The 56,910-nt window shown below is 69.9% G+C and carries 53 protein-coding genes and 1 tRNA gene (2 of these 54 only partly in view); 32 read left to right on the forward strand and 22 right to left on the reverse strand.

Annotated features, from left to right (window positions below):
• On the reverse strand, positions 1–1,054 hold the 5' portion of the coding sequence (locus ACFYUV_RS25470; protein WP_387671769.1) for a transglycosylase domain-containing protein. It extends 1,412 nt beyond the left edge of the window; only the first 1,054 of its 2,466 coding nucleotides appear in the window; it begins with the start codon at positions 1,052–1,054; the stop codon falls past the left edge of the window.
• 231 nt (positions 1,055–1,285) lie between these two features.
• On the reverse strand, positions 1,286–1,672 hold the full coding sequence (locus ACFYUV_RS25475; protein WP_352322948.1) for a DUF5318 family protein: 387 nt from the start codon (positions 1,670–1,672) through the stop codon (positions 1,286–1,288).
• 133 nt (positions 1,673–1,805) lie between these two features.
• Here ACFYUV_RS25475 and ACFYUV_RS25480 point away from each other — a divergent pair, with 133 nt between their 5' ends.
• Together ACFYUV_RS25480 and ACFYUV_RS25485 are read left to right on the forward strand one after the other, a co-directional pair.
• Positions 1,806–2,390 carry a PadR family transcriptional regulator gene (locus ACFYUV_RS25480; RefSeq protein WP_352322949.1) on the forward strand — a complete coding sequence of 195 codons (585 nt, stop codon included), beginning with the start codon at positions 1,806–1,808 and terminating at the stop codon, positions 2,388–2,390.
• A gap of 13 nt (positions 2,391–2,403) precedes the next feature.
• A complete protein-coding gene (locus ACFYUV_RS25485) occupies positions 2,404–3,483 on the forward strand; it encodes an inositol-3-phosphate synthase (RefSeq protein WP_352362269.1) in 1,080 nt (359 codons plus the stop codon).
• 26 nt (positions 3,484–3,509) lie between these two features.
• Here ACFYUV_RS25485 and idi read toward each other — a convergent pair whose 3' ends face one another.
• Positions 3,510–4,094 (reverse strand): isopentenyl-diphosphate Delta-isomerase, encoded by a 585-nt coding sequence (idi, locus tag ACFYUV_RS25490; RefSeq protein ID WP_387671771.1) that lies wholly within the window; start codon positions 4,092–4,094, stop codon positions 3,510–3,512.
• A gap of 95 nt (positions 4,095–4,189) precedes the next feature.
• Here idi and ACFYUV_RS25495 point away from each other — a divergent pair, with 95 nt between their 5' ends.
• Positions 4,190–5,479, forward strand: coding sequence for an MFS transporter (locus tag ACFYUV_RS25495; protein ID WP_387671773.1), 1,290 nt, complete (start codon positions 4,190–4,192; stop codon positions 5,477–5,479).
• Here the strand turns inward: ACFYUV_RS25495 and ACFYUV_RS25500 are convergent.
• A complete protein-coding gene (locus ACFYUV_RS25500) occupies positions 5,459–6,883 on the reverse strand; it encodes a CCA tRNA nucleotidyltransferase (protein ID WP_387671775.1) in 1,425 nt (474 codons plus the stop codon). The two genes, ACFYUV_RS25495 and ACFYUV_RS25500, sit on opposite strands and share 21 nt — an antisense overlap.
• 130 nt (positions 6,884–7,013) lie before the next feature.
• Between ACFYUV_RS25500 and ACFYUV_RS25505 the strand changes: the two genes are divergently transcribed.
• From ACFYUV_RS25505 to trxA, 8 genes are all read left to right on the forward strand, one after another.
• A complete protein-coding gene (locus ACFYUV_RS25505; RefSeq protein WP_387671777.1) occupies positions 7,014–7,538 on the forward strand; it encodes a YbaK/EbsC family protein in 525 nt (174 codons plus the stop codon).
• Positions 7,539–7,582: 44 nt separating this feature from the next.
• A complete protein-coding gene (locus ACFYUV_RS25510; RefSeq protein WP_387671779.1) occupies positions 7,583–9,691 on the forward strand; it encodes a DUF6049 family protein in 2,109 nt (702 codons plus the stop codon).
• The gene (gene murJ / locus ACFYUV_RS25515; protein WP_387671780.1) at positions 9,688–11,292 is read left to right on the forward strand and encodes a murein biosynthesis integral membrane protein MurJ; all 1,605 of its coding nucleotides are present in this window, start codon (positions 9,688–9,690) and stop codon (positions 11,290–11,292) included. Before ACFYUV_RS25510 ends, murJ begins: the two co-directional genes overlap by 4 nt.
• A gap of 230 nt (positions 11,293–11,522) precedes the next feature.
• The gene (locus ACFYUV_RS25520; RefSeq protein WP_387671782.1) at positions 11,523–13,040 is read left to right on the forward strand and encodes a serine/threonine protein kinase; all 1,518 of its coding nucleotides are present in this window, start codon (positions 11,523–11,525) and stop codon (positions 13,038–13,040) included.
• Between the two features lie 16 nt (positions 13,041–13,056).
• The gene (gene sigM / locus ACFYUV_RS25525) at positions 13,057–13,692 is read left to right on the forward strand and encodes an RNA polymerase sigma factor SigM (protein ID WP_352322958.1); all 636 of its coding nucleotides are present in this window, start codon (positions 13,057–13,059) and stop codon (positions 13,690–13,692) included.
• Positions 13,682–14,554, forward strand: coding sequence for an anti-sigma factor family protein (locus ACFYUV_RS25530; protein WP_387671783.1), 873 nt, complete (start codon positions 13,682–13,684; stop codon positions 14,552–14,554). Before sigM ends, ACFYUV_RS25530 begins: the two co-directional genes overlap by 11 nt.
• A gap of 124 nt (positions 14,555–14,678) precedes the next feature.
• Entirely contained in the window at positions 14,679–15,611 is a 933-nt protein-coding gene (gene trxB, locus ACFYUV_RS25535; RefSeq protein WP_387671785.1) for a thioredoxin-disulfide reductase, read from the forward strand.
• Positions 15,612–15,621: 10 nt separating this feature from the next.
• A complete protein-coding gene (gene trxA / locus ACFYUV_RS25540; protein WP_352322961.1) occupies positions 15,622–15,936 on the forward strand; it encodes a thioredoxin in 315 nt (104 codons plus the stop codon).
• A gap of 77 nt (positions 15,937–16,013) precedes the next feature.
• On the opposite strand, the gene ACFYUV_RS25545 is transcribed toward trxA, so the two are convergent.
• Positions 16,014–16,631: a GNAT family N-acetyltransferase gene (locus ACFYUV_RS25545; RefSeq protein WP_352322962.1), complete on the reverse strand. Its 618-nt coding sequence runs from the start codon at positions 16,629–16,631 to the stop codon at positions 16,014–16,016.
• A 155-nt stretch (positions 16,632–16,786) separates the two neighbouring features.
• Here ACFYUV_RS25545 and ACFYUV_RS25550 point away from each other — a divergent pair, with 155 nt between their 5' ends.
• From ACFYUV_RS25550 to ACFYUV_RS25560, 3 genes are all read left to right on the forward strand, one after another.
• Positions 16,787–18,133, forward strand: a complete 1,347-nt coding sequence (locus tag ACFYUV_RS25550) for a PLP-dependent aminotransferase family protein (protein ID WP_387671787.1) — start codon at positions 16,787–16,789, stop codon at positions 18,131–18,133.
• Between the two features lie 129 nt (positions 18,134–18,262).
• Positions 18,263–19,219 (forward strand): D-alanine--D-alanine ligase, encoded by a 957-nt coding sequence (locus ACFYUV_RS25555; RefSeq protein ID WP_352362290.1) that lies wholly within the window; start codon positions 18,263–18,265, stop codon positions 19,217–19,219.
• 2,124 nt (positions 19,220–21,343) lie between these two features.
• Complete coding sequence (locus tag ACFYUV_RS25560; protein ID WP_387671789.1) at positions 21,344–22,390, forward strand: threonine aldolase family protein; 1,047 nt, start codon at positions 21,344–21,346, stop codon at positions 22,388–22,390.
• Between the two features lie 641 nt (positions 22,391–23,031).
• On the opposite strand, the gene ACFYUV_RS25565 is transcribed toward ACFYUV_RS25560, so the two are convergent.
• From ACFYUV_RS25565 to rpmH, 8 genes are all read right to left on the reverse strand, one after another.
• Positions 23,032–23,994, reverse strand: a complete 963-nt coding sequence (locus tag ACFYUV_RS25565) for a ParB/RepB/Spo0J family partition protein (protein WP_387671791.1) — start codon at positions 23,992–23,994, stop codon at positions 23,032–23,034.
• Positions 23,995–24,270: 276 nt separating this feature from the next.
• Positions 24,271–25,239: a ParA family protein gene (locus tag ACFYUV_RS25570; RefSeq protein ID WP_387671793.1), complete on the reverse strand. Its 969-nt coding sequence runs from the start codon at positions 25,237–25,239 to the stop codon at positions 24,271–24,273.
• 137 nt (positions 25,240–25,376) lie between these two features.
• The gene (gene rsmG / locus ACFYUV_RS25575; protein ID WP_352322967.1) at positions 25,377–26,048 is read right to left on the reverse strand and encodes a 16S rRNA (guanine(527)-N(7))-methyltransferase RsmG; all 672 of its coding nucleotides are present in this window, start codon (positions 26,046–26,048) and stop codon (positions 25,377–25,379) included.
• Positions 26,049–26,593: 545 nt separating this feature from the next.
• Positions 26,594–27,082, reverse strand: a complete 489-nt coding sequence (locus ACFYUV_RS25580) for a R3H domain-containing nucleic acid-binding protein (protein WP_352362298.1) — start codon at positions 27,080–27,082, stop codon at positions 26,594–26,596.
• Positions 27,083–27,102: 20 nt separating this feature from the next.
• Positions 27,103–28,026: a membrane protein insertase YidC gene (gene yidC, locus ACFYUV_RS25585; RefSeq protein WP_352362300.1), complete on the reverse strand. Its 924-nt coding sequence runs from the start codon at positions 28,024–28,026 to the stop codon at positions 27,103–27,105.
• 4 nt (positions 28,027–28,030) lie between these two features.
• Complete coding sequence (gene yidD / locus ACFYUV_RS25590; RefSeq protein ID WP_352322972.1) at positions 28,031–28,288, reverse strand: membrane protein insertion efficiency factor YidD; 258 nt, start codon at positions 28,286–28,288, stop codon at positions 28,031–28,033.
• A gap of 17 nt (positions 28,289–28,305) precedes the next feature.
• Positions 28,306–28,647: a ribonuclease P protein component gene (rnpA, locus tag ACFYUV_RS25595; protein ID WP_387671795.1), complete on the reverse strand. Its 342-nt coding sequence runs from the start codon at positions 28,645–28,647 to the stop codon at positions 28,306–28,308.
• Between the two features lie 83 nt (positions 28,648–28,730).
• A complete protein-coding gene (rpmH, locus tag ACFYUV_RS25600) occupies positions 28,731–28,868 on the reverse strand; it encodes a 50S ribosomal protein L34 (RefSeq protein ID WP_043614899.1) in 138 nt (45 codons plus the stop codon).
• A 448-nt stretch (positions 28,869–29,316) separates the two neighbouring features.
• Between rpmH and dnaA the strand changes: the two genes are divergently transcribed.
• The 9 genes from dnaA (at position 29,317) to ACFYUV_RS25645 (ending at position 41,036) form a co-directional block, all read left to right on the forward strand.
• Entirely contained in the window at positions 29,317–30,897 is a 1,581-nt protein-coding gene (gene dnaA, locus ACFYUV_RS25605; protein WP_357974053.1) for a chromosomal replication initiator protein DnaA, read from the forward strand.
• A gap of 525 nt (positions 30,898–31,422) precedes the next feature.
• Positions 31,423–32,562, forward strand: coding sequence for a DNA polymerase III subunit beta (gene dnaN, locus ACFYUV_RS25610; RefSeq protein ID WP_387659418.1), 1,140 nt, complete (start codon positions 31,423–31,425; stop codon positions 32,560–32,562).
• 49 nt (positions 32,563–32,611) lie between these two features.
• Positions 32,612–33,553, forward strand: a complete 942-nt coding sequence (gnd, locus tag ACFYUV_RS25615; RefSeq protein WP_352362307.1) for a phosphogluconate dehydrogenase (NAD(+)-dependent, decarboxylating) — start codon at positions 32,612–32,614, stop codon at positions 33,551–33,553.
• Between the two features lie 139 nt (positions 33,554–33,692).
• Positions 33,693–34,925, forward strand: a complete 1,233-nt coding sequence (gene recF, locus ACFYUV_RS25620) for a DNA replication/repair protein RecF (RefSeq protein WP_358291201.1) — start codon at positions 33,693–33,695, stop codon at positions 34,923–34,925.
• The gene (locus ACFYUV_RS25625; RefSeq protein WP_387671798.1) at positions 34,915–35,415 is read left to right on the forward strand and encodes a DUF721 domain-containing protein; all 501 of its coding nucleotides are present in this window, start codon (positions 34,915–34,917) and stop codon (positions 35,413–35,415) included. The genes recF and ACFYUV_RS25625 overlap by 11 nt, the downstream gene beginning before the upstream one ends.
• Before the next feature lie 302 nt (positions 35,416–35,717).
• Positions 35,718–37,661: a DNA topoisomerase (ATP-hydrolyzing) subunit B gene (gyrB, locus tag ACFYUV_RS25630; protein ID WP_387671800.1), complete on the forward strand. Its 1,944-nt coding sequence runs from the start codon at positions 35,718–35,720 to the stop codon at positions 37,659–37,661.
• Between the two features lie 15 nt (positions 37,662–37,676).
• Positions 37,677–40,175, forward strand: coding sequence for a DNA gyrase subunit A (gyrA, locus tag ACFYUV_RS25635; RefSeq protein ID WP_358291198.1), 2,499 nt, complete (start codon positions 37,677–37,679; stop codon positions 40,173–40,175).
• Between the two features lie 3 nt (positions 40,176–40,178).
• On the forward strand, positions 40,179–40,829 hold the full coding sequence (locus ACFYUV_RS25640) for a DUF3566 domain-containing protein (protein ID WP_387671803.1): 651 nt from the start codon (positions 40,179–40,181) through the stop codon (positions 40,827–40,829).
• Positions 40,830–40,962: 133 nt separating this feature from the next.
• Positions 40,963–41,036, forward strand: a tRNA-Ile gene (locus ACFYUV_RS25645).
• 272 nt (positions 41,037–41,308) lie between these two features.
• On the opposite strand, the gene ACFYUV_RS25650 is transcribed toward ACFYUV_RS25645, so the two are convergent.
• Positions 41,309–41,572 (reverse strand): hypothetical protein, encoded by a 264-nt coding sequence (locus tag ACFYUV_RS25650; protein ID WP_387671804.1) that lies wholly within the window; start codon positions 41,570–41,572, stop codon positions 41,309–41,311.
• Between the two features lie 924 nt (positions 41,573–42,496).
• Between ACFYUV_RS25650 and ACFYUV_RS25655 the strand changes: the two genes are divergently transcribed.
• Both ACFYUV_RS25655 and ACFYUV_RS25660 read left to right on the forward strand, forming a co-directional pair.
• Positions 42,497–42,853: a hypothetical protein gene (locus ACFYUV_RS25655; protein WP_387671806.1), complete on the forward strand. Its 357-nt coding sequence runs from the start codon at positions 42,497–42,499 to the stop codon at positions 42,851–42,853.
• Positions 42,854–42,901: 48 nt separating this feature from the next.
• The gene (locus ACFYUV_RS25660) at positions 42,902–44,170 is read left to right on the forward strand and encodes an MFS transporter (protein WP_387671808.1); all 1,269 of its coding nucleotides are present in this window, start codon (positions 42,902–42,904) and stop codon (positions 44,168–44,170) included.
• A gap of 16 nt (positions 44,171–44,186) precedes the next feature.
• Here ACFYUV_RS25660 and ACFYUV_RS25665 read toward each other — a convergent pair whose 3' ends face one another.
• Positions 44,187–44,558, reverse strand: a complete 372-nt coding sequence (locus ACFYUV_RS25665) for a DUF4267 domain-containing protein (protein WP_387671810.1) — start codon at positions 44,556–44,558, stop codon at positions 44,187–44,189.
• Between the two features lie 88 nt (positions 44,559–44,646).
• Between ACFYUV_RS25665 and ACFYUV_RS25670 the strand changes: the two genes are divergently transcribed.
• Both ACFYUV_RS25670 and ACFYUV_RS25675 read left to right on the forward strand, forming a co-directional pair.
• Positions 44,647–45,222, forward strand: a complete 576-nt coding sequence (locus tag ACFYUV_RS25670; RefSeq protein ID WP_387671812.1) for a TetR/AcrR family transcriptional regulator — start codon at positions 44,647–44,649, stop codon at positions 45,220–45,222.
• A gap of 79 nt (positions 45,223–45,301) precedes the next feature.
• On the forward strand, positions 45,302–45,691 hold the full coding sequence (locus ACFYUV_RS25675; protein WP_387671814.1) for a YybH family protein: 390 nt from the start codon (positions 45,302–45,304) through the stop codon (positions 45,689–45,691).
• Between the two features lie 28 nt (positions 45,692–45,719).
• Here ACFYUV_RS25675 and ACFYUV_RS25680 read toward each other — a convergent pair whose 3' ends face one another.
• Positions 45,720–46,049 (reverse strand): CU044_2847 family protein, encoded by a 330-nt coding sequence (locus ACFYUV_RS25680; protein ID WP_387671816.1) that lies wholly within the window; start codon positions 46,047–46,049, stop codon positions 45,720–45,722.
• Between the two features lie 219 nt (positions 46,050–46,268).
• On the opposite strand from ACFYUV_RS25680, the gene ACFYUV_RS25685 reads away from it, so the two are divergent.
• Positions 46,269–46,688 (forward strand): hypothetical protein, encoded by a 420-nt coding sequence (locus tag ACFYUV_RS25685; protein ID WP_387671818.1) that lies wholly within the window; start codon positions 46,269–46,271, stop codon positions 46,686–46,688.
• 2 nt (positions 46,689–46,690) lie between these two features.
• Positions 46,691–46,915, forward strand: coding sequence for a helix-turn-helix transcriptional regulator (locus ACFYUV_RS25690; protein WP_352324570.1), 225 nt, complete (start codon positions 46,691–46,693; stop codon positions 46,913–46,915).
• On the opposite strand, the gene ACFYUV_RS25695 is transcribed toward ACFYUV_RS25690, so the two are convergent.
• On the reverse strand, positions 46,912–47,388 hold the full coding sequence (locus ACFYUV_RS25695) for a transcriptional regulator (protein ID WP_358291173.1): 477 nt from the start codon (positions 47,386–47,388) through the stop codon (positions 46,912–46,914). The genes ACFYUV_RS25690 and ACFYUV_RS25695 overlap by 4 nt on opposite strands.
• A gap of 83 nt (positions 47,389–47,471) precedes the next feature.
• On the opposite strand from ACFYUV_RS25695, the gene ACFYUV_RS25700 reads away from it, so the two are divergent.
• A complete protein-coding gene (locus ACFYUV_RS25700; protein WP_387671820.1) occupies positions 47,472–47,744 on the forward strand; it encodes a hypothetical protein in 273 nt (90 codons plus the stop codon).
• Between the two features lie 69 nt (positions 47,745–47,813).
• On the opposite strand, the gene ACFYUV_RS25705 is transcribed toward ACFYUV_RS25700, so the two are convergent.
• Positions 47,814–48,440: an FMN-binding negative transcriptional regulator gene (locus ACFYUV_RS25705; RefSeq protein ID WP_387671822.1), complete on the reverse strand. Its 627-nt coding sequence runs from the start codon at positions 48,438–48,440 to the stop codon at positions 47,814–47,816.
• Between the two features lie 36 nt (positions 48,441–48,476).
• On the opposite strand from ACFYUV_RS25705, the gene ACFYUV_RS25710 reads away from it, so the two are divergent.
• Positions 48,477–49,814 (forward strand): aminotransferase class I/II-fold pyridoxal phosphate-dependent enzyme, encoded by a 1,338-nt coding sequence (locus ACFYUV_RS25710; protein ID WP_387671824.1) that lies wholly within the window; start codon positions 48,477–48,479, stop codon positions 49,812–49,814.
• A gap of 21 nt (positions 49,815–49,835) precedes the next feature.
• On the opposite strand, the gene ACFYUV_RS25715 is transcribed toward ACFYUV_RS25710, so the two are convergent.
• Positions 49,836–51,224, reverse strand: coding sequence for an MFS transporter (locus ACFYUV_RS25715; RefSeq protein ID WP_387671826.1), 1,389 nt, complete (start codon positions 51,222–51,224; stop codon positions 49,836–49,838).
• A 153-nt stretch (positions 51,225–51,377) separates the two neighbouring features.
• On the opposite strand from ACFYUV_RS25715, the gene ACFYUV_RS25720 reads away from it, so the two are divergent.
• Positions 51,378–52,070, forward strand: coding sequence for a hypothetical protein (locus tag ACFYUV_RS25720; protein WP_387671828.1), 693 nt, complete (start codon positions 51,378–51,380; stop codon positions 52,068–52,070).
• A 17-nt stretch (positions 52,071–52,087) separates the two neighbouring features.
• Here the strand turns inward: ACFYUV_RS25720 and ACFYUV_RS25725 are convergent, their stop codons facing one another.
• The 3 genes in view from ACFYUV_RS25725 to ACFYUV_RS25735 are tightly spaced (at most 49 nt apart) and all read right to left on the reverse strand, a layout consistent with a single transcriptional unit that may run on beyond the window.
• A complete protein-coding gene (locus tag ACFYUV_RS25725) occupies positions 52,088–54,673 on the reverse strand; it encodes a LuxR C-terminal-related transcriptional regulator (protein ID WP_387671830.1) in 2,586 nt (861 codons plus the stop codon).
• 49 nt (positions 54,674–54,722) lie between these two features.
• The gene (locus ACFYUV_RS25730; protein WP_185844989.1) at positions 54,723–54,884 is read right to left on the reverse strand and encodes a hypothetical protein; all 162 of its coding nucleotides are present in this window, start codon (positions 54,882–54,884) and stop codon (positions 54,723–54,725) included.
• Between the two features lie 35 nt (positions 54,885–54,919).
• On the reverse strand, positions 54,920–56,910 hold the 3' portion of the coding sequence (locus tag ACFYUV_RS25735) for a BTAD domain-containing putative transcriptional regulator (protein ID WP_387671832.1). 1,207 nt of this gene lie beyond the right edge of the window; 1,991 of the gene's 3,198 nt are visible here — the last part of the coding sequence; its start codon lies beyond the right edge, outside the window; it ends in the stop codon at positions 54,920–54,922.

The following is a 56,910-nucleotide window of genomic DNA, read 5'->3' on the forward strand; positions in this document are numbered from 1 at the left end:
GCTGCTTCAGCTCCTCCAGCACCTGCGTGATCATGTAGCCGCGCAGGCCCGCGTACACCTCCTTGATCTCACCCTTGTAGACCTTGGGGAACTTCGCCTTCGCCGGCAGGTCGCCGTACTTCTGGGGCCACTGCTCGGCCATGTACTTGATGGTCGTGCTCCACCGGTCGCGCAGGCCGGGGTCGTCGGGGCCCCAGCTCGGGCGCTGGATGCGGGCCGCCAGGTAGGCGCCCTGCTCGGGGGTCAGGTCCTTGGCGTGCACGTTCTTGCCGAAGTACGCCTGCGAGGCGGCCTCGACGCCGTAGGCGAGGCCGAAGTTCACGGTGTTGAGGTAGCGGGCGAGGATCTCTTCCTTGGACAGCGACTGGTTGAGCTTGACCGCGACGAAGATCTCCTTGAGCTTGCGCTTGACGGAGACCTCCTGGCTGAGGCCGTCGTAGTAGCCGCGGGCCATCTGCTGGGTGATGGTCGAGGCGCCCTGGAGCTGCTGGCCGGTCGCGGTCATCCACACCGAACGGGCCATGCCCGAGAGGGAGACGCCGGAGTCCTCGTAGAACGTCTTGTTCTCGATGGCGACCGTGGCGTCCTTGACCGTCTCCGCCATCTTGTCGATGGTGACGGTCTGCCGGGGCACGCCGAGCTTGGCGAGGACCTTGCCGTTGCGGTAGTAGAGCGTGCTCTGCTGCGCCACCGCCGACGCCTGCGTGCCCTCGGGCACCGGCGTGAGGTTGTACGCGACCATGATCATGCCGAAGATGCCGGCCGCCAGCACGACCACGCTGGCCACGACGATCTTCCAGCTCGGCACGAACCGGCGCCAGCCGCCGCGCTTCCTGTCCGGCGGGCCGGGCGGCTCGGGGGGCTCGCCCTGCCCGCTCGCCCGGCGCGAGCGCCTGGGCGGCGCGTCGCTGACCATCGTCTCCTGGTTGCTCAGCGAACGCGTGTCCTGCCGGGCCCGGGAGCGGCCGCGCGGCGTCGGCTCCTCGCGCCCCTGGGGCGCCCCGCGCTGGGGCTGCGGCCCGGAGGCGGGGTCGCCGTACGGCTGCGCGGACATCGCGCCCGTCTGCTCGTACGCGGCTTCAGGACGACGCTGCTGCTGCGAGGCACCCCAATCGGAATCGCCGGTTTGGGGAGGAGAACCTGGGGGCACAGAACGGGATGAGTTGGAGCGACGGCGCCTTCCCGGGCGGGCCGTCCCCTCATTCATGCTGTTACTCACACGTCCTCGCATCGTCGTCGGATAAAAACGGCGTATGGGCGTGAGGTGACTCGCCGCCCTCGGTGTTCACGGTTGGCCGACGAGGTCTGGCGGTCCGTTGCCGAGGACGAACGAGACCGTCAGGTGGTTCCAGGAACAACCTTGGCAGACCTCGACGACGTACACCCGGAACTCATCGTAATCATGGGCCATTTCGACAAGCTCTGACGTGGCCTTTGCCTGACCGGCATGCCGTCCCAGCGAATCGCCGAAGACATAGGTCACGTTGGTGACGTTCTCCCTCTCGCACACCGGGCAGAGACGTTCGGTCGGCTCGCCGAACACGCGGGCCGCGCGAAGGAGGTACGGCTGTGCGTCACAGAGGTCCCCGCGCGAGGCACGGCCCACCTCCAGGGAACGGACCGCTGCCCGCTTGGCGAGGCCGTAGTCCACCACCCTCCGCTGTGACCACATGAGCGCCAGACTACGGCGTTTTACCGAATCATCCCAACGGCTTGGCAAATCCTTTGATTGCGGCCTTATAGCGAATCGACGTATCCTCTGGATGTATCGACTCGATACATCGACGCGAGAGGGGGCGGTTCCAGTGGCCAGCGGACAAGGCAGAGTTCTGGAGCTAGCCGTGCTCGGGTCGCTGCACGAACAGCCGCTCCACGGCTATGAGCTGCGCAAACGGCTCAACGCCCTGTTGGGCATGTTCCGTGCGTTCTCCTATGGATCGCTGTACCCCTGTCTGCGATCACTACTGGCCCAGGGCCTCATCGTGGAGGAGCAGCCCGCTCCCGCCACGATCGTCGGCGGCCGGTCGAAAATCGTCTACAAGCTCACCGCGGAGGGCAAGGAACGCCTCCAGGAGCTGCTGACCCAGGCCGGCCCGTCAGCCTGGGAGGACGAGAGCTTCGGTGTGCACTTCGCCTTCTTCAGGCACACGGAGGCCGAGGTGCGCCTGCGCATCCTCGAAGGCCGCCGCAGCCGCCTGGAGGAGCGCCTCGACAGCGTGCGCACGGCGCTGGCCCGTACCAGGGAGCGGCTCGACAGCTACACGCTGGAGCTGCAGCGCCATGGGCTCGAGTCGGTCGAACGCGAGGTGCGTTGGCTGAACGAGCTGATCGCCACGGAGCGGCGGGCCTCGGAAGGGCCCGAGAGAGATACCACGTCAACTGATGAGTAAGGGAGCGAGTGCGATGGGTTCGGTTCGCGTGGCCATTGTCGGCGTCGGCAACTGCGCGTCTTCGCTGGTCCAGGGCGTCCACTACTACAAGGATGCGGACCCGGCCGCACGAGTGCCGGGCCTGATGCACGTGAAGTTCGGTGAGTACCACGTAGGTGACGTCGAGTTCGTCGCCGCCTTCGACGTGGACGCCAAGAAGGTCGGCCGCGACCTGTCCGAGGCGATCGTCGCCAGCGAGAACAACACCGTGAAGATCACCGATGTGCCGCCCACGGGGGTGACCGTGCTGCGCGGCCACACCTTCGACGGTCTGGGCGAGTTCTACCGCGAGATCATCGAGGAGTCCGACGAGGAACCCGTCGACGTGGTCAAGGTGCTCCGCGACAACCAGGTCGACGTGCTGGTGTCGTACCTGCCGGTGGGATCGGAGGAGGCCGACCGTTTCTACGCGCAGTGCGCCATCGACGCCAAGGTGGCGTTCGTCAACGCGCTGCCGGTCTTCATCGCCTCCGACCCCGAGTGGGCCGAGAAGTTCACCGAGGCCGGGGTGCCGATCGTCGGCGACGACATCAAGTCGCAGGTCGGCGCCACCATCACGCACCGCGTGCTGGCCAAGCTGTTCGAGGACCGCGGTGTCGAGCTGCTGCGCACGTACCAGCTCAACTTCGGCGGCAACATGGACTTCATGAACATGCTGGAGCGCAGCCGGCTCCAGTCGAAGAAGATCTCCAAGACGCAGTCGGTCACCTCGCAGATCCCGCACGAGATGGGCAAGGCCGACGTGCACATCGGCCCGTCGGACCACGTGCCGTGGCTCGACGACCGCAAGTGGGCGTACGTGCGCCTGGAGGGCCGCTCGTTCGGCGACACCCCGCTGAACCTGGAGTACAAGCTGGAGGTCTGGGACTCCCCCAACTCGGCCGGCATCATCATCGACGCCGTGCGCGCGGCCAAGATCGCTCTTGACCGGGGCATCGGCGGCCCGATCCTGTCGGCGTCGTCGTACTTCATGAAGTCGCCGCCGGAGCAGTACTCCGACGACGAGGCCCGCGAGTACGTCGAGAAGTTCATCAGGGGCGAGGTCGAGCGCTGACCTGTGGGCCCCTCGCGGCCGCGGCTTCAGCCGCGCGCGGCGGGGGGCAGTTCGTCGTCGGAGGCGGGAGACCAGGTCATCGGGTCGGCGCCCAGCTCGCTGAGCAGCGGCACCTGTTCCCTGCACCACGGTGAGATCGCCAGCAGGCCGCTGCGCACGCCCTCGGCGAACTCCTTCCACGGCATCCAGCGCACCTCGCCCACCTCGTCGGGGTTGGGCGCCACCGGGGTGTCGACCGTGACGCGGTAGACCGGGCACAGCTCGTGCTCGACGATGCCGTTGCCCATGACGGCGCGGTAGGAGAAGCCGGGCAGCATGAGGTCGGCGCCGCCGGCGTGCAGGCCCAGCTCGTAGGAGAGCCTGCGGATGACCGCCCGGCCGAGCGGCTCGCCCGGCAGCGGGTGGCCGCAGCAGCTGTTGGTCCAGACGCCGGGCCAGGTGATCTTGTGGCTGGCCCGCCTGGTGAGCAGCACGCGGCCCTCGGGGTCGAAGACGTAGCTGGAGAAGGCTAGATGGAGCGGGGTCTCCCGGCCGTGCACCGACGTCTTGGGCGCGGTGCCGAGCGCGTGCCCCTCGCGGTCGACCAGCACAACGTGTTCCTCAGTGGTCACGCTTTGAAGCGTACGAGATCGCCATGCACGTTCGGAACCCGCCCGGCCACCTCCGGCGCATCCTATGCCGCAGTGCGCCCGGCTAGGCTGACGGGGTGTCATTCGTCGCCGATCTCCGCGTCGTCCTCCAAGGCCGTGACTTCCGACGGCTGTTCGGCACGCGGCTGGTCTCCCAGTTCTCCGACGGGATCTTCCAGTTCGGCGTCACGAACTTCGCCTTCTTCAGCCCCGAGAAGCAGACGACGGCCCTGGCGGTGGCCGCCGGCCTGGCCGTGCTGTTCCTGCCGTACAGCGTGCTCGGGCCGTTCGTCGGGGTGTTCATCGACCGGTGGTCGCGGCGGCAGATCCTGGTCATAGCGCCGTTCGTGCGCGGTGGGCTGCTGCTGGTCGCGGCGGCGCTGGTCGCCTCCGACGCGCCCGATCCCGTCTTCTACGCGGCCGCGCTCGGCGTGCTCGGGGTCAACCGGTTCTTCCTGGCCGCGCTCGGCGCCTCGCTGCCGCACGTGGTGCCGTCCGACCGGCTGATGGCGGCCAACGCGGTGACGCCGACCTGCGGCACCGTGGTCACGTTCGTCGGCGCGGGCGTCGGGTTCCTGCTGCGCGAGGTGCTCGGCGACGGCGACCGGGGCATCGGGCTGCTGCTGGCCGTGTCCGGCGTGATGTTCGGGCTGAGCGCGCTGGTCGCCCGCACGATGGACCGCGCGCTGCTCGGCCCCTCCTACGACCCCGACCAGCCCCACGCCCGCGAGGCCCTGCGCAACGTGGTCGTGGGCCTGGTCGACGGCGCCCGGCACCTGGCGCGCCACCGCGAGGCAGCCGCGACCATGGGCGCGATGGCCGCCCACCGCTTCCTGTACGGCATGGCCACCGCCCTCGGCATCATCCTCTACCGCTACTACTTCACCGACGGCGACCCCGACGCCGCCCTGCGCGGGATCGGCCTGGTGGTGGCCGCCTCCGGCTTCGGCTACTTCCTCGCGGTGATCATCACCCCGTACGCGACCGAGCGGTTCGGCATCGGCCCCTGGGTGGTCATCGCGCTGTCCTCGGCCGGCGTGCTGGCGGGCGCGCTGGTCCTGCCGTTCCAGACGTGGGGGCTGCCGGTGGCCGGCTTCGTGCTGGGCGTGGCCGGGCAGAGCGTCAAGATCTGCGCCGACACGACCGTCCAGCGCGACGTCGAGGACGCCTATCTCGGCCGTGCCTTCTCGCTCTACGACATGCTCTTCAACGGCATGTACGTGCTGGCCGCCGCGCTCTCGGCCGCGATCCTGCCGCCCAACGGCAAGTCGTACCTGGCCGTCGTGATCATCACGGTGGGCTACCCCCTTGCGGCGCTGGCCTACCGGATGGTCACGACGTCGTCGTCACGCTCCCAGGCCGTTTGACCGCGCCCAGTCGAGCAGCGCCTGGGTGGCCGCCTCCTTGCCGAGCACGCCCTTGTCCAGCCTGAGGTCGAGCAGGAACTTGTACGCCCGGCCCACCACGGGCCCGGGGCCCACGCCGAGCACGGCCTGGATCTCGTTGCCGTCGAGCTCGGGCCGGATCTTGGCCAGCTCCTCCTCCTCGGCGAGCCGGGCGATGCGCTCTTCGAGCTGGTCGTAGGTGCGCGACAGCGCCGCCGCCTTGCGCTTGTTGCGGGTGGTGCAGTCGGCCCTGGTCAGCTTGTGCAGCCGGCCGAGCAGGTGGCCGGCGTCGCGCACGTAGCGGCGCACGGCGCTGTCGGTCCACTCCCCCGTGCCGTAGCCGTGGAAGCGCAGGTGGAGCTCGACCAGCTGGGAGACGTCGGCCACGACGTCCTTGGGGAACCGCAGCTCGGTCATGCGCTTCTTGGTCATCTGCGCGCCGACGACCTCGTGGTGGTGGAACGACACCCGCCCGCCGGCCTCGTGGCGCCGGGTCTTGGGCTTGCCGATGTCGTGCATGATCGCGGCCCAGCGCAGGATCCGGTCGGGCTTGCCGTCCTCCTCCTGGGCGATGGCCTGGTCGAGGACGGTCAGGCTGTGCTCGTAGACGTCTTTGTGCCGGTGGTGCTCGTCGATCTCCAGGCGCAGCTTGGGCAGCTCGGGCAGCACGTGCGCGGCCAGGCCCGTCTCCACCAGCAGGCGCAGGCCCTCGCGCGGGTTGGCGCCGCAGAGCAGCTTGTCGAGCTCGTCGCGGATGCGCTCGGCCGAGACGATCTCGATGCGCTCGGCCATCGCGGTCATCGCCGCCAGGGCGGCCCGGTCGACGCCGAAGCCGAGCTGGGAGGCGAACCGGGCGGCCCTGAGCATGCGCAGCGGGTCGTCGGCGAACGAGCGCTCGGGGGTGCCGGGCGTGCGCAGCCGCTTGGCGCGCAGGTCGTCGAGGCCGCCGTAGGGGTCGACGAACTCGTGGCCGGGCAGGCGCACCGCCATCGCGTTGACCGCGAAGTCGCGCCGCTCCAGGTCGGCCTCCAGCGTCTCGCCGTAGGCGACCTCGGGCTTGCGCGACTTGGGGTCGTAGGACTCGCTCCGGTACGTGGTGATCTCGATCAGCCAGTTGCCCTTGCGCAGGCCGACGGTGCCGAAGTCGATGCCGATCGTCCACACGGAGTCGGCCCAGTCCCTGACGACGTCGAGCACCCTGTGGGGGTTGGCGTCGGTGGTCAGGTCGAGGTCGTTGCCGACGCGGCCCAGCAGGATGTCGCGCACGGGGCCGCCGACGAGGGCCAGCTCGTGGCCGTGGTCGGCGAACAGGCGGCCGAGCTCGTCGGCCACCGGTGCGATCTTGCGGAACAGGTCGTGCATCGCCCGCTGCTGGCTTTCGGTCATTGTTGAGTCGGACAAACCCTGTCGGTCCTTCGATTCCGGAACATATCCCCCGAGCCACATCAGGTCCGGGTTACCTTCGGTCTGGGGACCGTCGGGGGCCATGGAACAGGGCGAGACGGAGGAGGACTTCATGAAGGACGCCCTCGCGATCCACCGCTGGCTCCTCGCACACCAGGTCCATCATGAGATCGTACGCCTTCCGCGCCCCATGACTTGCGCGGAGGAACTGCCGGAGACGGTCCGCGCGGAGCCCGGGCGGTGCGTCGTGGTCACCGTGTTCGACGTCGCCACCAGGATCGGCAGCGAGGTCGTCGTCGCCGTCGTCGCCACCGCGGCGACCCCGCCCCAGCCCGGCGTCGTCGGCGGCCTGCTGGGCGCCCGCCAGGTGCGGCCGGCGCCGGCCTTCCTGGTCAACTCGGCCACCGACTACACCGACGGGCTCGTCTGCCCGCTGCTGCTGCCGGAGTCGCTTCCGGTGCTCATCGACGACCGGCTCGTCGCCGACGACATGGCGGTCTTCACCGCCACCGGCGAACGGCACACCGCGCTCTGTCTTCGTGCGCTCGACCTGCTGAATCTCCTCACCGGCAAGACCGTCGACCTGCGTACGCCCCGACCACGGGGAACACGCGAGGCGGTCGCGCCGCGGCACTGAACCCGTACCATTGCGGGCGTGCGCCGTCGTACCCCAGCTCTGGCATGCGTGTGATCCGTAAGATCGCGCTGCTCGCCGTGATGTCCGTCGCGTCGCTCGCCCCCATGGTGGCGGCGGCGCCGAACTCTGCTGCCACGGTGGAGGCGGCGCGGGAGACGCTCTCGGTCTCCATCACGTCGATCACGCCACAGGTGACGCGCAGCCCGACCGACGAGATCAAGTTCACCGGCACGGTCCGCAACGACACCGGAACCGCGCTCGGCCCCCTCCGCGTACGCCTGCGCTACACCAGCGAGCGTTTCTACGACCGCGCCTCGATGGCGGCGTACCAGAGCGACCAGAACAACGTCACGCTGCCCGGAAACGTCTCCCGCACCTCGGCCATGGACATCCCGGCCCTGGCCGTCGGCGGGCAGGCCACCTGGACGTTCACGGCGACCCCGATCCAGCTGGGCTACCGCGCGTTCGGCGTCTACCGGATCGCCGTCGACGTCTCCCAGAACGAAGTGCCGATCTCGGCGCAGCGCACGTTCCTCACCTATGCCCCGCCCACCACGCCGAAGCTGCCGCGCAACAAGCTGGCCGTCGCCCTGCCCGTCATCGACCAGCCCCACCGGGGCTCCGACGAGACGTTGTTCGTCGACGACAAGCTGAGCCAGTCGCTCAGCGGCAAGGGCCGCCTGGCCGACCTGGCCCGCATCGCGCAGACGGCGCCGAAGAGCGTCACCTGGTTCGTCGAGCCCTCGCTGCTCGACGACCTGAAGGCGATGACCAAGGGCTACCACGTCAAGACCAAGAACGGCACAGAAGGCAAACCGGCCAACGACACCGCCGGCACCTGGCTGTCCACCATGAGCACGGCGCTGGCCTCCTCCCCCGTCATCGCCACCCCCTACGGCGACCCCGACGTGGCGGCCCTGGCCCACCAGGGGCTCGACGCGCAGCCCGGCCGGGCGATCGAGCTCGGCGGCCAGACCGCCCGGGCGCTGCTCAACCGCAACGCGCAGACCTCGATCAACTGGCCCCCCGCGGGCGTGCTCGACGCCGACGCGCTCGACCTGCTCTCGGTCAGCCCCGGCAAGGTCACCACCGTCCTGCTCAACTCCACCAACCTGCCGCCGCAGCCGCCCGTCGCCCACACGCCCGACGCCGTCGCCACCCTCGACAGCGTCGCCGGGCCGATCAAGGCGCTGGTCGCCGACGCCGAGCTGAGCCGGCTGTTCGAGCCGACCGCGCCCACGACGGTCCTGCTCAGCACGCAGCGCTTCATCGCCGAGACCGCGATGATCGCCGCCGAGGCCGGACAGGTAGAGCCGCGGTCGCTGGTGGTCGCGCCGTCGCGCCGCTGGGACCCCAACCCGACGCTGGTCACCAGCCTGCTGAAGACCGCGGAGAAGCTGCCGTGGCTCTCGCTGACCAAACTCGACTCGATCAAGCCGAGCAAGACGGCCACGCCGCGGGCCGGGCTCACCTACACCGAGCAGGACCGCAAGGAGGAGCTGAGCGCCAAGTACCTGGCCCCCGTCAGGGAGGTCGCCACGCAGGCGCAGCTCACCGCCTCCGTCACCGCCTCGGTCGCCGGGACCAGGACGCCCTCGGCCTTCGACGCCGCGGTGCTCAGGCTCACCTCGTCGGCCTGGCGCAACAACACCCGCGCCGGCCGCGCGGTGACCAAGCTCGTCGGCACGGCCGTGGACGAGCGCATCGACAAGATCCAGATCACCGACGCGCCGCGCACTCTGGCCGGCAGCAACGGCGTGGTGCCCATCAGCGTGAAGAACTCGCTCGACAAGTCGGTCACCCTGCACATCGACGTCAAGTCCAACGACCGCGGGCGGCTGCAGATCCAGCCCGTGCCGCCGGAGCCGCTGGTGATCGGCGGCAACCAGAGCGGCACGCTGCAGGTGAAGATGAACGCCACCACCAGCGGCGACGCCACCGTCACCGTGCAACTGCGCACGATCGACGGCCTGCCCTACGGCAAGCCGGAGCGACTGACCATCCGCACCACCGGCTACACCGGCATCGCCCTGGTCATCGTGGGCGCCGCGCTGACGGTGATGCTCGCCGCCGTCGTGACGCGGATCCTGCGCCGCCGGTCCGAGCGACGGCTCGCGCGAGCGGGCAAATCCCGGGAGAGTGAGACCGTATGAGCCGCATGCTGCGGGCCAGCGCCATCATGGCGGCGGGCACGATGGTGTCCAGGGTCACCGGATTCGCCCGCACGATGGTGCTGGCCTACGCCATCGGCACCGCGGCGCTGGGCGACTCCTACAACGCGGCCTACGCGATCCCGTACAGCATTCTCGACCTGCTGCTGCTCGGCGTGCTGAGCAGCGTCGTGGTGCCGATGATCGTCCGGGCGCAGCAGCACGACCCCGACGGCGGCCGGGCCTACGAGCAGCGGCTGCTGACGCTGGCCACCGCCGTGCTGGTCGTGGTGGCCGCGGTGGCCGTGCTGGGCGCGCCGCTGCTCATCGACCTCTACACCGACTGGGACCGCGGCAGCATCAAGTTCGAGACCGGGGTCATGCTGGCCCGGTTCATCCTGCCGCAGCTCGCCTTCTTCGGCATCGGCGCGGTCGCCGGCGCCATCCTGAACACCCGCGACCGCTACGGCGCTCCCATGTGGGCGCCGGTGCTCAACAACCTGGTCGTCATCTGCGTGTTCGTGGCCTACGCCGTGGTCGGCAGCGGGTCCGACATCGAGGCGGTCACCACCGGCGACCTCGCGCTGCTCGGTCTCGGCACCACGGCGGGCATCGTCGCCCAGGCGGTGGTGCTGATCGTCGCGCTGAAGCGGGTGGGGTTCTCGTTCGTGCCGCGCTTCGACGTGCGCAACGCCCGGCTGGGCGAGATGGGCAGGGCCGGGGTCTGGACCATCGGCTACGTGGTGGTCACCCAGCTCGGGTTCATGCTGACGACCAACCTGGCCAGCTCGGCGGGCAACGAGGTGGCCGGCCACGGCATCAGCCCGTACACGCTGGCTTTCCAGCTCTTCCAGCTTCCGTACGGGATCATCGGCGTGTCGGTGATCACGGCGATGCTGCCCCGGATGAGCCGGGCGGTGGGCGAGGGCCGGCTCGACGACGTGCGCAGCGAGTTCGGGTCGAGCGTGCGGCTCATCTGCTCGCTCATGGTGCCGGTCTCGCTGCTGCTGATGGTGCTCGGCCCGGCGATCACCGTGCCGATCTACGGCCACGGCGCCAACAGCGTCGCCGACGCCGTCTACATCGGGAACGTGTTGCAGGTCTACGGCCTGGCGCTGGTGCCGTTCGCGGTGTTCCAGCTCCTGCTGCGGGTGTTCTACAGCTTCGGCGACACCCGTACGCCGGTGTTCGTGGGGGCCGGCACGACCGCGGTCAACGCGTTGCTCATGGTGATCTTCTTCGTGCTGCTGCCCGCCCGCTACGCGGTGATGGGGCTGGCGCTGGCGTACGCCGTCGCGTACGGGCTGGGCGCGGTCCTGGCCTGGACGCTGGCCAGCCGCCGCGTCCAGGGCCTGGGCGGCTGGACCATCGGCACGGCGCTGACCAGGATGTACCTGGCCTCGCTGCCCACGGCCGTGCTGGGGCTGCTCACGGTCTGGGTGGTCACTCAGCTGTTCGGTGGTCTGGGTTTCGTCAACTCGCTGATTGTCCTGGCCGTGGGTGGTGGGCTGGGACTGTTGCTCTATCTCGCCGTCGCCCACAGGATGCGCATAGCGGAGGTCAACTCACTCGTTGGTATGGTCGCCAGACGCGTAGGTCGGTAGTAATTGGGAAATCCGGCATATGGACGGACTTGACCACGACGGCTGACGAGTTTCCCGTTGGCAAAGAACTCGGGCGGAATCGACTCGGCACTACCATGGTGCCCGACACGCGCGAATGGAAGCAGGAGGGGCGTGGGCGGATCCACCCGGCATAGCGTGCCTACGTGGGACACCACCACGCAGGTGAGTCGAGTCATGAGCACGCCCGATCGGCCTAGCGGAGAGAGCCTGTGAGCACGTCGGCCGTGGAACCCGGCACCCGACTGGCCGAGCGCTTCCGGCTGGAGGACCGCGTCAGCGAGTCCGACGGCGCGACCCTGTGGAAGGCGATCGACGAGATCCTCGCGCGCCCGGTGGCGGTGCACACGTTCGATCCCGACTTCCCGCGCGTGCACGAGGTCGTCACCGCCGCCCGTGCCGCGAGCCGGCTCACCGACCCGCGCCTGACGCAGGTGTTCGACGCCGGCGAGGACGACAAGCACTCCTACGTGGTCAGCGAGTGGGTCACCGGCGAGACGCTGACCGACCTGCTCGCCGCCGGCCCGCTGGAGCCCGACCGCGCGGCCGGCCTGGTGGCCGAGGCCGCCGAGGCGCTGGCGCACGCCCACGAGGCCAAGCTCTACCACCTGTGCCTGCGCCCGTCCCACCTGGTCTGGACGACGGGCAACACGGTCAAGGTGCTCGGCGTGGCCGTCGACGCCGCGCTGTCCGGGCTCACCACCGACCAGCCCGCCCTCGACGACGCCGAAGGGCTGGGCAGGCTGCTGTACGCCGGCCTGACCGGCCACTGGCCCGGCGACGAGGAGGAGGGCGGCCTGCCCGCCGCTCCCATGATCGACGGGCACTTCTGCTCGCCGCGGCAGGTCACCGCCGGCGTCCCGAACTACCTGGACACCGTCACGGTCCGCGCCTGCCTTCCCGAGTCGCGCAGGGGGCAGGGCGCGCTGTCGAGCCCGTCCGAGGTCGCCGAGGCGCTGGCCGACGTGGCCCGGCCCATGCCGATCGCCATCTCCTACCCTTCGACGCCGGCGGTCGCCTCCGCCTCGCACACCGAGGGCCTCGACGTCGCCCACCGGCAGCAGCGCACCATGCCGCCACCGCCGCCCGTGCCGCGCCGGCCGCCCAGCCAGGGCGGCGGCAGCGTGCTCAACCGGGTGCTGATGACGCTGGTGGTGCTGCTGGTCATCGCCGCCGTGGGCGTCGGCGCCTGGACGATCGGCCGCAGCCTCGGCAGCCCCGCCACCCCCGAGGCGTCGGTCAGCCCGACCACCGGCAAGTCCTCCGCCTCGGCCTCGGCCCAGGCCGTCAAGGCCGACAAGGCCAAGGGCTTCGACCCGCTCGGCGACGACGGCGACGAGAAGTCCGACATCGCCGAGCTGGCCATCGACGGCAAACCCAGCACGGCCTGGACGACCCAGAGCTACGGCAACGCCGAGCTGGGAAACCTCAAGAAGGGCGTCGGCCTGCTGCTCGACATGGGCAAGTCCATGCAGATCAGCGACGTGGTGGCTACGCTGGGCAAGGCCGGCGGCGCGAGCGTCGAGCTGAAGGTCGGCGACTCCCCCGAGCTCGGCTCGCTCAAGACCGTGGCGACCGAGAAGAGCGCCTCGGGCAAGACCACCCTGACCCCCGACGATCCGGCAAGCGGTCGGTACGTTTTGATCTGGTTTACGCGCGTTCCGGCAGATGCGGGCCAGTTTCGTGGCACCATCTATGAAGTAGTGGTGCATTCTCCCGGATCGGCATAAATCAGGAATCTCTCTTGTGAACTCCCCACCCGAGACACCCTCACCAGCGGAGCGGCCGGCGATCACAGACGCCGAGCTGCTCACCGCGCACATCAACGGGGATCCACACGCGTTCAGCGAGATCGTCAAAAGGCACCGTGACCGCATGTGGGCGGTGGCGCTGCGTACTCTCGGTGACCCTGACGAGGCGGCGGACGCCGTTCAGGACGCGTTCGTCTCCGCATATCGCAAGGCCGCCTCGTTCCGAGGTGAGGCGGCCGTCACCACCTGGCTCCACCGCATCGTCGTCAACGCCTGCCTCGACCGGATGCGGCGCAAGTCCGTCCGTCCGGTGGCCGACGACGAACTGATCGAGGCCGCCGAGCGGGACAGCCCGCTCCCCGACCAGACCGTCGAGCGCGAGGTCTCGATGGAGGTTTCGGCCGCTCTGAAACTGCTGCCCGCCGACCAGCGGGCGGCTCTCGTGCTCGTGGACATGATGGGGTATTCCGTCGAAGACGCAGCTCAGGTGCTTCAGGTGCCCAGCGGCACCGTGAAGAGCAGATGCGCGCGGGGTCGCGCGAAACTTGCCCCAATTCTTTCGCATCTGCGGAACCGTTCGGACCTCAATCGCGTCTCATCCGCGAAGGGAGCAGAACTTCGTGACGGGTGATACGCACTACGATCTTGAGGTCCTGGCCGAGCTGGCAGAGGATCTCTTGGACGCCGCGACGGCACGCCGGGTCCGCGAGCATCTCGCGGTCTGCGACCCCTGTGGGGAGCTCCTGGCAGACCTGGCGGCGGTTCGCGAGGTGCTCGCGGCGACCCCCACACCGGCCATGCCGATGGGCGTCGCACTGCGCATCGACAAGGCGCTGGCCGCCGAGGCGGAGTCCCGCCGCGGGGGCGTCGACCTCGTGGAGACACCGGACTGGGACAGGCTCATGCGGGACTCCCCGTGGGAGCAGCCGGCGGCGGAGACGCCCGAGCCGGTACGTCTCGGGGTGGTCTCCGACGACGGCACGATCGTCCCGGCCCGGACCAGGTCGGTACGGCGGCGCAGGTGGGCCATGCCCGCCGTGGCGGCGTCGGCGGCGGCCGCGGTGGTGGTCGGCACGCTGGCGGTCTCGGGCGGGTTGCTGGCCGGCGGGGACGGACCGGGCGGTTCGTCCGGGCCCACGGTGGCGCAGCCCGCGACACCGTCGAAGCCCCATCTGCGGGCGAGGGCCTACGCGCTGACCGACAGCAACTACAACTACAGCGACCGGGAGCTGCGCCAGCCGCTGCTCGGGTACTTCGGCGCCGCTCCGGCCCTCGAAGGCCCCACGGACACCGCCAGGGTCGACCGATGCGTCGGCAAGGTGGCCGCCCGTTCGAAGCTGAAGACGTTCGCGGTCGACCAGGGCCAGTACAACGGCCAGGAGGCGCTGATCGTGGCCTCCTGGAAGGACCAGGCCGCCAAGAAGCTGCGCATCGACATCGTCGACCCGTTCAACTGCAAGAACCTGCGCAAGCCCACATTGGGCCGCTGGTAATCGAAAGCCCACGTCAGAGCCCGCTTCGGCGGGCTCTTTCGTTTTGCGGGCAGGGCCGGGAATCAGCGCGGCCTAGGATCTGTTGAGCCCGAAGCAAACAGCAGACGAGGAAGGCGTGGGAGCGTTGAGCGACGTTCGTAACGTGATCATCATTGGGTCGGGCCCTGCGGGCTACACCGCGGCCGTCTACTCCGCGCGCGCCGAACTCAAGCCGCTGGTCTTCGAGGGCTCCGTGACGGCGGGCGGTGCGCTCATGAACACCACCGACGTGGAGAACTTCCCCGGTTTCCCCGACGGCATCATGGGCCCCGACCTGATGGACAACCTGCGCAAGCAGGCCGAGCGCTTCGGCGCCGAGCTGGTGGCCGACGACGTGGTCGAGGTCGACCTGGAGGCCAACCCCAAGGTCGTCAAGACCCACACCGACACCTACTACGCCAAGTCGGTGATCCTGGCCATGGGCTCGGGCTACCGCGAGCTCGGCCTGGAGAACGAGAAGCGCCTGTCCGGCCACGGCGTGTCCTGGTGCGCCACCTGCGACGGCTTCTTCTTCCGCAACAAGGACATCGTGGTCGTGGGCGGCGGCGACACCGCCATGGAGGAGGCGACGTTCCTGACCCGGTTCGGGCGCATGGTGACGGTCGTCCACCGCCGTGACGAGCTGCGCGCCAGCAAGATCATGCAGGAGCGCGCGTTCGCCAACGAGAAGATCCGGTTCGTCTGGGACTCCGAGGTCGTCGACGTGCTCGGCGACACCAAGGTCGAGGCGGTCAAGCTGCGCAACGTCAAGACCGGCGAGGAGTGCGAGCTGGCGACCGACGCGCTGTTCCTGGCCATCGGTCACGACCCGCGCACCGACCTGGTCAAGGGCCAGGTCGAGCTCGACGACGACGGGTACATCAAGGTCGCCTCGCCGTCGACCGCCACCAACATCGACGGCGTGTTCGCGGCCGGCGACGTCGTCGACCACACCTACCGCCAGGCCATCACCGCGGCCGGCACCGGCTGTGCCGCCTCGCTCGACTCCGAGCGCTGGCTGGCCAACAACGAGAAGTAAGGAGCGCACCGTGAAGGCAGTTACCGACGCCACGTTCGAGACCGAGGTCCTCAAGAGCGACAAGCCCGTGCTGGTCGACTTCTGGGCCGAGTGGTGCGGCCCGTGCCGTCAGGTCGCGCCCATCCTGCAGGAGATCGCGAACGAGCACGGCGACAAGCTTGAGATCGTCAAGCTGAACATCGACGAGAACCCCGAGGTTCCCCGCCAGTACGGCGTGCTCCAGATCCCCACGATGAACGTCTACAAGGGGGGCGAGGTCGTGAAGCAGATCATCGGCGCCAAGCCGAAGGCCATGCTGCTCCGCGAGCTCGACGGCATCATCTAGTCGCCCTCATGTGAGAGCCCCCTGCGGCGGTGCCCGCGGGGGGCTTTCGTTTGCCCTTCTTCGGCCCCCAAGAGCCGTCAGACGGGACGAAGGGCGCGCTCCGGGCTCATGGACCCCAGAAGGCGTTCGAGGGCCACCTCGACGTCCTCACGCCACGAGATGGCGCTCTTCAGCTCCAAACGCAGCCGCGGAAACCGCAAATGCGGTCGAACCGTCTTAAAACCCACAGAAAGCAAGTATTCAGCAGGAACTACACAACTAGGCTCTTCCCACTTCAGGTCGCCGAACGCCTCGATGGCTTTCACCCCGCGCCGGGTCAGATCCTTCGCCACGCCCTGGATCAGCATCCGGCCCAGCCCGCCGCCCGAGAACTCGGGGATGATGTGGGCCGTCATCAGCAGCACCGCGTCGGCGCTCACCGGCGAGGTGGGGAAGGCCAGCGAACGCGGGCTGTAGAGCGGCGGGCTGTAGAGGACGAACCCGGCCGGAACCCCGTCGACGTAGACGATTTTCCCGCAGCTCCCCCATTCCAGCAGCGTGCCGGAGATCCAGGCCTCCTTCTCCAGCCCGGAGTCGCCGGAATGGATGGCACGCTCGCCGCTGACGGGATCGAGCTCCCAGAACACGCACCGCCGGCAGCGGCGTGGCAGATCTTCGAGATTGTCCAGGGTTATGTTGACCAGCCGGCGCGACAACTACGGCCCCTATCGTCGACCCAGAAAAGCGCGCGAAAACCGCGTCCGTTGGTGGCATGGTAGCTCAGTGAAGATGCAGCCAGCGGATACCACGACGGTCGAGCCCGGTCACGAAGGACATGTCCGACTGGCGTAATCTGGTATTTCGGTCCGATATGACACCTAGGAGGTGGGCCGTGACGGAAGAGCTGGATCACGGTCAGACACCCGCGACCCAAGGGTCGCGCATCGACGCCTACGTCGACCGGTATGCCGCGCGAGCTACCGGGATGGTCGCCTCCGAGATCCGAGCTCTCTTCGCCGTCGCGTCGAGACCCGAGGTGGTCTCGCTCGCCGGCGGCATGCCGTACGTCACGGCGCTCCCCCTCGACATGGTCGGCGAGCTGGTCTCCGACCTGGTCACCACGCGCGGCACGGTCGCGCTGCAGTACGGTTCCGGCCAGGGCGACCCGCACCTGCGCGAGCAGATCTGCGACGTCATGCGGCTGGAGGGGATCGAGGCCGGGGCGAACGACGTCGTCGTCACCGTCGGTTCACAGCAGGCGCTCGACCTGATCACCCGGATCTTCATCGACCCGGGCGACGTCGTGCTCGCCGAAGGCCCCTCGTACGTCGGGGCCCTGGGGACGTTCTCCGCCTACCAGGCCAAAGTGGTCCACATCGCCATGGACGATCAGGGTATCGTGCCCGAATCGCTGGCGCAGACCATCTACGCGCTGGAGACCGCCGGAGCTCCCGTCAAGTTCCTCTACACGATCCCGACCTTCCAGAACCCGGCCGGCGTCACGCTCAACCTGGCCAGGCGGCAGCAGGTGCTCGACATCTGCCAGCGTGCCGGCATCCTCATCATCGAGGACAACCCGTACGGGCTGCTCGGCTTCGACGGCGAGCCCATGCGCGCCCTGCGCGCCGACAACCCCGACGGCGTGGTCTACCTGGGGTCGTTCTCCAAGACGCTCGCCCCCGGCTTCCGCGTCGGCTGGGCGCTCGCGCCGCACGCCATCCGCGACAAGCTGATCCTGGCCATGGAGTCGGCCGTGCTGTCGCACTCGGTGTTCACGCAGCTCGCCGTGGGCCAATTCCTGGCCACGCAGCCGTGGCGGGAGCAGATCAAGTCCTTCAAGGAGCTCTACCGCGAGCGGCGCGACTCCATGCTGGACTCCCTGGAGGCCCTGATGCCGCCCGAGGTCACCTGGACCCGGCCGGCCGGCGGCTTCTTCGTCTGGGCGACCCTGCCCGAAGGGCTCGACTCCAAGGCGATCCTGCCGCGGGCCGTGGCCGAGCGGGTGGCGTTCGTGCCCGGCACCGGGTTCTTCTCCGACGGCAGCGGCGCCCGGCACATGCGACTGTCCTACTGCTTCCCCGAGCCCGACCGCATCCGCGAAGGCGTCCGGCGCCTGTCCGGGGTGATCGAGCAGGAGATGCAGCTCCGGGACATGTTCGGCACCGGCTCCGGTCCCGAGCGGGCCGGCGTTGACACGCCGGGGCCCGAACTGGCCTAGCTTTCCTCGGTACGGCCGGCGCTCCCCGGGGACGGGGACGCCGGCCGTACTCGTGTGCGGGCCTCACCTACACCATTCGCCGCCAGCCGCCGGTACGGTTGGACGCGTACGATCAGCGGAGGAGATGTGATGAGCGATCTGGGCCACGTGCTCGTGCTGGCCGGGGGCCTCTCCTATGAGCGGGAGGTGTCCCTGCGCTCCGGCCGCCGGGTGAGCGAGGTGCTGCGCGCCACGGGCATCGACGTGGAGGCCCGCGACACCGACGCCTCCCTCGTGCCCGCCATCCTGGCCGACCCGCCCGAGGCGGTGTTCGTCACCCTCCACGGCGGCGCGGGCGAGGACGGCGCGATCCGTTCCGTGCTCGAACTCCTCGACGTGCCCTACGTCGGCGCCGGCCCCGACGCCTGCCGCGTGGCCTTCGACAAGCCCACCGCCAAGGCCGTCGTCCGCTCGGTCGGCCTGCGCACCCCCGAGTCCGTCACCCTCCCCCGGGAGACCTTCCACGACCTCGGCGCCACCGTCGTGCTCGGCCGCATCATCGACCGGCTCGGCCTTCCCCTGTTCGTCAAGCCCGCCCGCGGCGGCTCGGCGCTCGGCGCGTCCATCGTCCGCACGGCCGAAGAGCTGCCCGCCGCCATGGTCGGCTGCTTCGCCTACGGCGACACCGCCCTCATCGAGCGGTACGTCGAGGGCGTCGAGGTGTCGGTCTCGGTCGTCGACCTCGGCGAGGGGCCGGTGGCGCTGCCGGCCGTGGAGATCGTCCCCGACGCCGGCGTCTACGACTACGCCGCCCGATACACCGCCGGGCACACCGAGTTCTTCGCCCCCGCCCGCCTCTCCGCGGCCGCCGCCGAAGCCTGCGCCCGGATGGCCGTGACGGCGCACACGGCGTTGGGGCTGCGGGACATCTCCCGTACCGACCTGATCGTGGACGCGTCCGACGACCCGCACTTCCTTGAGGTGAACGTGGCGCCGGGAATGACGGAGACGTCGCTGCTGCCGATGGCGGCGGAGGCAGCGGGGCGCGACCTCGGCGACCTCTGCCGCACCCTCCTCCAAAACGCCGCCCACCGCCCCCGCCCCTAACCCTTTCCTGACCCGCTCCTCCTACGGCGGCTGTTCTCGCCCGCCGCCGCGGCAACTGGTCTTCTCCGCCGCGCGGCTGCTGTTCTTCTCCGCCGCGCGGCGGCTGTTCTTCTCCGCCGCGCGGCGGCTGCCTTCTTGTCGTGCCGCGGGAGCCACCCGTTGCCCGCGGCACGACAGCCCCCTTGGCCCGTCAGGCGATGACCGCTCCCGTCTTCGCACGGCTGCTCCTTGGCCCCTCGTGCAGCGCCGCCCATTGTCGCCGCACAACAGCCCTCTTCGTCCACAAGGCGACCACCGCTCTAGTCTCCTGCACAGCTGTCCCTTCATCCCCCGTGCAGCTCTGCCCTCTTGTCGTGCCGGTAGCGCCGCCCGTTGCCCGCCGCACGACAGCTCCCCATTCCGTCAGGCGACTACCGCTCGCGTCTTCCACGCGGCTGCCGCTCTCTTGTCCCCCGCGCGGCGCCTCCCGCAATTCGCCGCACGACAGCTCTCTTCGTCCGCCAGGCGACCACCGCTCACGTGCACCGCATGATGCTGCTCCTGCCCCCCGCTCGGCGCCTCACCTTGCCCGCCGCACGACAGCGCGCCTGTCCGCCGGGCAACCACCGTTCTCGCTCCCGCACGGCTGGTGCTACTGCCCTTCGTGCGGCGCCTTCCCTTGCCCGCCGCACGACAGCTCCCCCTGACCGCCGGGCAAGCATCGCTCCCGCCCTCCGGCGCGGCTGCTGCCACTGTTCCCCGCGCGGCTCCTACCGCCATCCGCCGTACGACAGCCCTCCTTGGCCGCATGGCCATGACCGCTTTCTTCCGTGGTGCGACGGCTCTCCTGTACTCAGGCGATGACCGCTCTTCCCATCATGCGGCTGCTGCTGCCTTGTCCACGCGGCCAGCCCACCTCTTCCCTGCAGCGGCCGCTCCTCCACCCCTTAGCACGGCAGCTCCTTCACTTCCCCGCGTGAGCCCTCCACCTTCCCGTCTCTCGCTCCGAATCCGGCCCTGATTCCTCGTCTCTCCTCTCCGCTCCTGTCTCCATCTCTTGCTTGAGACGAGCTCCTATCTCCTCACCCGCCCACCGTCGAAGTCGGCCTCTCCCTCTCCCTTGCAGGGATGCCTCCCGCAGCGCGTCACCCCGCCTCTGCACCAGAGCCCTGCAACCAACGCCTCTCCTGGGCGCGCCTCCTCAACGCGCTCCTCCCACGCCCCGTCGCTCCCCGTCTCCCCGCCCCCCGTAACCGCTGCTCGCCACCGCGCTCCCAGCCGTCCGCGCCTGCACCTCGCCCATCGCATGTCTTTCAGCGCGCCTCTCCTCGGCGCCTGTCACTAACCACCTTCACCGCACTTCTCTCAAGACGTCTCCCCCACGGCGCGTCACCGCTTCTCTTGCGGCAGGAATCTCCTCCGCGCCGCTCATGACGCGCCTTTCTCTGGCCGTCCGTCAGTGACCGTCTTTCGGCACCTCCCCTCAAGACCTCCGCTCGCAGCACGTCACCGCTTGTCCTTCAGCGCGCCTGCCTGCTGGTCGCTAGTCACTAGCGCTGCCCCCAACGGTCCGTCGCCGAGCGACTCGACCTGCCACCTCGCCGCGCATCCACTTCACGGACGCTCTCCTCGCCCACCCCTCGTCCAGACCTCTTCAGCGTGTGTCTCTCCAACGCTTGCGGCGCCTGTGCCGACGTGTCCCATCGCGCCCGCCATCTCGCGCGCCGAACTGACGGCGCCTTCTTGAAGGCCTGCTTCCCCTGTGCTCTACTGCGCCGGAGCCGCATGCCTTGGCCTCACCGCTCTTTCCTCCCCTCCCCACAGGCCGCCCCACTCCCCGACGGGGCGGCCCCGCCTTCCTTTCGATGCCTCGACTGGTTGCAGCCGCTAACTCATGGACAGCAGCCGTGGATCCTTTGGCGAACACCGTCGACCTCCCCGGCGTGCCAACCGCCGCCATGTCGCACAGGCGACCGGTTGAACCCGCACTGCGCCAGAACCCCTGACAACGGCCGCCGTATGAAGCATCAGCGCGACGCCGGCGGGAGACATCACCGCCAACGCCTCGCGAGGCATCCGCGAGAAGCGCCCCGGCGGCCCCGCCCCTCACAGCCTCCGCCCAAGCTCCTTGCATAGCCTTACGGTGTGCCGATCAATCCCGCTCACCCGAAGAGCTTCGCCAGCGACAACCACGCCGGCGTGCACCCAGACATCCTCAACGCCATGACCGCCGCCAACCAGGGAGACGCCCCGGCCTACGGCGACGACACCTGGACCTCGACCTTCGAGCACAAAATCAAGGAAACGTTCGGCCCCGCAGCGGAAGGCTTCGCCGTGCTCAACGGAGCCGGCGCCAACATGGTCGGCCTGGCTCTCATGCTCGGCCGCTACGACGCCGTCCTCTGCGCCGACACCGCCCACATCGCCACCCACGAAACGGGCGCCACGGAACGTCTCCTGGGCGTGAAGCTCCGAACCATCCCCACCCCTCAGGGCAAGCTCCACCCGGATGACATCAAGGCCCATCTCCACCTCATCGGCCAGCACCACGAGCCTCAACCGACGGTCGTCTCCATCTCCCAGGTGACCGAGTTGGGCACCTGCTACTCCCCCGCCGAGATCGCCGCCCTGGCCGAAACGGCCCACGCCTCCGGCCTACGCCTCCACGTGGACGGCGCCCGCCTCGCCAACGCCGCCGCCCACCTGGACTGCTCCCTGAAAGCCATCACTACGGACGTGGGCGTGGACGTCTTCAGCTTCGGCGGCACCAAGAACGGCGCCATGGCCGCCGAAGCGGTGGTCGTCCTGGACCCGTCCCTGACGGACGCGGTCCCCTACCTTCGCCGCCAGTCGCTGCAGCTGGCCTCCAAGATGCGCTTCGTCTCAGCCCAGCTTTCCGCCCTCCTGACCGACGACCTCTGGCACCGCAACGCGTCCCACGCCAACCAGATGGCACTCCGTCTGGCGGACGGCCTCGCGGACGTCCCCGGCGTCACCCTCGCCTACCCCGTGGAGTCCAACGCCGTCTTCGCCACCCTCCCCCACGCGATCTCTGAATCCCTCCTGCAGAACTACCTCTTCCACTACTGGGACGAGATCGCCGGCACGGTCCGCTGGATGACCGCCTTCGACACCACCGAAGAACACGTGGACGACTTCCTGGCCGCCCTCCACAAGGAAGCCACCCCTTAGCCCTTCTCGGGCACCGTTTCACGTGAAACACCGCCACCCGCCACGCTCCCCCGGCCGGAATCCCGCAGGCGTTTCACGTGAAACACGTCCACTCACCAATCCAGAAACGGATGCCTAGGGCATGGGACGTGAAGGGCCGCCCCCGAGACCCGACCCGAGAAGAGGTCGAGGCTGGACAGAACCCGCCAGGCGCGACCCCAGCCACGGGCTTCGACGCGAACGAAGCTGCCGAGAATCACCACACGGCACTAAGCGAGCTACGCAAGAGCCGGGCAACCCAAGAAGCCGAAGAACCGAGCCGGCAGGGCGAACCGAGAAGCCGGGGCACCACCTGAGCCGGGGCGCCACGTGAGCCGGAGAGCCGCACGAGCCGGAGAGCCGCACGAGCTGGAGCGAGCTGGAGGGAGCTGGAGCGCCCCCAAGGCCGCGGCCCGGCCAGCCATTGCGCTCCCGCCGCATGCCGCACCCACGACGCAGCCCTGCGGACACACCCACAACACGAAGAAGGACCAACGCAGGCGAACAGAGAACAGAGAAGAGGAGAGAGAGAAGAGAGGAGAACCGCAGAGAAGAGAGAAGCGAAGAACGAAGGAAGGGGTTTCACGTGAAAGAGCGAGTGGTTTCACGTGAAACAGGCAAGGTCAGTCCTCGCGCTCCCGCATCGCCCGTGCCGCCTCAGGCGCCATCGTCCCGATGATGCGCTCAAGGTCGTCGATCGTCGCGAACTCCACCACGATCCGCCCCTTACGCCGCCCCAAGTCGACCTTGACCTTCGTCTCGAAGTGGTCGGAGAGCCGGTCCGCCAGATGGGTCAGCCCAGGAGCCGTAGGCTTGGGCGCCTGCCGCTCACGCGGCGCCTTCTGCGCGGCCTTCGCGCTGCCCATGGCGACGATCTCCTCCACCGCCCTCACGGACAGCAGCTCCGCCACGATGCGCTTGGCCAACTCAACCTGCTCCTCCGCACTGCTCAGGCCGAGCAGGGCGCGAGCGTGCCCGGCGCTGATGGTGCCGGCGGCCACGCGGAGCTGAACCTCCGGCGGGAGGTTGAGCAGCCGGAGCGTGTTGGTGATGTGGGATCGAGAGCGCCCCACCTTGCTGGCCAGTTGCTCGTGGGTCGCCTGGAAGTCGTCCAGCAACTGCTGGTAGGCGGCCGCCTCTTCGAGGGCGTTCAGCTGCTCGCGCTGGAGGTTCTCGATGAGCGCGTCCCGGAGGAGGTCGGTGTCCTGGGTGTTCCGGACGATCGCCGGGACCGGGTCAAGACCGACCTGCTGGCACGCCCGCCAGCGCCGCTCCCCCATGATCAGCTCGTACTGGCCGCCACCCACGGAGCGCACCACGATCGGCTGCAGAAGGCCGACCTCGCGAATGGAGTCGGCGAGCTCCTGGAGGCGCTCGTCGTCGAACACCTCACGCGGCTGACGAGGGTTGGGCACGATCGCGGTCAGCGCGACCTCTTTGAAGTACGCTCCAGCGATCGGCTTCGGGCCTGCCTCGACCGTGGCACCGTTCGAGGGAGCGGGCGCCGTACCCGGGCCGTCAACGATGGGTCCGGTCGGGATGAGCGCCCCGAGTCCCTTGCCCAATCCCCGCCGCTGCTGACTCACTGCGTCTCCTCATCCAGCCGGTCGATTCCGGTCACTCCAGGAGAGGTTACCGTTGCGGGCCCAGCGGGGTGCCCCCACGCCACACACAGTCCCGTGGGATTTACGCCGACACGGTTACAAATCTGCCCAACTCACGACTCACGCCGAACGATACCGCTCACCGCCGACGTCCACCGCCGACATCCCCCGCGCCGACCCGCCGCAGGCACACCGGAGCACGGGCATGACAGCCCACCCCCTCAGGCCGTACCTGAGAGACCCGCGAGCGACCAGCCGTCAGGCCACGGTGGCGCGGTGGGCGATCTCCCGGGCCGCGTCCATGTAGGCCATCGCCCCGCTCGACCCCGGATCGTACGTCATGACCGACTGCCCATAGCTGGGCGCCTCCGACAGCCGGACGCTGCGCGGGATGACCGTCTTCAGCACCGTCTCCCCGAAGTGCGACCGCACCTCGTCGGCGACCTGCGAAGCCAGCCGGGTACGCCCGTCGTACATCGTCAGGACGATCGTGGAGAGCCGCAGAGCCGGGTTGAGGTGCGCCTTGATGAGGTCGACGTTCCTGAGGAGCTGCCCCAGGCCCTCCAGCGCGTAATACTCGCACTGGATCGGGATCATGACCTCCTCCGCCGCGACCAGGGCGTTGACCGTCAGCAAGCCGAGGGACGGCGGGCAGTCGATGACGATGTAGTCGAACTCCGCCTCGTACGCCGCCAGCGCCCGCCGGAGCCGGGCCTCCCGCGCCACCAGCGAGACGAGCTCGATCTCCGCGCCGGCCAGGTCGATCGTGGCGGGCGCGCAGTAGAGGTTCGGCATCTCGGGGACCTGCTTGACGATCTCCACCATGGGCAGATCGTCGACGAGCACCTGGTACACATCCGGTACGTCACCACGATGCTCGGTGGCCAGGGCCGTCGAGGCGTTGCCCTGCGGGTCGAGGTCCACCACGAGGACGCGCTGGCCGTGCATCGACAGGGCCGCGGCAATGTTCACCGAGGTGGTGGTCTTGCCGACGCCGCCCTTCTGGTTGGCCACCGCGATCACTCTGCACTTCGCCGGCCGAGGCCAGGAGTTGTCGCCGTCGCCGCTGGTGCCACCCCTCTGGGCGGCGGCGGGCTGCTCGGTGGCTGGCTGAGGGGCGGCCGGTTGGGTGGTGGCAGGTGTTTCACGTGAAACCACTGAACTGAGCGCCTCTCGTACCAACGGCGAATCACCGGGGTTCAGGGGGGTCTGGGTCACGTTGGCCATCCTTTCAACCAGTGGTGTGCCGGTGCCGGGAATTTGCTGTTGCGACACGCCCATTTCGGGCCATCCAACCCCGGTTGGGCTCTCGGACAGACGGCTGTCCGGCCAGCCAAGACCGCAAGACGCGACTGGCACAACCGTCACCTCCTTCGTCGCCGCCTGGCTCGCTCCGGCGCGCGACCCGCTACCACCCGAACCAATGTTGCAGGCGGCTCGACCTTACCGTGCCCGACGGTCACAAGCTCGGCCGTTCGGGCCCCGCAGGCCCGCAATTGGGACTCCGCCTCGGCGAGCTCGCCGGCGGCTCGCTCCCCCTTCATGGCTATCAGCTCGCCGCCCTCACGCAGAAGAGGCATGGCCCATTTCAGCAGCCGGTCGAGCGGCGCGACCGCCCGAGCACTGGCGACGTCGAACTCCCGCTCCCCCGCCAGATCCTCGGCTCGCCCGCGCAGCACCTCGACGTTGTCCAGCTTGAGCGCCTCGACGCACTCCTCCAGGAACACCGTACGGCGAAGCAACGGCTCCAGCAGCGTGACCTCGATGTCCTGGCGGACGATGGCCAGCACCAGCCCCGGCAGCCCCGCCCCCGAGCCGATGTCCACCAGCCGCACCTCCGGCGGCACGGCCTCGGCGACCACGGCGCAGTTGAGCAGGTGGCGATCCCAGATACGCGGCACCTCACGCGGCCCCAGCAAGCCCCGGACGACGCCGGGGCCCGCCAGCAGCGCGGCGAACGCGTTCGCACGGTCCCATGCCTCCCCGGCGAAGACGTCCCGCGCTATGTCCGGCGGCGCCGGAAGCTCTTCGCTCACTGGATGCTGGCCCTTTCTCAGTCTCAGGTGGTGTTCGTACTCAGGTTGCCTGCTCGGCGGTGATGCCGGTGGGCGTTCGACGGTGGTGTCTCGACGTTCTAGGGGCGGTGTCCACCCAAGGCCAGATGTGAGATCACACTGGAAGACTAGCGGGCTGGCATGTGGGTGACGGTCGAGCACGCCGCCGCGCGCCCCTCCCGATCCACCCTCGACACCAAATCCCTTACAAACGACATAGAGCGCATATCACCCGAAAGAAACTCTCAGAGGCACTTTTCGGGACGAACAACAAGGTCAACGCACAAAACCCCGCGCTCCCCCGCTAGCAGCGCCGAACTCCAACGCCAGCGCACAAAGACGCCGGACAACTCACCAACAGCAAGAAACAGGGATCGAGCCGCACAAGCACGGAGGCCAGCCCGCAAACCCGTCAGCGGCCCACATAGGCCCCCGCATCCCGTACGTACAGCTATAGATACGGAAACGGCCGCCCATCAGCGCACCCAAGCGCCGACAGACGGCCGAACCGGCTCACCATGCACGTTTCAGGCGGGAAGGACCACCACGTACCGCTGCGGCTCCTCACCCTCGGACTCGCTACGCAGCCCGGCGGCCGCCACCGCGTCGTGGACGATCTTCCGCTCGAACGGCGTCATCGGGTGCAGCGCCTTCGGCTCACCCTTGTCCTTGACCTGGTTGGCGACCTCGGTGCCGAGCTTGCTCAGCTCGGCCCGGCGCCGCTCGCGGTAACCGGCGACGTCGAGCATGAGCCGCGACCGCTCCCCGGTCTGCCGGTGGACGGCCAGCCGGGTCAGCTCCTGCAGCGCCTCCAGGACCTCGCCGGCGGGCCCGACCAGCTCGTTGCCCTTGAGCCCCACGACGGAGACCATGGCGCGGTCGCCCTCGACGTCCATGTCGATGTCGCCGTCGATGTCGGCGATGTCGAGAAGGCCCTCGACGTAGTCGGCAGCGATCTCGCCTTCCTGCTCAAGCGCGTTGAGATCAGGAGCCTTCTCCTGCTCGGCCTCGGTCATGGCCGGCCTCTCCTTCGTGTTCAAGACTTCTTGCTGCCGGTGCGCTTGCTGCGGGACTGGCGGCTGGGCTGCTGCCTAATGATCTTAGGCTCCGGCGGGGCGGGAGGGGCCTCCTCTTCCGGAGTGGTCTTGCGCATCTTTGCCACCAGGCCGGGCTTGGGCGTCACGGGGATGGCGTTGCCCTTGGCGTCGAACTGCGGCATCGGGTGCCGGCTGTAGAACCAGTGCTGCTGGCCCAGCGTCCACAGGTTGGTGGTGACCCAGTAGAGGATCAGGCCCAGCGGGAAGTTGAGGCTGAAGAAGGCGAACAGCGGCGAGATGTACATCAGGATCTTCTGCTGCTGCGCCATGGGGTTGTCCGGCATCTGCGCCATCGAGCGGGTCACGCTCTGCCGGACGGTGAGGAACGTGGTGAGCGAGCTGATCGCCACGAAGAAGCCGATGACGACCTTCTGGGCGATGTCAGGGGCCTCGAAGAACGTGGCGGGCAGGGGAGCGTTGATGATCAGCGCGTGCTTGGCGCTGTCGACCAGCTCCTGCGACATGCCGAACTTGGCCTGGTCGGCGGCGATGGCCCGCAGCACGGTGAACATCGAGATGAAGATCGGGAACTGCGCCACGACGGGGAGGCAGCCACCGAGGGGGTTGGCGCCCGCGCCCTGGTACAGCGCCATGACCTCCTGGTTCATGCGCTGCTTGTCGTTCTTGTAGCGCTTGCGGAGCTCCTGGACCTTCGGTGCCAGCTCCTGCATCTTCCGCGACGACCGCATCTGCTTGAGGAACAGCGGGAAGATGAGGATCCGCATGCAGACGGTCAGCGTGACGATGGTCAGCGCCCAGGTCAACCCGCTGTTGGGGTCGAGGAAAGTGCTGTAGACCTGGTGGATCCAGGTGATGACTTGGGCGACGGCCGTGTACAGCCAATTGAGCCAGGACAGCTCCACCGAGCTAGCTCCCTTGCGTTTCGTGGGACCGGACCGGGCGTGGGGGCACCGGGTCTATACCTCCGGGATGGAATGGGTGGCACCGCCCGATGCGCCGGACAGTCAGCCATGTGCCGCGCAATGCCCCATGTACGGCAATCGCCTCGAGCCCATACGCGCTGCACGACGGGTAGAACCGGCAGCGTGGACCGAGCATCGGGCTGATGAACGCCCGGTAGAACCGAATGGGGATGATCAGCGCCCGGGCGGCGAGGCCCGGCATCCCTTGCGGCTGCTCCGTCATCTGTGTCCACCCGTCGAGGACTCGCGCCGCCTGAGCAAACGATCCAGCGCGGCGTCGAGATCGGCGGCCAGTTGCTCGACGCACGCGGACGCGGCCGGTGGATTGGCGCGTACCACCAGCAGGCTACCTCGCGGCAGCCGGTCGAGACGGTCGCGCATCAGGTGTCGGAGCCGTCGTTTGACCTTGTTCCGGGTCACCGCGCCACCAACGGCCTTGCTCACCACGAAACCAACCAGAGGTGTCTCTTCCCCAGAAAGGTTGAGATGCACCACCAAAGTGGGGCGTCCGGCGCGTTTGCCGCGTCGGACCGCCGCTTCGAACTCGTCCCCGCGTCGCATGCGGGATTGACGGGACAGCACCGTATACGCCTAACGCCCGTCGGCGAGGTACACCGACGGGCCGGACTTCGGGCGCGGGTCGATCAGGCCGACAGCTTCTCGCGGCCCTTGCGGCGACGGGCGGCGAGGATGGCGCGACCGGCCCGGGTGCGCATCCGCAGCCGGAAGCCGTGGGTCTTCGCGCGACGACGGTTGTTCGGCTGGAAAGTACGCTTGCTCACGGGTGGGCTCCAGGCTTGAAGGTGCGCCCAGGGGCGCTTATACACACATGACTGGCCTGCCGTGGGAGCGAGGGCACGCGAAATAGCCGTCGCGTGGCAAGCCGACCGTCGTACGTTACGGGCCAACGGCGTCCCAGGTCAAACTGAACGGGTTATCCACTGATCCACAGGCGACTTTTCCACCGCCGGGCCAACGTCCACAGTTTGTGCATCCAGGTGCCACTACGCTGTGGACAACGTCTTGAACACAGCTGTGCACATGGATACTGTCGGCCCTTCTGGACCACCGGAAACACCGTGCACAGCCTGTGGATCTCCTGTGGAGGACCTGGGTACGAAGCCCTGCCGCCACGCTGTGGACGAAGGGGTCGCCGACCGCTCGGGGCGACCACGGTCATGTGGATAAACGATCGCGGGGGGCCGCGAGAGGAAGGAGGGGAGCCGCACCATGAGTGGTGTCGACCTCGGCACGGTATGGGCGAGGGCCCTGGGCAACTTCCTCAACGAGAACGTGCCCATCCAGCAGCGCACCTGGCTGTCGATGGTCCGTCCGATCGCTCTCGCGGACGACACGATCGTGCTCGGCGTCCCCAACGACTTTCTCAAGGACCTCATCGAGGGCAAGTTGCGCCCGCTGGTGGCCCACGCGCTGTCCCAGGAGCTGGGGATGACGATGCGGCTGGCCGTGATGATCGACACCACGGCTCCGGAACAGCCTTTGCCGGACGCCCATCAACAGCCTGTGAATGTGCCTTATCCCCAGAGTGTGGATAGCCAGCCGCGTTACACACAGCCGGTGCAACCCCAGCACTACCAGGCATCCGAGCCCCCGCAGTTCTATTCTCCACAGCCCGAGCAGCCTCCGGCGTCCACCGAATATCCACAGCCTTCGTTCTCTTTTGAACAGGTGCAGCCGTACACACCGCCTGTGGAGAAAGCGCCGGAGCCGGCGCCGAATCGCTGGGAAGCGAAGAGCAACAAGCCCAGCGAGCCGGCCAGACTCAACCAGAAGTACACATTTGAGACATTCGTCATCGGCGCCAGCAACCGGTTCGCGCACGCCGCGGCCGTGGCGGTGGCCGAATCCCCCGCGAAGGCGTACAACCCGCTCTTCATTTACGGCGACTCCGGCCTGGGGAAGACCCACCTGCTGCACGCGATCGGGCATTACGCGCAGAGCCTGTACGACGGCGCCCGGGTGAGGTACGTGAGCTCGGAGGAGTTCACCAACGACTTCATCAACAGCATCCGCGACCACAAGGCCGACGGCTTCCGCGGCCGCTACCGCGCGATCGACATCCTGCTTGTGGACGACATCCAGTTCCTGGAGGGCAAGGAGCAGACGCAGGAGGAGTTCTTCCACACCTTCAACACCCTGCACAACGCCAACAAGCAGATCGTCATCTCCAGCGACCGCGCGCCCAAGCAGCTCATCACGCTGGAGGACCGGCTGCGCAACCGGTTCGAGTGGGGCCTGATCACCGACGTCCAGCCGCCCGAGCTGGAGACCCGCATCGCGATCCTGCGGAAGAAGGCCATCCAGGAGGGCCTGGCCGCGCCGCCCGAGGTGCTGGAGTACATCGCGAGCCGGATCTCCACCAACATCCGCGAGCTGGAGGGCGCCCTGATCAGGGTGACCGCGTTCGCCAGCCTCAACAGGCAGGGTGTGGACCTGCAGCTCGCCGAGGTCGTGCTGAAGGACCTGATCACCTCGGAGTCCGACACCGAGATCACGATCGCGGCCATCATGACCGAGACCGCCAACTACTTCGGCATCAGCATCGAAGACCTGTGCGGCACCTCGCGCAGCCGCGCGCTCGTCAACGCCCGGCAGATCGCCATGTACCTGGCGCGCGAGCTGACCGAGCTGTCGCTGCCGAAGATCGGCCAGCAGTTCGGCGGCCGCGACCACACCACCGTGATGCACGCCGAGCGCAAGATCCGGTCGCTCATCGCCGAGCGCAGGTCGATGTACAACCAGGTCAACGAGCTGACAATGCGTATCAAACAGAGCAAGCGTGGATCTTGATGCTCGTACACAGCCTGTGGAAAACACTGTGGACCAGCGGAAACGCAAAATCGGCGCGTCGGTACGACCGCCAATGCCGGGAAAAATCCACCCACAAGGGCTGGGGACGAATCTGGGGACATCCTGAGGAGAACCTGGGGATGACTCGTGGATAACGTGTGGACGGCCTGTGAACAGTCGATCTGGGACTCCAGAAGGCCCCCTCTTACCCCGTGGACAACCTGTGGAAACCTCGTGGATAACCGGTGGATGAACACCCCATGATCTGGGGACGGCCTGTGGGCGACGAATCTCCATCCCCAGGCGGCGAAGTTTCCCCCAGGCGTCACCCACACCCTCGGTGGATGAAAACAGGGGCACTGAGCTGCGAGGACATCAGTTGTCCACAGTTCCCACAGCCCCTAGTGTGATGACCTCTTATCTCTCTTACTAAGAAAATCAAAGACCCATAGAGGGGTTCTCCCCGAACCGCGGTGCGGGAGAGTGAACACTTGAATCAACGACGAACCCAGGAGGCTGATCACCGTGATGTTCCGAATCGAGCGAGACGTCCTCGCTGAGGCGGTGGCATGGACGGCACGCAGTCTCCCGGCGCGCCCGTCGGTGCCCGTGCTCGCCGGCATGCGCCTGGAGGTGACGGAGGGCCAGCAGCTCAAGCTGTCGGGGTTCGACTACGAGGTCTCCGCCGAGGTCACGCTCGAACTCCACACCGGTGAGGCGGGCGTCGTCCTGGTCTCGGGCAAGCTGCTCGCCGAGATCACGCGCGCGCTTCCCGCACAGCCTGTGGACTTCGTGGTGGAAGGCGCCAAGGCCGTCGTCACGTGCGGCAGCGCCCGGTTCACCCTGCTGACCATGCCTGTGGAGGACTACCCGTCGCTCCCGGCCATGCCGCCGGCCGCCGGGCGGGTGGGCAGCGACGTGTTCGCCTCCGCCGTCAGCCAGGTCGCCGTCGCGGCGGGCCGGGACGACACGCTGCCGATGCTCACGGGCGTGCGCATGGAGATCGAGGGCGACACCGTCACCCTCGCCGCCACCGACCGCTACCGGCTCGCCGTGCGCGAGCTCAAGTGGCAGCCGGGTCAGCCCGACTTCGCCGCGATCGCGATGATCCCCGGCAAGACGCTCGCCGACACCGCCAAGGCCCTCGGCACCACCGGCGCCGAGGTGGAGATCGCGCTCAGCTCGGCCGGCGGCACCGGCGAGGGCATGATCGGCTTCTCCAGCGCGGGCCGGCGCACCACGACGCGGCTGCTCGACCCCGAGTTCCCCAAGTACCGCTCGCTGCTGCCCACGGAGTTCTCCGCGCGCGCCGACCTGTCCACAGGCCCGTTCGTCGAGGCGGTGAAGCGCGTGGCCCTGGTCGCCGAGCGCAACACCCCCGTACGCCTGGCGTTCAAGAGCGGCGAGGTCGTGCTGGAGGCCGGCAGCGGCGACGAGGCGCAGGCCGTCGAGGCACTGCCTGTGGATTACGAGGGCGAGGAGATGAACATCGCCTTCAACCACCAGTTCCTGCTGGAGGGGCTCGGCGCGATCGACTCCGACGTGGCGCGCCTGCAGATGACGACCTCGACCAAACCGGCCATCCTCACAGGGGGCAAGCCTGTGGACGAAGGCGCAGGTACGGACTACCGTTACCTGATCATGCCCATCCGCCTGTCGGGCTGATCCCGTCATCGGGGATGATGGAAGCCTGACAAGGGGGTAGAGGAGCGTCATGCAGATCGGCATGGTGGGACTGGGCAAGATGGGCGGCAACATGGCCGAGCGGCTGCGCCGCGGCGGCCAGGAGGTGGTCGGTTACGACCGCGACCCCGGCATCAGCGACGTGGCCAGCCTGAAGGAGCTGGTCGAACGGCTGTCCGCGCCGCGCGCGGTCTGGGTCATGGTTCCCGCGGGCAAGCCCACCCAGCAGACGATCGACGAGCTCGGCGAGCTGCTCGACGAAGGCGACATCGTCGTCGACGGCGGCAATTCACACTATGTGGACGACCAGAAGCACGCCGCCGAGCTGCGCGAGAAGGGCATCGGCTTCGTCGACTGCGGCGTGAGCGGCGGCGTGTGGGGGCTCCAGAACGGCTACGCCCTCATGTGCGGCGGCGAGCAGGCCGACGTCGACCGGCTCATGCCGATCTTCGAGACGCTCAAGCCCGAGGGCGAGGACGGCTTCGTCCACGCCGGTGACGTCGGTGCCGGCCACTTCGCGAAGATGGTCCACAACGGCATCGAGTACGGCATGATGCAGGCGTTCGCGGAGGGCTGGGAGCTTCTGGAGGCGTCCGACGTCGTCAAGGACGTCAGGGGCTCCTTCAGCAGCTGGCGCACCGGCACCGTCATCCGCTCCTGGCTGCTCGACCTGATGGTGCGGGCGCTCGACGACGACGAGCACCTCGACCAGCTCCGCGGTTACGCCCAGGACTCCGGCGAGGGCCGCTGGACGGTCCAGGCGGCCGTCGACCACGCCGTGCCGCTGCCGGTGATCACCGCCGCCCTGTACGCGCGGTTCGCCTCGCGTCAGGACGACTCCCCCGCGATGAAGGTCGTCGCCGCGCTGCGCAACCAGTTCGGCGGCCACGCGATCACCTCGACCGAGGGCAGCACCGGCAAGGGCGCCGACTCGCCCGGCGCCGACGTGGCCCCGCCGCGCGAAGCCGAGTAACCCGGCCGAGCAGCCCAGCCGGGGTCCGGCCGGTCGGGCCGGCCGGTGGTCCACAGGCCGGCCGGGGAAGCCAGAGGTTTTCCACAGGACGGCAAGCCGGTGACACGGGCGGCCCCCGCGGCGGACTAACCTTCGTGGGGTGCATGTCGCCCACCTCTCGCTGACCGACTTCAGGTCCTACGCGTCCGTGGAGCTCGGTCTGGAACCGGGCGTCACGGCTCTCGTCGGGCCCAACGGCCAGGGCAAGACCAACCTGGTCGAGGCCCTCGGCTATGTCGCGACGCACTCCAGCCACCGCGTGGCCAACGACGCGCCGCTGGTGCGGCAGGGGGCCGCGCGGGCCATCGTGCGCTGCGCCGTCCACAGGGACGACCGGCGGGCGCTGGTGGAGCTGGAGATCAACCCGGGCAAGGCCAACCGGGCGCGGCTCAACCGCTCCCCCGTGTCCAGGCCGCGCGACGTCATCGGGCTGCTGCGCACGGTGCTGTTCGCGCCGGAGGACCTTGCGCTGTCCAAGGGCGACCCGTCGGAGCGCCGCCGTTTCCTCGACGACCTGCTCGTGGCCAGGGCCCCGAGGTTCGCCGGGGTCCGGGCCGACTACGACCGGGTGCTGAAGCAGCGCGGCGCCCTGCTGCGCACGGCCGCGCAGGCCCGCAGAGGCAGCAGGAGCGGCCGGCGGGCCGAGAGCGACACCGCGTTCGCCGCCGCGGGCGCCGGCGACGTCCTGAGCACGCTGGAGGTGTGGGACGCCCACCTCGCCAGGCACGGCGCGGAGCTGTTGCGGGCGCGGCTGGAGCTCATCGAGGCGCTGCGCCCGCTGGTGGCCGGGGCCTACGCCGCGCTGGCCCCCACGAGCGCCCCCGCGACGCTGGCCTACCGCAGCACGTTGTCCACAGGTGGGGACGGCGCGGAGGACGAAGTCGCCGGTGAGCGGGGATCTCCCGATGCGCAGACGTTATCCACAGACTTGGGGAAAACCCTTGAACAGCAGCTCCGCGACCGGCTCACGGAGGTCCGCCAGGCCGAGCTGGAACGGGGCGTCACCCTGGTCGGCCCACACCGCGACGACCTGATCCTGGGCCTCGGCGACCTGCCCGCCCGCGGCTACGCCAGCCATGGCGAGTCGTGGTCGTTCGCGCTGGCGCTGCGGCTGGCCGCCTACGACCTGCTGCGGGCCGACGGCGGCGACCCGGTGCTGATCCTCGACGACGTGTTCGCCGAGCTCGACAGCCAGCGCCGGCGCAGGCTGGCCGAGATCGTCGCGCCGGCCGAACAGGTGCTGATCACCGCCGCCGTGCCCGACGACGTGCCGAAGGAGCTGGCGGGAGCCCGTTTCGACGTCGCTGAGGGGAGCGTGACCCGTGTCCGATGAGCAGCACAACGCGGCGGCCAGGGGGGCCGCCATGGCGAGGGAGAAGCTCGCGCAGGCCAAGGCCGACGCGGCCAAGCGCGGCCAGCTTCCGCGCCGCGAGCCCAGGCGCAAGGCCGGCCCGCGCAGGGAGGCCGGCGATCCCCAGCTCTTCGGCCGGGCCATCGCCGACCTGCTGGCCGACCGCGGCTGGGAGTGCTCGGCGGCCGTCGGCGCGGTGTTCGGCCGGTGGAAGGAGATCGTCGGCCCCGACCTGGCCGCCCACACCCGGCCGGAGTCCTTCGACGAGGGCGAGGTGCTCATCGCGGCCGATTCCACGGCCTGGGCGACGCAGGTCAGGCTGCTCGCGCGCACCCTCATCCGCAGGCTCAACGAGGAGCTGGGTGACGGTTCCGTGACAAAGGTCAAGGTCAGGGGGCCGCAGAACGCGCCCCGGCCCACAGGGGGTTTGCGGGTGACCGGAAGTAGAGGGCCCGGCGACACCTATGGTTAGGCGCCGGGGGCGATCAGACAGCCGCAGACGCGATAAGCCCCCTTTCCGAAGGGGGGATGCTTGAGTGGGGGGCAAATCGAGCTAGGGCGCATCACAGGCGCGTGTATTGCCACCACGGGCTCCGGGAAGCGGTAGAATGAAAAAGGATTCCGGACACGTCCGCTTGCGTGTCACCCCGGCAGTAAGCCGACTCCCCCGGGTGACCGCGCATCGGGGCACTCACGACGGTGACGGGCACGGTAGGGGCAGCATGAAGTTGACGGCCTCCCCCGCCGCGTGTCCGCGGCAGGAGGATTTCGCAGTTGTCCTACGACGCTAGCTCAATCACCGTACTCGAAGGACTTGAGGCGGTTCGCAAACGCCCGGGTATGTATATCGGCTCCACCGGTGAGCGCGGCCTGCACCACCTCGTCTACGAGATCGTGGACAACGCGGTGGACGAGGCGCTGGCCGGTTTCGCCACCAGGATCGACATCTCGCTGCTGGCCGACGGCGGCGTGCGCGTCGTCGACAACGGCCGCGGCATCCCCACGGGCATCCACCCTGTGGAGAAGCGCTCGGCCGTCGAGGTCGTGCTGACCACGCTCCACGCGGGCGGCAAGTTCGACAGCCAGTCCTACGCGGTCTCCGGCGGCCTGCACGGCGTCGGCTCGGCCGTCGTCAACGCGCTGTCCACCGCCATGGACGTCGAGGTCAAGCAGAACGGCCACTACTGGCGGCAGCGCTACGAGCACTCCAAGCCCACCGCGCCGCTGGCCCAGGGCGAGGAGACCGACGAGACCGGCACGACGATCACGTTCTGGCCCGATCCCGACGTCTTCGAGACCACCACCTGGAACTACGAGACGCTCTCGCGCCGGTTCCAGGAGACGGCCTTCCTCAACAAGGGCCTGACGATCACGTTCACCGACGAGCGGCCCGACCACGTCAACGGCGAGCCGCACACGGTCGAATACCACTACGAGGGCGGCCTGGCCGACTTCGTCAAGCACCTCAACGCCAAGAAGGAGGCGGCGCACGCGTCGATCGTCTCCTTCGAGGAGGAGGGCGACGGCATCGCGGTCGACATCGCCATGCAGTGGAACAACTCCTACTCGGAGTCGGTCTACACGTTCGCCAACATGATCAACACGGCTGAGGGCGGCACCCACGAGGAGGGCTTCCGCGCGGCGCTGACGACCATCGTCAACCGCTACGCGCGCGAGCAGAAGTTCCTCAAGGAGGGCAAGGACGACAACCTCTCCGGCGAGGACGTCCGCGAGGGCCTGACCGCGATCATCTCGGTCAAGCTGTCCGACCCGCAGTTCGAGGGCCAGACCAAGACCAAGCTGGGCAACACCGAGGCCAAGTCGTTCGTGCAGAAGGCCTGCAACGACCACCTGCGCGACTGGTTCGAGCGCAACCCCGGCGAGGCCAAGGACATCATCAACAAGTCGCTGCAGGCCAGCCGCGCCCGCCTGGCGGCCCGCCAGGCCCGCGACCTGACCCGGCGCAAGTCGCTCCTGGAGTCCGGCAGCGGCCTTCCCGGCAAGCTGGCCGACTGCCAGTGGAACGACCCGGAGAAGTGCGAGCTGTTCATCGTCGAGGGCGACTCGGCCGGCGGCTCGGCCAAGGGCGGCCGCGACTCGCGCTTCCAGGCGATCCTGCCCATCCGCGGCAAGATCCTCAACGTCGAGAAGGCGCGGATCGACAAGGTCCTGAAGAACAACGAGGTCCAGGCGCTCATCACCGCCCTGGGCACCGGCGTGCACGACGAGTTCGACATCGCCAAGCTGCGTTACCACAAGGTGATCCTGATGGCCGACGCCGACGTCGACGGCCAGCACATCAACACCCTGCTGCTGACGCTGCTGTTCAGGTTCATGCGGCCGCTGATCGAGGCCGGGCACGTCTACCTGTCGTGCCCGCCGCTCTACAAGATCAAGTGGGACCGGAAGGGCGAGGACGCCTCCTACGCCTACTCCGACGCCGAGCGCGACGCGGTCATCAACGACGGCATTGCGCAGGGCAAGGCAGACCCGCGCCCGCGGGACAACGTCCAGCGGTTCAAGGGCCTCGGCGAGATGAACGCCGGCCAGCTCTGGGAGACCACCATGAACCCGGCGACGCGACTGCTGCGCCTGGTCACGCTCGACGACGCGGCCCAGGCCGACGACCTGTTCAGCGTGCTCATGGGCGAGGACGTCGAGGCGCGGCGCGACTTCATCATCCGCAACGCGCGCGACGTTCGCTTCCTCGACGTTTAAGAAGGACCTAAACCTGTGACGGACGTGAACACCACTCCCCCGGCTGACCGCATCGAACCGGTGGACATCCAGTCCGAGATGCAGCGCAGTTACATGGACTACGCGATGTCCGTCATCGTGTCCAGGGCGCTGCCTGACGTGCGCGACGGTCTCAAGCCGGTGCACCGGCGGGTGCTCTACGCGATGTACGACGGTGGCTACCGTCCCGACCGCGGCTACTTCAAGTGCGCCCGCGTCGTCGGCGACGTGATGGGCACCTACCACCCCCACGGCGACACCTCGATCTACGACGCGCTGGTCCGCCTGGCCCAGCCGTGGTCGCTGCGCTATCCGCTGGTCGACGGGCAGGGCAACTTCGGCTCGCCGGGCAACGACCCGGCGGCCGCGATGCGGTACACCGAGTGCAAGCTCGCGCCCATCGCCATGGAGATGCTGCGCGACATCGACAAGGACACCGTCGACTTCCGCCCGAACTACGACGGAAAGTCGCAGGAGCCCGACGTCCTGCCGGCGCGGTTCCCGCAGCTGCTGGTCAACGGCTCGGGCGGCATCGCGGTCGGCATGGCCACCAACATCCCGCCGCACAACCTGCGCGAGGTCTCGGCCGCCGTCCGGTGGTACCTGGAGAACCCCGAGGCCGACGACGAGGAGCTGCTGGAAGCCTCGATCAGGCTGGTCAAGGGGCCCGACTTCCCGACCAAGGCGCTGATCGTCGGACGCCGGGGCATCGAGGACGCGTACCGCACCGGGCGCGGCTCGATCACCATGCGCGCGGTCGTCGAGGTCGAGGAGGACAAGGGCCGGCAGGCGCTCGTCGTCACCGAGCTGCCGTACCAGGTCAACCCGGACAACCTGGCGTTGAAGATCGCCGAGCTGGTGCGCGAGGGCAAGCTCTCGGGCATCGCCGACGTACGCGACGAGAGCTCCTCGCGGGTCGGGCAGCGCCTGGTGATCGTGCTCAAGCGCGACGCGGTCGCCAAGGTCGTGCTCAACAACCTGTACAAGCACACCCAGCTCCAGGACACCTTCGGCGCCAACATGCTGGCGCTGGTCGACGGCGTGCCGCGCACGCTGCGGCTCGACCAGTTCATCCGCCACTACGTGGCCCACCAGGTCGAGGTCATCGTCCGCCGGACGCGTTACCTGCTGCGCAAGGCCGAGGAGCGCGCGCACATCCTGCGCGGGCTGCTGAGGGCCCTTGAGCGGCTCGACGACGTCATCGCCCTCATCCGGGCCTCGGAGTCGGCCTCGCACGCCCAGCAGGGCCTCATGGGGCTCCTGGAGATCGACGAGATCCAGGCGCAGGCCATCCTGGACATGCAGCTGCGCAAGCTGGCCGCCCTGGAGCGGCAGGCCATCCAGGACGAGTACGACGGCCTGATGGCCCAGATCGCCGAGTACAACTCGATCCTGGCCAGCGAGGCCCGCCAGCGCGAGATCATCGGCGACGAGCTGACCGAGGTCGTCAACCGCTACGGCGACGAGCGCAAGACCGAGATCATCGCCTACGACGGCGACATGTCGATCGAGGACCTCATCGCCGAGGAGGAGATCGTCGTCACGATCACCCGCGGCGGTTATGCCAAGCGGACTCGTACCGACCTCTACCGGGCGCAGAAGCGGGGCGGCAAGGGCGTGCGCGGCGCCCAGCTGCGCCAGGACGACATCGTCGACCACTTCTTCGTCACCACGACGCACCACTGGCTGCTGTTCTTCACGAACAAGGGCCGGGTGTACCGGGTCAAGGCGTACGAGCTGCCTGATGCCGGGCGTGACGCCCGTGGCATGCATCTCGCGAACCTTTTGGCCATGCAGCCCGACGAAACAGTCATGGAAGTTCTCGACCTCCGCGACTACGACGTCGCCCCCTACCTGGTGCTCGCCACGCGCAGCGGCCTGGTCAAGAAGACGCGCCTGTCCGAGTACGACTCCCCCAGGTCGGGCGGTCTGATCGCGATCAACCTGCGCGAGGACGACGAGGTCATCGGCGCCCGCCTGGTCTCCGAGACCGACGATCTGCTGCTCGTCTCCAAGGGCGCGCAGTCGATCAGGTTCACCGCCTCCGACGAGGCGCTGCGGCCCATGGGCCGCGCGACCAGCGGTGTCATCGGCATGAGGTTCCTCGAAGGAGACGAACTTCTCGCCATGAATCGGATCGCCGACGGTCAAGATGTGCTTATCGCCACGAAGGCTGGGTACGCAAAACGGACGCCAGTGGAGCAGTATCCAGTTCAAGGACGTGGCGGTAGGGGCGTGCTGACTGCGAAAATCGTGAGCTCCCGTGGCAAGCTGGTCGGAGCCGTCATGGTCAACCCAGAGGACGAGGTCTTCGCGATCACGTCCGCCGGCGGGGTGATCCGGACGAGTGCCGGCGAGATCAAGCAGTCCGGCCGCCAGACCATGGGAGTGCGATTGATGAACCTCGCCGAAGGCGACAGCGTGGTTGCCCTCGCCCGGAACGCGGAGTCGATGGAGACTCCGGTGGAGAATGAGGAAGACGGGGGAGGAGAGTAAATCATGAGCGCCCAGGGTGGCACCGCCAGAGCCCAGGCGGCGTCGGGTAACGGACAGCAGCCGAAGAAGTCCACTGAGCCGGAAATCTTCAATTCGGTCGACGGCGAGCAGGACAGGACGCCCGCGAAGGGCGCCGCCGCTCAGCCCCGCTCCAAGGACGAGCCGCAGGCGGAGGGCAACGAGACGGTGCGCCTCCGTCCGTCGCTCACCAGTGAGGCACCTCCGCCCGTCGAGATGCCCAAGAAGAAGTCGTCGAACAACGCGGGGTCCAGGCTGCCCCGCAAGGCACACCTGGTGTTGCGCCGCATCGAGCCGTGGTCGGCCATGAAGTTCAGCTTCGTGGTGTCCCTGGTCTGCTTCGTGGTGCTCTTCGTGGCAGTGGCCGTCCTGTACGGCGTGCTGTCGGCCCTGGGGGTGTTCGACTCACTCGTCGACCTGGTCAACCAGCTCGGCAAGGGTGAGCAGGGACAGAGCTCGATCCCGATCAACATCGCCTCGTGGTTCGAGCCGGTGCGCATCCTCGGGTACACCGCGCTGATCGGCGCCGTGAACGTGGTGCTGATCACCGCTCTGTCCACGCTGGGCGCGGTCATCTACAACATCGCTTCCGACCTGGTCGGGGGCGTTGAGGTGACGTTCAGCGAGGCCGAATAGCAGGTTCGGGCGGGGGCTCGTGCCGTACCGGGGTGGCTGGTACGGCACGAGCAGCCCGTCGGACACGGTAAGCTTTTCTCGTCCGAACAACTGGTTCGCCTCCAAGAGGCGAATGCGATACCGTTCGGTGTGCGGGGCTATAGCTCAGACGGTTAGAGCGCTTCCCTGATAAGGAAGAGGTCCCAGGTTCAAGTCCTGGTAGCCCCACAGTTTCTCAATGCAGAGGCCGTTTCCTGGAGATCGGGGGACGGCCTTTTGAGTGTTTGTCATCAATGTGCCGCCACGAGTGTCAGTCTTCAGGTGCCAGAGGTCGATTCGCATTGACATCAGCTGGGGGCGCGGCGGCGCTGGGCGAGGTCGAATGATGGGCGGGTCGAACGATCCGCCGGCGGGCCCATCACTCGATCCTCTCTGACCACTGACCCGGCTGAGGGCCTGCTCGTCTCGGGCGGAACGGCGGGAGTGCGCGGGCTCGCCTTCTACTCGCGGTACTTCGTGCGCGTCACGTCCAGGCGTGCGGCGTTCCTGTACATGCCGGCGTCGATCGGGATGGCCTCGTCGACGACATCTGTGCAGGCGCCGGAAGGCACGCCGTCGGGATGAGCCGCCACAATGGTCCGGCCCCGCGCGTAGTACCTGGCCTCACCGATCGCCGCGGCCAGGTCGGAGTTCGAGCTCACCACCAGCGCCGCCTCGCACGCTTCGGTGCACAGGTCACCGACCAAGTGAGCCGCCAGTCGCACGTCGACCTGCTTCTCCTTGCAGCTGCCGGTCTTGTCGTCGTACTTGGTCCTCCCATGAACGGCTGGAACCGCTTGCCGTAGACGCGGATGGTGTCCTGTTCGAACTGCTTCTGATTCACTCCGGCCTGACCGCTCAGCGCCGTGGTGAAGTACTTCACCCTGATCAGCTTGCCGTTGTACGCCTTCAGTACCTGGTCGCACATTCTGACGACGTCCACACGCCAGTAGCCGGGCCGGCACTTTCGCAGATTCCGTAGTAGAGGTTGGCCGCGTCGATGTAGGCGATCCATCTGCTGTCGCTGTTCAGGATTGCCTCGACCGCTCCATATGAGGTAGCTACCGCCCAGCAGGCTACGGAGCGGGGCCTAGCCTTGCCGCGACTCGATCAACGAAGGGGTGATATGCGCAGATACGTTGCGGTCATTGCCGTCGTCTCGTCGCTCCTGGCCGGTTGTGCAATTTCGTTCTCAGGACAGGAAGGGGAATCGCCGCCTCGCTTCTCGACCGATCCGCCCGCTGTCAATCGCGCGCTCGCGGATCTTACGAAAAGCGCCAAAGGCAAGGTGTTGCTTCATCATGTCGATGAGCAGGGGCGGACTGACCGCTGGACCACGAAACTCAAGATGGGAGCATCGTTTCGTCTTGAGGTGGACTGCGTTGGAGCGAGCGGGACGATAATCGTCCGCGTAGGCAGAACTCAGCTCCCTCATCGGTGCTCCATCGAGCCTGGCGGTGTGCGCGTCAGCATGATCCCCGACGACGTGGCTGTCCGGAGCGTCAAGGTCGAGGCGCCCGAGGGTGCCAAATGGGCGACTCTCATGTGGCAGCTGCCGCAGAGTTAGCAAGCCGCGCTGATGAGGAAAGGCCCCAGATTCGGATCGATGAGGCTGGGGCGGTCCGCAGGGCGTTCGTAGGATCGGGTGCATGGGGATGTTCGTCTCGGTCAGAGGGTGGCTTGAGCTGGGGTTCGCTCAGAAGCCGGACGCCGAGCGCGTCATCGCGGACGACGACCCCTACTCCGGCGGCTGGGCGTGGCCGGCGAAGCCCTTCAACTGGACGCTCTACCTGTTCTACGGGGGCGACGTCAGAGAGGGCGCGCTGCACGAGATCCGGGCCAAGGTCGAGCGACTGGCCGCACTGCCGCCGGTGGACGAGGACGGAGACCGGCCGCGGGGAGTCTTCGTGGTCACCGACGAGCGCGGCCGGGCGCGATGCTGGCACGTCCGTGAAGGGGCGGTCCTCGACGTCCCGGCGCCGGACTTCGGGTGGTTGGCGAGCTAGTACCGGAACCGGCCTTCGCCACCGGCGCGCGGTGGCAGAATGTCGCGGATGTCGAGGGCGGGGTCGTTGTGGCGGCAGCGGGATTTCGTGCTCCTGTGGGGCAGCCAGACCACCAGTTCGCTCGGGAACGAGATCTCCTATCTGGCGTTACCGCTGGTCGCGGGGCTCGTGCTGGACGCCTCGCCGGTGGAGCTCGGGCTGCTGACGGCGGCGCGGCGGTTGCCGGTGCTGTTCGCGTCGTTGCCGGCGGGGGCCCTGAGCGATCGGTGGCGCAAGCGGCCGGTGATGATCGTCGCATTCCTGGTGTCCGGGTGTGCGATGGGGACGGTGCCCTTGGCGGCCGTGGCCGGAGGGCTCACGCTCGGGCAGCTCTACGCCGTGGCGCTGGTGGTCGCGACGTGTGAGGTGTTCTTCACGCCCGCCTACCAGACGTACCCGCTGACGTTGCTCGGGCCTGAGCGGTTGATGGAAGGGAATGCCAAGCTCACCAGCACGGTCACGGTGGCGGGGATGGCGGGGCAGCCGATCGGCGGGGTGTTGATCTCGCTGTTCGGGCCGGCCAAGGCGGTGCTCGCCGACGCGCTGTCCTATCTGGTGGGCGCGCTCGCGCTGGCGTTGATCAGGTCGCCGGAGGCCAGGCCGGAGCGGAAGGAGCTGGCCCCTCGGCTGCGCGAGCAGATCGCGGAGGGGCTGCGGTACGTCGTCCGCCATCGTGTGATCGGGCCGCTGGTGCTCTACATGGCCACGGTCAGCTTCTGCATCGCCGGGCTGAGCGCGCTGGAGGTCAACTACGTCGTACGGGAGCTCGGCTGGTCGGGCCTGGCGACCGGCCTGGTGTTCGGGGTGAGCATGGCCGGCGGGCTGGCGGCCGGGGCGGTCGCGGGGCCGCTCACCGAGCGGTACGGCATGCCACGCGTGCTGCTCGGGGCCGCCTTCGCGTACCCGTTGTGCAGCGGGTCGATCGGGCTGGTGGGGCCGGGACTGGCCGGGCAGCTCGTGGTGGGCGTCTCGTGGACGTTGATGATCATCGTCACGCTCGTCTTCCAGAGCACCCAGCGCAGTCTGCGGCAGCTCCTGACGCCCAAGGAGATGCAGGGGCGGCTGGCGGCCACGTCCCGCTGGCTCACCTGGGCCGCCACGCCGGTCGGCGCGGTCCTCGCGGGGGCGCTGGCCGGCGGGATCGGCATGCGCGGCACGCTTGTCGTGTTCTCGGCCGGGATGCTGGCCGGTCCGGTGGTCATGTGGTTCTCGCCGCTGCGCACGTCCCGGCGGGAGATCGAGGGGGACGTGCGGACGGCGACGGCGGCGGCGGGGTAGCTCAAGGATCGCCGGGTCACACGGCGAAGAGCAGGGCGGCGTTGACGAGGAGGGCGACGGCGGTCGCGAAGTGCACGCCGAAGGCGACCGCCTTGGTGCCGCCGTTGCGGAGCACGATCAGGGTGTCGCCCAGGGGCAGCAGCGCGACGATCAGCATGAACCAGGCTTCGGCCTGGGCGCCGACGAAGGCCAGCAGGGCCAGGCCGAGCAGCCCGTACGTGCCGTCGCGCAGCCCCTTGATGGTCAGGTAGGCGCGGTCGCCGTCCTGCTTGGCGGGGACGCCGTAACCGGCGGCCGCGGCGACCGGGACGAACAGGAAGCGTGCGCCGATGAACACGACCAGCAGGTTGAGGGCGATGGCGAGGCCGTAGGCAAGGGTGGTGAGCATGTCCGTCTCCAAGAGCTAGCGTTGCTAGGAACGAGGACGACGCTAGCAGAACGATGACAGAAGCGCTAGCGGTGCTAGAATCGAGAGCATGTCGATACAGGCGCGCCGGGAGCGCGAACGTGCGGAACGCGAGAAGCTGATCATCACGGCCGCCTGCGAGCTGGCCGAGGCCGAGGGCTGGGAGGCGGTGACGACGCGGCGGCTGGCCGAGCGCATCGAGTACAGCCAGCCGGTGCTCTACAGCCACTTCAAGGGCAAGGGCGCGATCATGGCGGCCGTGGCCGTGGAGGGGTGCGTGATCCTCGCGGACGAGCTACGCGCGGCCCGTACCGCCGCTCCGGACGCCGGCAGCGCCCTCGCGGCCGTCGGCGCGGCCTACACGGCGTTCGCCGAGCGGCGTCCGGCGCTCTACGACGTCATCTTCAGCCAGAACGTTGACCTGCCGTTCGCCACGCCGGAGGCTCCCGCGGCCCTGCACGCGGCCTTCGGCGAGCTGGTCGAGGGGCTGCGCCCGCACGCCGGCGAGGGGGAGGACCTGGGCCTGCTCACCGAGACCTACTGGGCGGCCCTGCACGGGCTGGTCACGCTCATGCGCGGCAAGCGACTGCCGGCCGAGCACCACGAACGCAGGCTGGAGCTGCTGCTGAAGCGGTTCGCGGCCTGACGGTCCGACGGTTTGACCTTGTCACCGGCGTCAACGTCTACCCTCGTTGCCCGCACATCGACGAGAACGGACGACTCCTGTGAGCACCCACCGCACCACCCTGGTCGAGCTGGACCAGAGCTTCTTCGACGCCCTGGTGTCCAACGACCACGATCGCCTGAAGGACCTGCTGGCGGACGACTTCGTCCTGGTGGGGGTCGAGGACGGCGCGGTCGCCGGCAAGGGCGTCCTGCTCGACCTGGTGACGTCGGGCAGCCTGCGGTTCCCGAAGATCGACTCGTTCCCCGACGAGGCCATCGTGCGGGTGATCGGGGACGTCGGGATCGTCGTGGGGCGTACGGGGATGAACTTCACGAACCCCGATGGCAGCACGTTCAGCGCCGGCAGCCGGTACACGCACGTGTACGCCATCGGCCCCGACGGAGGCTGGCGGCTGGTCTCGGCGCAGGGCACGGCCATCAAGGCGTGACCTGACCACGCCTCGACGGAAGGCCGGGTCAGCCGCCTTCCGGTTTCCGCCATTCCGCCGTGACCTTGAGGTGGGCCTCCCCCGTCGATTCGGCGACGACCACGCCGGCCTTGGCGGTCAGCTTCATCCCGAACTCGACCGCGACCACGTCCGGCGGCTCGGGGCATGACCGCATGCGGCGCAGGACGTCGGTGGCGAAGGTCTGGACGCGCTGGAGGCCCGCGCCCAGCGCCTCCGGCATGCGTTCGACGGCCGCGCGGGTCCGTCCGGCGGGAAGCGGCTCGTCGCCGGGCCGCTCGTTGACCTCCACGAGCACGGTGCCGCCGTCGTCGAGGGGGACCTCAAGGAAGTAGCGCACGGTTGCCTCCTGTCCTGGGACAGGTGCAAGCATGGTGGACGGGCCCGCCCGGTGCAGGCTGTTTCGCCGCAGCGATGCGCCACGCCCGGGGAAGGGGCTCCCGTTGACAGCCCCAGAGGGCGCGAAGTTATCCACAGGTTGGGGACGGTTGTCCACAGTGGTGGACAAGTCTGAAATCATTGACACGATGTCTGGATTGTTTTACCTTCCCTGCTTGTGATGTCGTACGAGGAAAAGGGCGCCTGGGTCTATCTCGTGGCGACGGCCGGCGCCTACGTGGCCTACGTCATCGTCATCCTGAGCCGGGCCGGCGACGGCCCGCTCAGCGCCGTCCCCTATGTCGCGCCGATGGTGTGGGCGATCGGGATCAGCATCGTCCTGTCGATCGTGGGCCGTATCGTGGTCGAGATCGTGAAGCCCAGCGAGAGTCACAAGAGCGACGTGCGAGACAGGGAAATCAACCGTTCCGCCCAACATGTCGGAGGCGTCGTGCTCGCCGCCTCCATGGTGGTCCCCCTTGGCCTGACCATGGCGGAAGCCGACCATTTCTGGATCGCCAACGCCATCTACGCCGCGCTCGTCCTGTCCACTCTGGTGGCCACCCCGCTGCGGCTGCTCGCCTACCGGAGGGGCCTGTAGGCATGGGCAAACCGACCAAGGTGACCAACTCCATCAGGGCCCTGCGGTTCGCGCACGGGGAGATGACGCAGGCCGAGCTGGCCCAGCGGGTCGGCGTCACGCGGCAGACCGTCATCGCCATCGAGCAGGGCCGCTATTCACCCTCTCTTGAGGTGGCCTTTCAGATCGCCCGGGTGTTCCGGGTGCCCCTGGACGACGTCTTCCAGTATCCGGACGCCGACGGCTAGTTATCCACAGGCGCGTCGGTTTTCCACAGGCTGTCGAGAGCGGTGGCGACGGCCGCGATGGAGTCGTGCGCGGAGCGGATGCGGGCGGTCTGGGTCTCGTCCGTCCAGCCGAGTCGCAGGCCCTCCTCGGCCAGCGCGTCGAAGGCCGTGAACGCGGCCAGTTTCTGGCGCAGGACCTTCGACCAGGCGTCGTCCTCGATCCGGTAGTAGACGTTGCGCTCCCCCGGCCTGCGCAGCTTGTGGACGAGCCGGATCGACGTCAGCAGCTGCATGGTCGTCGTCAGGGACGCGCGGCTCGCGCCGATGGCGTCGGCGATGTCGGAGGCCGTCTGCGCGGGCGGGTCGCAGACCATCAGCCAGCCCAGGACGCGGCCGGTGATCGGGGCCAGCCCCCACTCCTCGGAGACGAAGTCCGCCACCCGCTCGACCCAGTCGAGCACCTGCTCCCGGCCCGGACCGTCCGGCGACTGCATGTGGGACCCTCTCCATCGACATCGCTCTGTGTGAGTCGTCAAATACTAGGAGCAACGAGGGGTGGGCTGCTAATGCTGGATCCATGATCGTCTTTGTGTGGCCGCTGCTGCTCCTCCCCCTGGTCCTGCCCGAGCCGACCTCGGTCGTCCGCGCCCGGAGCGAGTTGCGGGAGCTGGTCGTCGCCGAGGCCCGTTCGCTGAGGGGGTACTCGCACGAGCGGTTCATGCCGTCCTGGACCGAGGCGGAGGGTGCGTGCGACACGCGGGAGGTCGTCCTGCGGCGTGACGCCGTGTCCGTGACGACCGACCTCGACTGCGAGGCCGTCCACGGCACCTGGTTCAGCGAGTACGACTGAAACACCACTACGGGCTGACCGTCACCCACCGGGAGAAACGGGCCCTCATCCGCATGTTGCGCACCTGCCTCAGCGGTCGGCCATCCGCCTGAGCTGCTGCTCCCTGGCCCCGGCGTCGCCCGGCAGGCCGCGCTCGGCCAGCAGCCCGGCGACGCGCTCGCTGACCTCGACGGGATGGCGGCCGTCGTACTTGAACTTGGCGCGCGCCTCCACCACCGCCAGCCGCAGCCCGCGCAGGCCGGGCAGCTGCCGGTGGTAGGGCCCCTCGCCGGCCGCCACGACGCCGTGCGCGCCGTCGGGCTGGAAGTGGGCGAGCTGGCGGCGCAGGATCTCGGCCTTGCCCTCGGGGTCGTCCACCACCTCGGCCCGGCAGGTGAGCTGGACGGAGGCGTAATAGCTGGTGGGCACGCCGGTCTCGGGGTCGCCCGTCCGCCATCCGCCGGGGATGTAGGCGTAGTCGTCGTGCACGCTCAGCAGGACCGCCGGATCGCGCTCGATCGCCGCCCACACCGGGTTGGGCCTGGCCAGGTGGAGCAGCACCTCCCCGGCGGCGGCGTCGAAGAGGAAGTGGGTGGGGGCGACGACGGGCGGGCCGCCGTCGGGGGCGTTCGCGGCCAGCTGGCCGAAGTCGCGGGTGGCCAGCCAGGTGTGCCACTCGTCGTCGTCCCGTGCCGCGTCCCAGGGATGAATGAGCACGTGAAAGCCTCCCGCCCAGCTTTGTATTAGTACATAATGTACTTTGTGTCAGAAACATACAGGATCGTCGGTGGGACGGCCAGCGAGATCGCGGCGGGCGTCGAGTCCGCCGTGTCCGCGGGCCTGCTGCCTCCCGGGACGCACCTGCCGCCCGTGCGCGAGGTGGCCGCCATGGCCGAGGTCAGCCCGAACACCGCCGCGGCCGCGTACCGGCTGCTGCGGGAGCGCGGGATCGTCGAGACGGCGGGCCGGCGCGGCACGCGGGTCCGGCCGCGCCCGGCCACCACGACCCGCGAGGAGATCCGCATCGAGGTGCCGCCGGGCGTGCGCGACCTGTCGCACGGCAACCCCGACCCGGCCCTGCTGCCGCCGCTGCACGAGGCGCTCGCCGCCGCCGCCAGGGCGCACGAGCAGCGTCCGGCCATGTACGGCACGGGCGACGACGAGGAGCTGCTCTCGCTGGCCGCCGCCCGTCTGCGTGCGGACGGCGTGCCCGCCGCGCCGCTGGCGATCACCTCCGGCACCCTCGACGCGGTGGAACGCGTCCTGAACGCCCACCTTCGTCCCGGCGACGCGATCGGCGTCGAGGACCCCGGCTGGACGGCCCTGCTCGACCTGGTCGCCGCCCTGGGCCTGCGGCCGGTCCCGATGCGGCTGGACGACGAGGGCCCGCTGCCGGACGAGCTCGACCGGGCGTTGCGGGCGGGCGTACGAGCGGTGGTGATCACCGCCCGCGCCCAGAACCCCACCGGCGCGGCCGTCACCGCCCGGCGGGCCGCGGACCTGCGTGCCCTGCTCGCCACCCGTCCCGACGTGGTGCTGATCGAGGACGATCACGGCGCGAGCCTGGTGGACCTCCCCCTCCACCCCCTGGCCGGCGTGACCACCCGCTGGCTGCTCACCCGCTCGACGGCCAAGGCGTTCGGCCCCGACCTGCGGCTGGCGCTGGTCACCGGCGATCCCGTCACGCTCGACCGGCTGCGCGGGCGGCAGCGGCTGGCCGCCGGCTGGGTCAGCCATCTGCTGCAGCGCGCGGTCGCCCACCTGTGGCGTGCACAGGCTGTGGACACCGCGGCCGTGGCCGCCGCGTACGCCGGTCGGCGCGACGGCCTGATCGACGCGCTGGCCGCGCGTGGCCTGCGGGCGCACGGCCGCAGCGGGCTCAACGTCTGGGTCCCGGTCGCCGACGAGACCACCGCCGTCACCCGGCTGCTGGCCCTCGGCTGGGCGGCCGCGCCCGGCGCCCGCAACCGCGTCCGCACGCCGCCCGCGCTGCGGCTGACGGTCTCCACACTGCGGCCCGACGAGCTGCCGCGCCTGGCCGGCGACCTGGCCGCCGCCCTGCGCCCGCCCACGGCCGGCCGGTACGGCTGACGTCCTGGACGGGCCCCGCGATCAGCGGTTCGGCTCCAGGGACATCGCCGGGCACGGCTCGGGGCGGCGGGGGCGGCGCGGGCGGCGTACCGAGTGGGCCAGGACGCCCAGCGCGCCCACGATGAGCACGAGCAGGGCCGCCCTGGTGGCCGCGGGCCAGCCGGCGTCCAGGGAGCCGAAGAACACCGCGCCGGTGATCGTGCCGCCGAGCACGCCGCCGGTCTCCTGGACGGTCCCCAGCACCCCGGCCGCCGCGCCCGCCCGCTCCCGGCGTACGGACGCGAGGACCGACGACAGCAGCGGCGACATGACCAGCCCCATCCCCGCGCCCACGACCAGCAGCGCGCCCGCCACCAGGTACGGCGACTCTCCCGCCTGGAGGAGCAGCCCGAGCCCGAGCAGCAGCGCCAGCGGGCCGGCCGGGCGCGGCACCCGGGCCGCGCGCGGCGAGGCCAGGAAGAAGCCCGCGTTCAGCGCCGTGCACACCGCCCCGGCGGCCAGGGGACCGAGGCCGAGGCCGTCCTGGAGGTGGAGGGCGAGCACGAACGACAGGCCCGCGGACGTGCCGAACAGCAGCGCGACCGCCGCCAGCCCGGACGTGAACCCCCTCTCGCCGAACACCGCCAGGTCCAGCAGCGGTTCGCGGCCGGTCGCCGCCAGCCGCCGCTGCCGCCGGACGAACGCCGCCAGCATGAGCGCCGCGCCGCCCAGGCACGGCCACGTCCACTGCGGCCAGCCCTCCTCGCGACCCTGGACCAGCGGCAGCACGACGCCTGCCAGCCCCGCCGCGACCAGCGCCGCCCCCGGCAGGTCCAGCCCCGCACGCGACCCGGCCCCGGCGACGCGGGGGACCAGCCGCCCGGTCAGCGCCAGCGCCGCCAGGCCGATCGGCACGTTGACCAGGAAGCACGCCCGCCAGCCGAGCCCGAGGGGATCGGCCGCCACCACCAGCCCGCCCACGACCTGGCCGCTCATCCCGGCCAGGCCCACCACCGTGCCGTACCAGCCGAACGCGCTGGCCCGGCCCGCGCCCGGGAACAGCGTCCCGATCAGCGTCAGGACCTGCGGCGCGAGCAGCGCCGCCGCGACGCCCTGCGCCACCCGGGCGAGCACGAGCGCGGCGGCGTCCGGCGCGCCGCCGCAGGCCGCCGAGGCGAGCGTGAACAGGGCCAGCCCGGCGGCGAAGAGGCGGCGCGGCCCGTACAGGTCGCCGAGCCGCCCCGAGACGATCAGGCCTGCCGCGTACGCCAGCCCGTACCCGGCGACCACGAACTGGCTCGCCGCGTCGCCCGCTCCCAGGTCGGCGCGGATCGAGGGCACGGCCACGTTCGCGACGAAGAAGTCGAGCGTGGTCATGAACACCGCGACCAGCACCACGGGCAGGGCCGCCCAGCGAGGACGGAGGGACATCAGGGACTCCAGGGGAGGGAGGAACCGGGCGGTGGAAGAACACCGGCGGACGCCGGACGGTTGACCTCACCCTGGAGCCAGGCGATTACGGTTTCCTGCTGATGGGCTACGGATTGAGCGCCATAATGACGCTCAATGCCGAAATTTCAGGGGTTGGGGGAGTTTGCCGCGGCGATCGCCCCCGTCATCGACGCGGCCCACGTCGACGTGCACGCCGCCGCCCGCAGAGCCGTCCTGGACCTGACCGAGAGCTCCGGCCTGACCAGCGGCCTCCTCAACGACCTGCGCTTCGTGCTCCCCCTGCGCCCGGTGACCACGGCCGCGCTCGCCGCCGTCCACCGGTACGGCGACGTCACCGAAGGCGTCGGCGTCCACCTGCGCGAGGGCGCGCTCGAACGGGACGACGGCGGGGCGTTGCGGCTCACCCCCGAGGGGCGGGCGTTCGTGGACGGCCTGTACGCCGCGCACGCCGAGGCGGCCGGCCGCGTCTGGGCGGGCCGCGACGTGGCCGGTCTCGCCGTGGCGGTGGGCGGGGTGCTCGACCGGGCCGTACGCGTGCCGGGCGGCGCCCTGGAGGTGATGGCGCCGCCGTACGAGCCGGACGCCGCCCCCGCCGGCCTGCTGCTGTTCAACCGGCTCGCCGCGCTGCGCTACCACCGGGCCGACGCGCACGCCGAGTCCTGGCGCGCGGCCGGGCTGACCGCGGACGGGATCGTCGCGCTGAAGGACGGTCCCGTCCGGGCCGCGATCGAGGCCGAGACGAACCGGCGGGCCGCCGACCCGTACCGGGCCATGACGGACGACGACCGCCAGGCCCTGTACGCCGGCCTCCTGAGCCTTGTCTAGAGCGCCGCGAGCCTTGTCTAGAGCGCCGCGAGCAGGCGGCCCACCTGCGTGCGGTCGTTGACCCCCAGCTTCTCGTAGGCCGCCTGCAGATGGTTGGCCGCCGTACGGGTGGACAGCGTCAGCCGGTCGGCGATCTGCCGGTTCGTCAGCCCGGCCGCCGCCAGCTTGACGATCTCCCGCTGGCGCGGCGTGAGCTCCGGCGTGGCCAGCTCGACCAGCGCGGGCGTGGAGACCCCCGGGCACCGCCTGGCCAGCGCCCACGCCCTGGTCTGCGCCCCCTTGGCCAGCGTGCCGCGGCCGTCCCGGCGGTGGGCCGCCGACTCCTGGGCGAGGGCCTCGGCGGCGTACAGGATCAGGCCGAGCCGTTCGAACTCGGCGGCGACGTCCCGCAGCTCGGCGGGGTCGCCCGCGGCCCGCGCGTGCCGGGCGAACAGTCCGGCCAGCGGCCCGTCCACCCGTTCGGCGAGCGCGGCCAGCCGCCGGGCCGCCAGGGCGGGCGCGCCCAGCCGCACCAGGTCGTGCAGCGCGAACATCAGGTACCCGGACTGCTCGTGCCGCTCGGCCAGCCCGGCGGCCGTCAGGCACAGGCTCACCGCCTGGTCCAGGTCGCCCGCCGAGGCCGTCACCCAGACCGCGGCCTGCAACACCGGCTGCCGGGTGAACGCCCACCGCGAGGCCGGCCCCTCGGCCTCGGCCAGCGCGGACCGCGCCGCCGCCGTCTCCCCCAGCAGCGCCCGCGCGTGGGCCAGCTCGGCCAGGCAGCGCCCCCGGTACGGCGTCCCGGGCGGCAGCCGGGCCGCGTCCTGCCTGGCCCAGCGGGCCGCGCCGGCCGCGTCGCCGCGCAGCCTGCCGACCATCGCCCGGTACGCCCCGAACCCCGACACCGACAGCTCGGCCGCCGCCGGTTCCATGGCCTCCGCGGCCGTCCGCGCCGCCGCGTCCAGGCGGCCGGAGAACACCTGGGCGGCGCAGCGCGCGTCCAGCAGCGCCGGCAGTGCGTACGGGGCGTCGTCGTCCCAGTCGTCCCGGCCCGCGAGGGCCCGTCCGGCCACGGCGAGCGCGCTCTCCGTACGCCCGGAGTAGGCGTCGGTCCAGGACTCCAGCGCGGCCGCGTGCGCCGCGCCGCGCACGGTCGCCGGCCCGCACGCGCGCGCCCGCGCCAGGGCGTCCGCGGCCCCGGCCAGCCGGCCGGCGAAGAAGTCGGCGACGCCCCGGTAGACGTGCGCCTCCTGCCGCCAGGCCGGCTCGGTCAGCGACCCGGCGGCCAGGTCGAGCACCCGGCACGCCTCGGCGTCCGCGCCCGCCCAGGCGAGGTTCATGCCCAGGCTGAAGGCGTGCTGGGCGCGCTCGCCCTCGGTGACGGCGTTCCTGGCCGCCTGCCGCAGCGCCGCCAGCGCCGCGTCCTGGTCACCCAGCACCATCAGCACCTGGCCGAGCAGCGCGACCGCCGCCACGCCCGCGCCCGCCTCGATCGCGGCCCTGGCCAGCCGGGCGGCCAGCCTGGGGTCACGCCTGGCCCAGGCCAGGCCCGCGGCCGACAACAACAGCTCCGGCGCGGCGGCCGACCCGCTGTCCAGCCGCCAGACGGCCGCGCGCAGCTCGTCCTCGCGCCGCCGCAGGCCGCCGGCCTCCAGGGCCTCGGCCAGCGTCCGCAGCCGCCGCCTGGCCCGCAGGGTGCCGCAGTCGCCGCGGACCACCTCGCCGTACAGGGGGTGGCCGAGGCGTACCTGCTCGCGCCTGCCGTCGCCGGCGACCGTGACCAGGCCGCGGGCCTCGACCCGCTCCACCGCGCGCGGTGAGGTCAGCGCGACCAGCAGCTCCGCGCCCACCGGCTCGCCGTACGCCACCAGCTCCAGCACCTCCCGCTCGTCCTGGTCCAGGTGGCCGATCCGGGCGCCGACCAGCTCGCGCAGCCGGGTCGTCATCGACAGCTCGCCCCGCCAGCGCCACTCGCCGCCGCTCTCGGCCAGGCAGCCGGACGTGCGCCCGGCATGGACGACCTCGCGCAGGTAGAGCACGTTCCCGCCGGTGACGGCCGCCAGATGCCGTACGGTCCCCTCCGCCACCTCGCCGCCGAGCGCGCCCGCCAGCACCTGGCCGACCTCGTCGCGGCCGAGCGGCGGCAGCTCGACCCTGGTCAGCAGCTCGTCCTTCCACAGCGCGGCCACCGGCGCGGGCAGCGGACCGCCCGTACGCACGGTGACCAGCACCCTGGCCTCCCCACCCGCGGCCAGGTAGTGCACCAGCGCCGCCGACGCCGCGTCCAGCCGGTGGGCGTCGTCCACGCTCACCAGCAGTTCTCCCTCTCCCCTGCGCAGGTGCCGCGCGGCCCAGCGCAGCAGGTTCTCGCCGCCCCGCGGCGGCCCCGTCAACACATGGGCGAACGCCCCGAACGGGATCATCGACGCGGACTCCGTGCCCAGCACGCGCACGACCTCGTACCCGTCGAGACCGGCCAGCGCCTGCGCGGCCAGCCTGCTCTTGCCGACGCCCGCCTCACCGGCGATCATCGCGCCCGCTCCCGACCGCAGCGCCGCGCGCACGGTCGCGATCGATCCCCCTCGCCCGACGAACGGCCATCCACTCCCCAGTTGCTCGCTCATCGTGCCTCCTCTCACCACAGATGGTGGCGAGCCGAGGTTCGCGCGAGGTTCAGGCGGGATCGCGGTTCAGGCCGGCCGCGTTCAGCAACAGGGTGATCACGGCGTCGGCGCCGCTGAACGGCACCGGCTCGCCCCCCACCTCTTCGAGCAGCCCGCGGAGCTGGCCGCCGGATTGCTCGGGCTCGACCAGCCGTACGATGACCGTCCTCATCTGATCACCATCGCCCCGGACGGTTCAGGTCTGGTTCAGGTGGGGTAGGGCGCGGGCTCGACCTCCAGCTCCCGCATGCGCTCGGCGTAGAGGTGGTAGCGCCTGCGGGCGTCGCCGCGCCGGCCCGCCAGGTCGAGCACGCGCACCAGGCCCAGGTGGGCGCGTTCGTCGTAGCCGTCGCGCTCCAGCAGGCGCAGCCAGTAGCGGGCGGCCTCGTCGTAGCGCCGCTCGCGGGTGCGCGCCGCGGCCAGCCGGGCGGCCGCCTGCACGTAGGCCAGCCGCGCCTGTTCGCGCAGGCCCACCGCCCAGTCGGCGTAGGGGTCCTCCTCGCAGAACTCGCCGCCGTACGCGCTCTCGGCCGCCGTCCACCGCTCCAGCGCCTCGGCGGCGCGGCCGGCCTGCTCCAGCCGTACGGCTCCGGCGGTCAGGTCGAGGAAGCGCTCCACGTCGACGTCGGCGTGCGCCAGGTCCAGGCGCAGCGCGCCCTCCTCGGAGACCACGACGTCGTCGGCGGGCCGTTCGTGGGCCGGGTCGAGCACCGCGCGCAGCGTGGAGACCATGACGTTGAGCCGCCGCAGCCCGACCGCGTCGTCGTGCTGCTCGGGCCACAGGATCTCCACCAGCCGTTCCCTGCTGATCGCGCCGCCCCGGCGGCTGACCAGGATCTTCAGCAGGTCGCGGGCCTTGCGCGACTGCCAGGCCGTACGCGGGACCGGCACCGCGCCGCGCAGCACCCGGAACGTTCCCATGGTCTCGATCACCACCGCCGCCCCCGGCGCGGGCGCCGCGCGGGCGATCAGCTCGTCGATCCGGTCGTCGAGCGCCCGGCAGCCGATCGCGTGCATCCGCTCGCGCACCCGTACGGCCACCTCACCCCCGCTCACCGGGTCGGACAGGGCCGCCCGCACCAGCTCGGCCCTGGCCCGCCCGATCGGGTCGCCGAGCGCCGCCCACCGGCGCACCGCCTCGTCGGCCTGCGCGGGATCGCCGTCGAGCCGGGCGCGCAGCTCGTGCAGCACGGCCTGGACCGCGTGGTCCCTGCGCTCCACGGCGATCGGCTCGGTCTCGCCGACCAGCCGGGCGGCCTCGTCGCGACGGCCGGAGGCCAGGGCCACGTGCGCCGCGGCCACCCGCGCGGAGACCCCGGCGATGCCGCCGGCGTACGCCATCGCCTGCTGGGCCACCTGGGCCGCCTCCTCGGGGTCGTCCTCGGCCAGCAGCTCGGCCAGCGCGTTGAGCGCGTTGGAGCGGGTCTGCACCTCGCCCAGCGGCTCGGTCTCGGCGATCACCCGGCGGTAGACGGCGGCCGCCTGCCCGCGGTCGCCGCGCAGCGCGTGGATCTCGCCCAGCCGGACCAGCCCGACGCTGACCAGCCGCGACCCCATCGCCTCCCACCTGGCCACCGCGTCGGCGGCGTCGATCGCCGACTCCTCCAGCCGGCCGAGCCCGACCAGCGCCTTGGCCCGGTTGGCCACGTTGAGCGCGGCGTACGGCGCGAACGACACCAGGTCGCACAGCCTGCTCGCGGCCTCCGTCTCGGCCAGCGCCTCGGCGTAGGCGCCCTCGTCCAGATGGCGGGAGGCCCGGTTGGCCCGGATCCTGATGAGCTGGACGACGTCGCCGGCGCGTTCGGCGTACTCCAGGGCGCGCAGGTAGTAGGCGTCGTTGGCGCGGCGGTCGCCGTCGAGCGCGGCGAGCATGGCCAGCACCGTGTTGGCCATCGCCAGCGCGCCGGGGTCGCCGAGGCCGCCGGCCTGCTCCAGCGCCCGGTCGGCCAGCTCGGCGCAGCCCGCCCGGTCGCCCTTCAGCCACAGCACCGAGGCCATGGAGGCGGCGCACATGGCGGCGTCGGCGGGCGGCGAGCCGTAGGCGTGGCCCTTGGCGTACATCGTCATGGCGGCGTCGAGGTCGCCGCGCAGGTGGTCGATGAAGCCGAGCCGTCTGGCCACGAACGCGTCGAAGGCGGGGCCGTCGGCGACGCGGGCCAGCAGGTCGCGGGCGCGGGTCCAGTGGCCGCGGTTCTGCT

The organism is Nonomuraea sp. NPDC003560, from assembly GCF_042878785.1.
Lineage (GTDB): Bacteria > Actinomycetota > Actinomycetes > Streptosporangiales > Streptosporangiaceae > Nonomuraea.

What these genes read in the sequence shown, in the direction of transcription:
- ACFYUV_RS25555 (WP_352362290.1), top strand. Translation starts at nt 18,263, where the DNA reads ATGAGCGATCTGGGCCACGTGCTCGTGCTGGCCGGGGGCCTCTCCTAT.
- ACFYUV_RS25510 (WP_387671779.1), top strand. Translation starts at nt 7,583, where the DNA reads ATGCGTGTGATCCGTAAGATCGCGCTGCTCGCCGTGATGTCCGTCGCG.
- ACFYUV_RS25690 (WP_352324570.1), top strand. Translation starts at nt 46,691, where the DNA reads ATGGGCAAACCGACCAAGGTGACCAACTCCATCAGGGCCCTGCGGTTC.
- ACFYUV_RS25550 (WP_387671787.1), top strand. Translation starts at nt 16,787, where the DNA reads ATGACACCTAGGAGGTGGGCCGTGACGGAAGAGCTGGATCACGGTCAG.
- ACFYUV_RS25505 (WP_387671777.1), top strand. Translation starts at nt 7,014, where the DNA reads ATGAAGGACGCCCTCGCGATCCACCGCTGGCTCCTCGCACACCAGGTC.
- ACFYUV_RS25730 (WP_185844989.1), bottom strand. Translation starts at nt 54,884, where the DNA reads ATGAGGACGGTCATCGTACGGCTGGTCGAGCCCGAGCAATCCGGCGGC.
- ACFYUV_RS25725 (WP_387671830.1), bottom strand. Translation starts at nt 54,673, where the DNA reads ATGAGCGAGCAACTGGGGAGTGGATGGCCGTTCGTCGGGCGAGGGGGA.
- ACFYUV_RS25695 (WP_358291173.1), bottom strand. Translation starts at nt 47,388, where the DNA reads ATGCAGTCGCCGGACGGTCCGGGCCGGGAGCAGGTGCTCGACTGGGTC.
- ACFYUV_RS25485 (WP_352362269.1), top strand. Translation starts at nt 2,404, where the DNA reads ATGGGTTCGGTTCGCGTGGCCATTGTCGGCGTCGGCAACTGCGCGTCT.
- gnd (WP_352362307.1), top strand. Translation starts at nt 32,612, where the DNA reads ATGCAGATCGGCATGGTGGGACTGGGCAAGATGGGCGGCAACATGGCC.
- ACFYUV_RS25665 (WP_387671810.1), bottom strand. Translation starts at nt 44,558, where the DNA reads ATGCTCACCACCCTTGCCTACGGCCTCGCCATCGCCCTCAACCTGCTG.
- rnpA (WP_387671795.1), bottom strand. Translation starts at nt 28,647, where the DNA reads ATGCGACGCGGGGACGAGTTCGAAGCGGCGGTCCGACGCGGCAAACGC.
- ACFYUV_RS25640 (WP_387671803.1), top strand. Translation starts at nt 40,179, where the DNA reads ATGAGCGCCCAGGGTGGCACCGCCAGAGCCCAGGCGGCGTCGGGTAAC.
- dnaA (WP_357974053.1), top strand. Translation starts at nt 29,317, where the DNA reads ATGAGTGGTGTCGACCTCGGCACGGTATGGGCGAGGGCCCTGGGCAAC.
- ACFYUV_RS25580 (WP_352362298.1), bottom strand. Translation starts at nt 27,082, where the DNA reads ATGACCGAGGCCGAGCAGGAGAAGGCTCCTGATCTCAACGCGCTTGAG.
- ACFYUV_RS25655 (WP_387671806.1), top strand. Translation starts at nt 42,497, where the DNA reads ATGGGGATGTTCGTCTCGGTCAGAGGGTGGCTTGAGCTGGGGTTCGCT.
- ACFYUV_RS25570 (WP_387671793.1), bottom strand. Translation starts at nt 25,239, where the DNA reads ATGGCCAACGTGACCCAGACCCCCCTGAACCCCGGTGATTCGCCGTTG.
- ACFYUV_RS25660 (WP_387671808.1), top strand. Translation starts at nt 42,902, where the DNA reads ATGTCGAGGGCGGGGTCGTTGTGGCGGCAGCGGGATTTCGTGCTCCTG.
- yidD (WP_352322972.1), bottom strand. Translation starts at nt 28,288, where the DNA reads ATGCCGGGCCTCGCCGCCCGGGCGCTGATCATCCCCATTCGGTTCTAC.
- ACFYUV_RS25670 (WP_387671812.1), top strand. Translation starts at nt 44,647, where the DNA reads ATGTCGATACAGGCGCGCCGGGAGCGCGAACGTGCGGAACGCGAGAAG.
- ACFYUV_RS25715 (WP_387671826.1), bottom strand. Translation starts at nt 51,224, where the DNA reads ATGTCCCTCCGTCCTCGCTGGGCGGCCCTGCCCGTGGTGCTGGTCGCG.
- murJ (WP_387671780.1), top strand. Translation starts at nt 9,688, where the DNA reads ATGAGCCGCATGCTGCGGGCCAGCGCCATCATGGCGGCGGGCACGATG.
- ACFYUV_RS25700 (WP_387671820.1), top strand. Translation starts at nt 47,472, where the DNA reads ATGATCGTCTTTGTGTGGCCGCTGCTGCTCCTCCCCCTGGTCCTGCCC.
- ACFYUV_RS25500 (WP_387671775.1), bottom strand. Translation starts at nt 6,883, where the DNA reads ATGACCGAAAGCCAGCAGCGGGCGATGCACGACCTGTTCCGCAAGATC.
- ACFYUV_RS25475 (WP_352322948.1), bottom strand. Translation starts at nt 1,672, where the DNA reads ATGTGGTCACAGCGGAGGGTGGTGGACTACGGCCTCGCCAAGCGGGCA.
- ACFYUV_RS25685 (WP_387671818.1), top strand. Translation starts at nt 46,269, where the DNA reads ATGTCGTACGAGGAAAAGGGCGCCTGGGTCTATCTCGTGGCGACGGCC.
- ACFYUV_RS25710 (WP_387671824.1), top strand. Translation starts at nt 48,477, where the DNA reads ATGTACTTTGTGTCAGAAACATACAGGATCGTCGGTGGGACGGCCAGC.